At 42.4% G+C, this 57,671-nt stretch carries 47 protein-coding genes and 3 tRNA genes (2 of these 50 only partly in view); 31 read left to right on the top strand and 19 right to left on the bottom strand.

Annotated features, from left to right (window positions below; all coding sequences use genetic code 11):
* Together BHV73_RS07900 and BHV73_RS07895 are read right to left on the bottom strand one after the other, a co-directional pair.
* On the bottom strand, positions 1–140 hold the 5' portion of the coding sequence (locus BHV73_RS07900) for a hypothetical protein (protein WP_087425853.1). 46 nt of this gene lie to the left of the window's left edge; 140 of the gene's 186 nt are visible here — the first part of the coding sequence; the start codon lies at positions 138–140; the stop codon falls past the left edge of the window.
* A 12-nt stretch (positions 141–152) separates the two neighbouring features.
* Entirely contained in the window at positions 153–371 is a 219-nt protein-coding gene (locus BHV73_RS07895; protein WP_039950950.1) for a hypothetical protein, read from the bottom strand.
* 141 nt (positions 372–512) lie between these two features.
* Between BHV73_RS07895 and BHV73_RS07890 the strand changes: the two genes are divergently transcribed.
* Positions 513–1,172 carry a LexA family transcriptional regulator gene (locus BHV73_RS07890; protein WP_087425852.1) on the top strand — a complete coding sequence of 220 codons (660 nt, stop codon included), beginning with the start codon at positions 513–515 and terminating at the stop codon, positions 1,170–1,172.
* Between the two features lie 206 nt (positions 1,173–1,378).
* Positions 1,379–1,789 (top strand): hypothetical protein, encoded by a 411-nt coding sequence (locus tag BHV73_RS07885; RefSeq protein WP_087425851.1) that lies wholly within the window; start codon positions 1,379–1,381, stop codon positions 1,787–1,789.
* Between the two features lie 319 nt (positions 1,790–2,108).
* Here BHV73_RS07885 and BHV73_RS07880 read toward each other — a convergent pair.
* Positions 2,109–2,202 (bottom strand) — tRNA-OTHER (locus BHV73_RS07880).
* Between the two features lie 474 nt (positions 2,203–2,676).
* Here BHV73_RS07880 and BHV73_RS07875 point away from each other — a divergent pair.
* From BHV73_RS07875 to BHV73_RS07865, 3 genes are all read left to right on the top strand, one after another.
* Entirely contained in the window at positions 2,677–2,886 is a 210-nt protein-coding gene (locus BHV73_RS07875; protein ID WP_039950951.1) for a hypothetical protein, read from the top strand.
* Positions 2,887–3,369: 483 nt separating this feature from the next.
* The gene (gene proS / locus BHV73_RS07870; RefSeq protein ID WP_009120873.1) at positions 3,370–4,863 is read left to right on the top strand and encodes a proline--tRNA ligase; all 1,494 of its coding nucleotides are present in this window, start codon (positions 3,370–3,372) and stop codon (positions 4,861–4,863) included.
* A gap of 288 nt (positions 4,864–5,151) precedes the next feature.
* A complete protein-coding gene (locus tag BHV73_RS07865) occupies positions 5,152–6,291 on the top strand; it encodes a glycosyltransferase family protein (RefSeq protein WP_087411980.1) in 1,140 nt (379 codons plus the stop codon).
* Between the two features lie 58 nt (positions 6,292–6,349).
* Here BHV73_RS07865 and BHV73_RS07860 read toward each other — a convergent pair whose 3' ends face one another.
* Positions 6,350–10,762, bottom strand: coding sequence for a translocation/assembly module TamB domain-containing protein (locus BHV73_RS07860; RefSeq protein WP_195621441.1), 4,413 nt, complete (start codon positions 10,760–10,762; stop codon positions 6,350–6,352).
* Between the two features lie 203 nt (positions 10,763–10,965).
* Between BHV73_RS07860 and tsaD the strand changes: the two genes are divergently transcribed.
* From tsaD to BHV73_RS07765, 19 genes are all read left to right on the top strand, one after another.
* Positions 10,966–11,985 carry a tRNA (adenosine(37)-N6)-threonylcarbamoyltransferase complex transferase subunit TsaD gene (gene tsaD, locus BHV73_RS07855; protein WP_087411979.1) on the top strand — a complete coding sequence of 340 codons (1,020 nt, stop codon included), beginning with the start codon at positions 10,966–10,968 and terminating at the stop codon, positions 11,983–11,985.
* A gap of 20 nt (positions 11,986–12,005) precedes the next feature.
* Positions 12,006–12,473, top strand: a complete 468-nt coding sequence (locus BHV73_RS07850; protein WP_087411978.1) for a CinA family protein — start codon at positions 12,006–12,008, stop codon at positions 12,471–12,473.
* Positions 12,474–12,594: 121 nt separating this feature from the next.
* Entirely contained in the window at positions 12,595–12,855 is a 261-nt protein-coding gene (gene rpmB, locus BHV73_RS07845; RefSeq protein ID WP_004291052.1) for a 50S ribosomal protein L28, read from the top strand.
* Positions 12,856–12,876: 21 nt separating this feature from the next.
* A complete protein-coding gene (gene rpmG, locus BHV73_RS07840) occupies positions 12,877–13,065 on the top strand; it encodes a 50S ribosomal protein L33 (RefSeq protein WP_002560155.1) in 189 nt (62 codons plus the stop codon).
* 15 nt (positions 13,066–13,080) lie between these two features.
* A complete protein-coding gene (locus BHV73_RS07835) occupies positions 13,081–13,239 on the top strand; it encodes a DUF4295 domain-containing protein (RefSeq protein WP_005654275.1) in 159 nt (52 codons plus the stop codon).
* Positions 13,240–13,398: 159 nt separating this feature from the next.
* The gene (ftsY, locus tag BHV73_RS07830) at positions 13,399–14,358 is read left to right on the top strand and encodes a signal recognition particle-docking protein FtsY (RefSeq protein ID WP_009120879.1); all 960 of its coding nucleotides are present in this window, start codon (positions 13,399–13,401) and stop codon (positions 14,356–14,358) included.
* Positions 14,355–15,653 carry a 30S ribosomal protein S12 methylthiotransferase RimO gene (gene rimO, locus BHV73_RS07825; protein ID WP_118468383.1) on the top strand — a complete coding sequence of 433 codons (1,299 nt, stop codon included), beginning with the start codon at positions 14,355–14,357 and terminating at the stop codon, positions 15,651–15,653. Before ftsY ends, rimO begins: the two co-directional genes overlap by 4 nt.
* 80 nt (positions 15,654–15,733) lie before the next feature.
* Positions 15,734–16,006: an HU family DNA-binding protein gene (locus BHV73_RS07820; protein WP_022219080.1), complete on the top strand. Its 273-nt coding sequence runs from the start codon at positions 15,734–15,736 to the stop codon at positions 16,004–16,006.
* A 25-nt stretch (positions 16,007–16,031) separates the two neighbouring features.
* A complete protein-coding gene (locus BHV73_RS07815) occupies positions 16,032–17,270 on the top strand; it encodes an HU family DNA-binding protein (RefSeq protein ID WP_087411976.1) in 1,239 nt (412 codons plus the stop codon).
* 191 nt (positions 17,271–17,461) lie between these two features.
* On the top strand, positions 17,462–18,457 hold the full coding sequence (locus tag BHV73_RS07810; RefSeq protein WP_009120883.1) for an AAA family ATPase: 996 nt from the start codon (positions 17,462–17,464) through the stop codon (positions 18,455–18,457).
* Positions 18,458–18,635: 178 nt separating this feature from the next.
* Positions 18,636–19,505 (top strand): DUF58 domain-containing protein, encoded by an 870-nt coding sequence (locus tag BHV73_RS07805; RefSeq protein WP_022219081.1) that lies wholly within the window; start codon positions 18,636–18,638, stop codon positions 19,503–19,505.
* Between the two features lie 7 nt (positions 19,506–19,512).
* Positions 19,513–20,586 (top strand): ETRAMP family protein, encoded by a 1,074-nt coding sequence (locus BHV73_RS07800; RefSeq protein WP_087411975.1) that lies wholly within the window; start codon positions 19,513–19,515, stop codon positions 20,584–20,586.
* A gap of 57 nt (positions 20,587–20,643) precedes the next feature.
* Positions 20,644–21,627 carry a vWA domain-containing protein gene (locus tag BHV73_RS07795; protein ID WP_009120886.1) on the top strand — a complete coding sequence of 328 codons (984 nt, stop codon included), beginning with the start codon at positions 20,644–20,646 and terminating at the stop codon, positions 21,625–21,627.
* A gap of 75 nt (positions 21,628–21,702) precedes the next feature.
* Entirely contained in the window at positions 21,703–22,731 is a 1,029-nt protein-coding gene (locus BHV73_RS07790) for a VWA domain-containing protein (protein ID WP_009120887.1), read from the top strand.
* A complete protein-coding gene (locus BHV73_RS07785; RefSeq protein WP_087411974.1) occupies positions 22,728–23,435 on the top strand; it encodes a tetratricopeptide repeat protein in 708 nt (235 codons plus the stop codon). The genes BHV73_RS07790 and BHV73_RS07785 overlap by 4 nt, the downstream gene beginning before the upstream one ends.
* A gap of 21 nt (positions 23,436–23,456) precedes the next feature.
* A complete protein-coding gene (locus BHV73_RS07780; RefSeq protein WP_022219085.1) occupies positions 23,457–25,298 on the top strand; it encodes a BatD family protein in 1,842 nt (613 codons plus the stop codon).
* A gap of 16 nt (positions 25,299–25,314) precedes the next feature.
* The gene (locus BHV73_RS07775) at positions 25,315–26,157 is read left to right on the top strand and encodes a tetratricopeptide repeat protein (protein ID WP_009120890.1); all 843 of its coding nucleotides are present in this window, start codon (positions 25,315–25,317) and stop codon (positions 26,155–26,157) included.
* A 201-nt stretch (positions 26,158–26,358) separates the two neighbouring features.
* Complete coding sequence (locus BHV73_RS07770) at positions 26,359–26,640, top strand: hypothetical protein (RefSeq protein WP_009120891.1); 282 nt, start codon at positions 26,359–26,361, stop codon at positions 26,638–26,640.
* 84 nt (positions 26,641–26,724) lie between these two features.
* The gene (locus BHV73_RS07765; protein ID WP_009120892.1) at positions 26,725–27,852 is read left to right on the top strand and encodes a universal stress protein; all 1,128 of its coding nucleotides are present in this window, start codon (positions 26,725–26,727) and stop codon (positions 27,850–27,852) included.
* Positions 27,853–28,053: 201 nt separating this feature from the next.
* Here the strand turns inward: BHV73_RS07765 and BHV73_RS07760 are convergent, their stop codons facing one another.
* Both BHV73_RS07760 and gyrA read right to left on the bottom strand, forming a co-directional pair.
* Complete coding sequence (locus tag BHV73_RS07760; protein WP_009120894.1) at positions 28,054–29,316, bottom strand: tetratricopeptide repeat protein; 1,263 nt, start codon at positions 29,314–29,316, stop codon at positions 28,054–28,056.
* Entirely contained in the window at positions 29,300–31,828 is a 2,529-nt protein-coding gene (gene gyrA / locus BHV73_RS07755; protein WP_009120895.1) for a DNA gyrase subunit A, read from the bottom strand. The genes BHV73_RS07760 and gyrA overlap by 17 nt, the downstream gene beginning before the upstream one ends.
* A gap of 464 nt (positions 31,829–32,292) precedes the next feature.
* Here gyrA and BHV73_RS07750 point away from each other — a divergent pair, with 464 nt between their 5' ends.
* The 5 genes from BHV73_RS07750 (at position 32,293) to BHV73_RS07730 (ending at position 39,695) form a co-directional block, all read left to right on the top strand.
* Positions 32,293–34,821 carry an ATP-dependent Clp protease ATP-binding subunit gene (locus BHV73_RS07750; RefSeq protein WP_087411972.1) on the top strand — a complete coding sequence of 843 codons (2,529 nt, stop codon included), beginning with the start codon at positions 32,293–32,295 and terminating at the stop codon, positions 34,819–34,821.
* 110 nt (positions 34,822–34,931) lie between these two features.
* Positions 34,932–36,980, top strand: a complete 2,049-nt coding sequence (htpG, locus tag BHV73_RS07745; RefSeq protein WP_087411971.1) for a molecular chaperone HtpG — start codon at positions 34,932–34,934, stop codon at positions 36,978–36,980.
* A 176-nt stretch (positions 36,981–37,156) separates the two neighbouring features.
* A complete protein-coding gene (locus BHV73_RS07740; protein WP_009120898.1) occupies positions 37,157–39,454 on the top strand; it encodes a patatin-like phospholipase family protein in 2,298 nt (765 codons plus the stop codon).
* Between the two features lie 73 nt (positions 39,455–39,527).
* Positions 39,528–39,601, top strand: a tRNA-Arg gene (locus BHV73_RS07735).
* Between the two features lie 20 nt (positions 39,602–39,621).
* A tRNA-Arg gene (locus BHV73_RS07730) sits at positions 39,622–39,695 on the top strand.
* A gap of 264 nt (positions 39,696–39,959) precedes the next feature.
* On the opposite strand, the gene dapA is transcribed toward BHV73_RS07730, so the two are convergent.
* A complete protein-coding gene (gene dapA, locus BHV73_RS07725) occupies positions 39,960–40,853 on the bottom strand; it encodes a 4-hydroxy-tetrahydrodipicolinate synthase (RefSeq protein WP_009120899.1) in 894 nt (297 codons plus the stop codon).
* 103 nt (positions 40,854–40,956) lie between these two features.
* Positions 40,957–42,954, bottom strand: a complete 1,998-nt coding sequence (gene ligA, locus BHV73_RS07720; RefSeq protein WP_009120900.1) for an NAD-dependent DNA ligase LigA — start codon at positions 42,952–42,954, stop codon at positions 40,957–40,959.
* Between the two features lie 97 nt (positions 42,955–43,051).
* On the opposite strand from ligA, the gene trmD reads away from it, so the two are divergent.
* A complete protein-coding gene (trmD, locus tag BHV73_RS07715) occupies positions 43,052–43,729 on the top strand; it encodes a tRNA (guanosine(37)-N1)-methyltransferase TrmD (RefSeq protein ID WP_022219095.1) in 678 nt (225 codons plus the stop codon).
* Between the two features lie 92 nt (positions 43,730–43,821).
* Here trmD and BHV73_RS07710 read toward each other — a convergent pair whose 3' ends face one another.
* The 5 genes from BHV73_RS07710 to BHV73_RS07690 all read right to left on the bottom strand — a co-directional run bounded on the left by BHV73_RS07710 (position 43,822) and on the right by BHV73_RS07690 (position 48,717).
* Positions 43,822–44,733 carry a dihydroorotate dehydrogenase gene (locus BHV73_RS07710; RefSeq protein ID WP_009120902.1) on the bottom strand — a complete coding sequence of 304 codons (912 nt, stop codon included), beginning with the start codon at positions 44,731–44,733 and terminating at the stop codon, positions 43,822–43,824.
* Complete coding sequence (locus BHV73_RS07705) at positions 44,721–45,497, bottom strand: dihydroorotate dehydrogenase electron transfer subunit (protein ID WP_009120903.1); 777 nt, start codon at positions 45,495–45,497, stop codon at positions 44,721–44,723. Before BHV73_RS07705 ends, BHV73_RS07710 begins: the two co-directional genes overlap by 13 nt.
* A gap of 72 nt (positions 45,498–45,569) precedes the next feature.
* The gene (locus BHV73_RS07700; RefSeq protein ID WP_009120904.1) at positions 45,570–46,028 is read right to left on the bottom strand and encodes a helix-turn-helix domain-containing protein; all 459 of its coding nucleotides are present in this window, start codon (positions 46,026–46,028) and stop codon (positions 45,570–45,572) included.
* A gap of 881 nt (positions 46,029–46,909) precedes the next feature.
* On the bottom strand, positions 46,910–47,929 hold the full coding sequence (holA, locus tag BHV73_RS07695) for a DNA polymerase III subunit delta (protein WP_009120906.1): 1,020 nt from the start codon (positions 47,927–47,929) through the stop codon (positions 46,910–46,912).
* A gap of 11 nt (positions 47,930–47,940) precedes the next feature.
* Complete coding sequence (locus BHV73_RS07690; RefSeq protein WP_009120907.1) at positions 47,941–48,717, bottom strand: AMP nucleosidase; 777 nt, start codon at positions 48,715–48,717, stop codon at positions 47,941–47,943.
* Positions 48,718–48,813: 96 nt separating this feature from the next.
* Between BHV73_RS07690 and BHV73_RS07685 the strand changes: the two genes are divergently transcribed.
* Positions 48,814–49,263, top strand: coding sequence for a type I restriction enzyme HsdR N-terminal domain-containing protein (locus BHV73_RS07685; protein WP_009120908.1), 450 nt, complete (start codon positions 48,814–48,816; stop codon positions 49,261–49,263).
* Positions 49,264–49,342: 79 nt separating this feature from the next.
* On the opposite strand, the gene bla is transcribed toward BHV73_RS07685, so the two are convergent.
* The 6 genes from bla to BHV73_RS07655 form a co-directional block, all read right to left on the bottom strand.
* Positions 49,343–50,260, bottom strand: coding sequence for a class A beta-lactamase, subclass A2 (gene bla / locus BHV73_RS07680; protein ID WP_039950410.1), 918 nt, complete (start codon positions 50,258–50,260; stop codon positions 49,343–49,345).
* Positions 50,261–50,332: 72 nt separating this feature from the next.
* On the bottom strand, positions 50,333–53,452 hold the full coding sequence (locus BHV73_RS07675) for an efflux RND transporter permease subunit (RefSeq protein ID WP_286737572.1): 3,120 nt from the start codon (positions 53,450–53,452) through the stop codon (positions 50,333–50,335).
* Positions 53,453–53,492: 40 nt separating this feature from the next.
* A complete protein-coding gene (locus tag BHV73_RS07670) occupies positions 53,493–54,590 on the bottom strand; it encodes an efflux RND transporter periplasmic adaptor subunit (protein WP_087411963.1) in 1,098 nt (365 codons plus the stop codon).
* An 18-nt stretch (positions 54,591–54,608) separates the two neighbouring features.
* On the bottom strand, positions 54,609–56,042 hold the full coding sequence (locus BHV73_RS07665) for an efflux transporter outer membrane subunit (protein ID WP_087411962.1): 1,434 nt from the start codon (positions 56,040–56,042) through the stop codon (positions 54,609–54,611).
* A 79-nt stretch (positions 56,043–56,121) separates the two neighbouring features.
* Positions 56,122–56,952 (bottom strand): zinc ribbon domain-containing protein, encoded by an 831-nt coding sequence (locus BHV73_RS07660; protein ID WP_009120913.1) that lies wholly within the window; start codon positions 56,950–56,952, stop codon positions 56,122–56,124.
* A gap of 5 nt (positions 56,953–56,957) precedes the next feature.
* On the bottom strand, positions 56,958–57,671 hold the 3' portion of the coding sequence (locus tag BHV73_RS07655) for a Nif3-like dinuclear metal center hexameric protein (protein ID WP_087411961.1). It continues 381 nt past the right edge of the window; the window shows 714 of its 1,095 coding nt (coding positions 382–1,095); its start codon lies beyond the right edge, outside the window — the gene reads right to left on this strand; its stop codon occupies positions 56,958–56,960.

The following is a 57,671-nucleotide window of genomic DNA, read 5'->3' as shown; positions in this document are numbered from 1 at the left end:
CCAATCACTGCAGCCAATGCTACCATGATAAAGGCACTTGTATTGTCTCTCTCTGTGGCATCCACATTGCAACCCAGCCAGAAACCGTAAATCAAACCTACGGCAATAGCGACCTTTTGGATTTTTCTTAATGTTTTCATATCCTATACCACTTATAGGGTTATTACTTTTTCATACGGATTATCTATCAATGTAACTTCATACATTTTACATCCATGATTCAATGCATAAGCGCGAAGAGTTTTCGCAAATGGTGAGTTCGTTTCAAAATTCAATGCCGAACGCACTGTACGTGTAGTGGTAAAAAACTGTTTGGCAATGGCTTCTTGTTGTGAAGCGTCTGCCTTGATGAATCTTTCCTTTTCTGCCATTGTATTTCTGTTTATAAAGTTAATTCTGTATATTTGGAGCGTTTTCCATTTGGATGACGATGCAAAGCTATACATTTTGTAGATATACACCAAATGTTTTTGCAGAAAATATATACAATATGTAGATTTTAATACATTGATATGGATAAAAAAGGTATGTTAGATGCTATGGTTACTCACTATACAAGTGGTAACAAGGCTAAATTTGCCCAACTATTAGGGGTTTCAGCACAAACCATTAGCGCTTGGGGAGCTCGTAATACGTTTGATTCCGAATTAATATATACAAAATGTATAGGTTTGTCTCCAGATTGGCTCCTTACAGGTGAAGGTTCCATGCTTCGTGTTGATGATGTAACAACCCCAGAACCAATTCCCTGTATTAATCAAGAATACAAAGGTGCTCCTTATTATAATGTAGATTTCATAGGTGGTTTTGAGTTTGTTTCCAATGACCAGACGCAACTACCGGACTATTATATAAACTATCCGCCATACAACAAACCGGGAGTAATGTGGTGTAACCTTACCGGACATTCCATGGAACCAGAGATAAGCAATGGAGACGTAATAGCACTGAAAGAGGTTAAATCTCCCATAGAATACCTTCCTGCTGGCGAAATATATGGTATCATAACAGATGATTACCGTACAGTAAAACGTATTCGTCCTGGTGAACAAAAAGGTTTTGTGCGTCTCATTCCAGCAAACAAGTCCCCTGAGTTCTGCGAACAAGAAATTCCAGTCGAAATGATTCGGCGGGTATTTGCTGTTTTAGGGAGTATCCGTAAATTCTTTTAAACAATGCTCCCGGTACAATTACCGGGAGCGTTTCCATTAACAATCAATTACCTTAAATCTCCGTACGTTTAATTCCCTCAGACGGAGTGCTGAATAGTGGGAACGTTCGTCTCTACCCTCAAAAACCATTGTGGTTGCGTGCTATCAATGTAAAGTAAAGAAAGAGCATTCAAACAGTAATTAACAACCATTTATAACAATAAGTTATGGAACTACAAGAATTTGTAAAAGAAACATTATTGCAAATCACTATTGGAGTAAAAGAAGCACAAGAAGCAGTAAAAGAATATGGTGCAGTTGTAAATCCCAAGCAGTATAAAAGTACGTCAGATGCAACCAATGCAAGGGTGAAAAATGAATACTATCCAGTTCAAAATATTAATTTTGAAGTTGCATTAACATCATCTACTGGAGAAGAAAATAAAAGTGGAATAGGTGTATTGCTTGGCAGTTTTAATATTGGTGCCAATAAGAATGACGAAAGCAAGTCTGTGGCAGTTACGAGCATAAAGTTCAATATCCCTTTAGTCCTTCCTGCTGAAGATGACGGAAATACACAAACAAGCCATCAACCTATTATCGCATACGGAAGAAACACCCGAAATAATAACTGGTAATCATTTAATGGGAAATCCATAATCTTCTTTTTCCACGATAAATTTACATATTCGATTTGCCAACTTTGTAGTCTCTATAATATCAGGGCAATGGTTTTGGTTAGACAACAATAATGATATAATTCTCCTCTTTAGACGATACCGGAATCTATTTTTTAGAAATCTAATCATAATCGAAACTTTTAAATGCTCCCGGCACAATTACCGGGAGCGTTTCCAACAACAATCAATCAATTACCTTAAAATCTCCGTACGTTTAATTCCCTCAGACGGAGCACTGAATAGCGGGAACGTTCGTCTCTACCTTCAAAAACCATTGTGGCAGCAACAAGACTCGAACTTGTGACAAAAGAGCTGCGCACATGTATTATCACGTATGCATATCTGTGCTCTACCAACTGAGCTATACTGCCAATTATTTGTGACGCGCACGCGTTTATGACGCTAAAATAGCATTTATTTTATAAATATCTATTATAAATCAAGCACTTATAAAAGAGGCACAACCGTATCACTTACCAAAATAACTATACTATCCCCCTATAAATGTCTATTTAAACGCCTAAAAACATAATTTAAAAGGAAACATCATATAAAAAACATACCTCAAAAACATAGTAAAAAGTATGCCCAACTTTTTCACAGGTAAATAATTTACACATAAAAGTATGTCCAACTTAGTATGCCCAACAGTATGCCCAACTCACTATTTAACATTTCGACACTCTATTATTTCCTCTTATTATTATTACTGCTTACCTTAATTTTATTGAATAGATACTCGCTTTTTCTAAACACTTTAAACAGTATATTTTTCGACTAAAATAGTTCTATATAATAATTATTTAGAATATATTTGTATAAAGAAACATCTAAATAATGAATTTATGACTAAGGTAATTCACGTACATCTCATTTTCGAGAAGAAGGACTACTATTTCGGCAGTATCAGCGCCATCTACACCGTTCTAAATGACGCTCAAATAGGTATCAAAAAGAACTCTTTACTTCATGCTGGTCTCACTGATGGTGGCGTTAAAATAACCCGTAGAGCCATTATCAAGCAGTCTCACCTTATTCGTAGTACCCAAGAGTAACCTCACACCAAACCGCACAGAAAAGGGCTGAATTGTGCCTCAAAAAGCATCAATTCAACCCTTCGTGTTACTCTAATATCATTTTTGCTGTTTAGAACTTCATAGAAACTCTATTAAATTAGCCCATAATATAAGCAAATATAACGGAACGTTTTGAGTATATAAAATCTGTATTTTTGCGTCAATTCCTTTATTTATAGGCATTTCAACGACATTCAGCCTATCTCCATTTACGCACAAAGTGATTTATCCCCCGTATGATATGATATTAACTTCTTAGGATGTAATAAGTTAACATCCTTTCCGCATGATTATTAACTTACTGTAACCGATCGGTCATGACGGGGTGTTACGGGAAAAAAGCCTGCATTTATAAACTCCGCAAAAAATAGTGATTACACAATAAACACTTTTCGCACAGAAATTTGTACTTTTGCACTCCGTTTAATGAATCCGAATAGAAAACTTTAAAAACAAAATAGAATGGCAGTAGAATTGAAAGACCTGACCAAACGTAGCGAGAATTATTCTCAGTGGTACAACGAGTTGGTGGTAAAGGCCGATTTGGCAGAGCAGTCGGCTGTGCGCGGATGTATGGTAATCAAGCCTTACGGATACGCAATTTGGGAGAAGATGCAGCGTCAGCTGGACGATATGTTCAAGGAAACAGGACACGTAAACGCTTATTTCCCCTTACTTATCCCGAAATCATTCCTCAGCCGCGAAGCGGAACACGTGGAAGGCTTTGCCAAAGAGTGTGCCGTAGTAACGCACTATCGTCTGAAGAACGACCCGAATGGCGGCGGCGTAGTGGTAGACCCCGCTGCAAAGTTGGAAGAGGAGCTCATCATCCGTCCCACTTCGGAAACTATCATTTGGAACACCTATAAGAACTGGATTAATTCGTACCGCGACCTGCCTATCCTGTGCAACCAGTGGGCAAACGTATTCCGTTGGGAAATGCGTACCCGTCTGTTCCTTCGTACTGCCGAGTTCTTGTGGCAGGAAGGCCACACGGCGCACGCCACTCGCGAGGAAGCCGAGGAAGAAGCGGTACGTATGCTGAACGTCTACGGTGAGTTTGCCGAGAAATACATGGCAGTGCCCGTCGTTAAGGGTGTGAAATCTGCCAACGAACGTTTTGCAGGTGCTCTCAATACCTATACTATCGAGGCGATGATGCAGGACGGTAAGGCTTTGCAGAGCGGTACTTCCCACTTCCTGGGACAGAATTTCGCCAAAGCTTTCGATGTACAGTTCGTCAACAAAGAGAATAAGCTGGAATATGTATGGGCTACTTCCTGGGGCGTATCTACCCGTTTGATGGGTGCGCTTATCATGACACATTCCGATGATAACGGTCTGGTGCTTCCGCCACACCTGGCCCCGATACAGGTAGTTATCGTGCCTATCTATAAGAATGCCGAAATGCTTGCCAAGATTGACGAGAAGATTGCCGGTATCGTAGCCAAACTGAAATCAATGGGTATCTCGGTGAAGTACGACAATGCCGACAACAAGCGTCCGGGCTTCAAGTTTGCCGATTACGAGGTGAAGGGTGTACCTGTTCGTCTGGTTATGGGCGGTCGTGACCTGGAGAACAATACAATGGAAGTGATGCGCCGTGATACATTGGAAAAAGAAACCCGTTCTTGCGACGGTATCGAAGAATACGTAAAAGACCTGCTCGAAGAAATTCAGGCAAATATCTATAAGAAAGCGTTGGATTATCGCAACAGCCGCATTACTGTGGTAGACAGCTACGACGAGTTCAAGGAAAAGATTGAAGAGGGCGGCTTTATCCTGGCTCACTGGGACGGTACAACCGAGACCGAAGAGAAGATAAAGGAAGAAACCAAAGCTACCATCCGCTGTATTCCGTTTGAATCTTTCGTACCGGGCGATAAGGAGCCGGGCAAGTGTATGGTTACCGGTAAGCCGTCTGCCTGCCGCGTGATATTCGCACGTTCTTATTAATCGGATATTTTCATCCTGCGGAACGGATTTTTCCGTCCCGCGGTACCAATCAACTCATCCCGTGAGACGAATCCGTTCATCTTACGGGATGATTTTTTTTATCCCGTGAGATAAAATTGTAACCTTTCCCACATACATCTGAAACAGCTTTCGGACATCTTTGTATCGTCAAAAAGAAAAGAGATATGAACATGAAACCGAATGGAAACGATTACACCGTAGAGGCGGCTGCCGGCGGTGACTTTTACCGAAAACGTGTAAAGTAAACAACATACAAACTGTACAAAGATGAAAGTTCTTTTTATTGTTCAAGGAGAGGGGCGGGGACATCTCACCCAAGCCATTGCCATGGAAAGGCTTCTGCGCCGCAACGGACATGAAGTCGTGGAAGTGCTGGTGGGTAAAAGCAATTCCCGTCATCTGCCCGGATTCTTCAATCGCAGTATTCAGGCTCCGGTGAAGCGCTTTCTCAGTCCGAATTTCCAGCCGACACCTGCCAATAAGCGGGTGAGCCTGTCGCGCAGTGTGGCGTACAACCTTGTCAAAGTACCGGCCTATCTGCAAAGTATGCGCTACATTCATCGGCGCATCAAGGAAACCGGCGCGGAACTGGTCATTAACTTTTATGAACTGCTGGCCGGACTTACTTATCTGGCGTTTCGTCCGTCCGTGCCTCAAATCAGTATCGGTCACCAGTACCTCTTTCTGCATCGCGATTTCGGATTTCCCGCCAAGAGCCGGTGCGGTTTGTGGCTTCTGCGTTTCTTCACCCGGCTCACCTGCATAGGAGCATCCCAAAAGCTTGCGCTCTCCTTTCGTGAAATGGAAGACGATGAACGTGCCCGTATTCGTGTCGTACCTCCGCTGCTTCGCCGTGAAGTGCTTTCCTGCGAGAGCGTAGAGGGTGATTATCTGCACGGATATATGGTGAATGCCGGTTTCGGCGAAAACATAAAGGCGTGGCATAGGGAACATCCGGAAGTGCCGCTCCATTTCTTTTGGGACAAGCAGGATGAAGCGGAAGTGTGTAAGGTGGATGATACGCTGAGCTTTCATCAGATTGACGATATGAAGTTTCTTCACTATATGGCGGGGTGCAGGGCGTATGCCACAACCGCAGGGTTTGAATCGGTTTGCGAAGCGATGTATCTGGGCAAGCCTTTACTGATGGTTCCCGCACATATCGAGCAGGATTGTAACGCATACGATGCCGCCCGTACAGGAGCGGGCGTTGTTTCTGACGAATTCGATTTGCGGCGGTTGCTGAACTTCTCCGAGAATTATAGGCCGGACGCGCATTTCCGCTATTGGGTGCAAAGCTGCGACCGACGGATAATGCATCATATAGAGGCGGCTATGTGCTTGTCACACTATCCCTCTCCGGCCTTTCCTTATCCGTGTTGCAGTCTGTCCGATGTGGCGCTGTGATACTTGTTGCATACGGTATGGGTAGTGAAGTGATGCCATACCGCATGCGTGATAAATATCAGTCCTTACGCTTCTCCTTCAATCTCTTTAGCTTCCACTTGTTCCAGAAGAGCAACTCATTCCATTTATTGAAGTCTTTCTTGAAGACGATACCTATGCCCTGAGTGGTGAGGTTGGTCTTGGTGTAGTAGCGGTCGTTGGTTTCGTTATACGCTTTCAGGCGTATGTCACCGGAACGGTTTACGAGCCATTCGGCCTGAAAGTCACCTACGAAGTTCGTGTTTGCCATCGGGTTGTCGCGATAGCCGAAGTTACCGTTGATAAGCAGGCGGTTGTTCAGCAGTTGCCCGGAGAGCATTGTCTCGAATTCCATGTCGGTCCAGCCTTTTTCTCCGGTACTGAAGTTCGTGCCGAAGTTCCAGTTGTTGCTGTCTATAATCTGTGAAAGCGCATTGTTCAACTGTCCGGACAGGGTGGAAGACAGTACGCTCGACATCATGTTGGAGTTGCCGGTGGCATCCACATTCTCCGGGGTATAGAACTTGCCGATACCCAGCAGGTAGAGTATCTGCATATTCATCTGCTCGTCCGTAGGGATATAGTTACGCACCAATGCCTGCACTTCATCGCGCTCGTTGGGCAGTTCCAGGCTCATTTTGATGTCCGGCGAGGTGAGTTGTCCGGTCAGAGCCATAAGGCAGTTTACCTTGATGCTGGTTTGATTGACGTAGTTGCCGGCGTCGGGTACAAGGTCGTTCAGCGAAGCGGAGTTCACGAGGTAGCCGGCCTGGATGTCGAGGGTGGCATCGAGCGGCGGTCCGTTGAAGGTGATGGTACTTCCGTCTTTGATGATGAAGTCCTTGCGGATTACTTCCTGCAAACTGAATTTATACACTCCCTGACTGATGCGATAACTGCCGAACATCTTCACATCTCCCTTATTGTAGAATTCGGTACGGATGTTCCCCGTACCTTTTCCGCTGATGTAGTCGCCTGCAATGGGGTCCATGATAATTTTCATGGTAGCGTCCGGGGTGGCGTCTATCAAGAGATTCAGACGGATATCGGTATCGCTTTCCTTTTCCCGGACTTCTTTCTGGGCTTGCTCGAACTCGGATATAAGTACGATGGAATCTTGGAGTACGCGGCGGGGCGTCTTGTCTACGAAGCGTATAAACTGGTTGCTGACTGCCGAGGCGACACCCTCTTTCATATAGGTGAAGTTGGTGTTGCGGTTGGTGGTCATTGCCACGTCGATGTTTACTCCCTCGGCTGCATTACCGGCAATGGTGGCGTTACCCGTACCATATACCGTGCCGTAGAAAGGAAAATCGGGAGACTCTTTGGTGTTCATTACCAGCATATTGTTGACATCGAATTGGAAACGGTATTCCAGATTCTTGAAATGTCGGTAATGCAGGTAGCCGTTGGCTCTTCCCTGATGTCCTTGCGTGTCAAAGATGCGGTTGTTGCGGAAAGTAAGCCCGCCCGGTTCGATAAGTATGCTGTCTTTCAGCGAGAAAGTGGTGTTGAGCACATCTACCTTTAGGGAAGCATCGCCAAACACACGCCCTTCCATTGTCAGCGCTTTGAATTTGCCGTAGAAATGTACGTGGCCGCTGGCGCGTCCGTTGAATTCGGGCGTGATGCTTTGCATATAGTGGTGGATGAACTTCAGGTTGGTACTGTCGGCCTCGATTTGCAAATCGAGCGAGCTGGTGGGCTTTATGGGGTAAATGTAGCCGTACACATGGCTCTTGGCGATGTCTTTCTCGCGTATGCGGGCATCCAGATAGATGCCTTTTACGTCGTGATGCCATTCTCCGTGTATGTTGGCATCACCTAAAAGTCCTTCGTTCAAGCCGAGGTTGCGGATGAACAGGTCGGTGCTCATTACGGGGGTTTTAAGTACGCCGCTGGCGTATGCAGGGCCGGTGGCTTCACCTTTGAAGTTGACGCCCAGGTCGGCTATGTCGAATACATAGCCTATGTTTATCTCTTTCAGGTTCAGGCGTACGGTGTCCTGCGGCTGTTCGGATACGGTTCCGTTGATACGTAAATGACGCTCTTTATGACTGAAATAGAAATTGTTGACATGTATCTTGCCCGAGTCCACAACGATTTGTGACGGGTGTATCTTCCAGATAGTGTCGTTGAGGATTACATTCGTCTCCTGCACATTGACAATCGTCTTCAGGGCGGGAATGTCTTTCTTGCCTTTGCGGACGGGCTTATGCTGTTTATCGTTATCCGTTTCTTGCGATGATTGTCGGATGAATTGCGTTACGGCTGCCAATTTGCCGCTGTATGTTACGGCGCTGCTGTTTCCCCAGTTGAAGATGGCTTGTATCTGGTCGTCTTTGGCCTTGGCTTCCAAAGCGACATTCATCGCGCCGGTTGCTTTCCGGTTAGTAAAGCGGACTTTTGCCTGGAACTGTTCGCCCGGATTTTCGCAGAGAATCACTCCCGATTCAAAGAACTTTTCTCCGTAGCTCAGTCGCGGGAAGTAACCTTCCATGCGCAGGCGTTGCGCTTTGTCGTTGAAGTAGCCTTTCAGCGTGGAGTGGGTATATACTTTCAGCGGTATCTGGAATACGGTGGACAGTATCTCCGTATTGTAGATGTGCAGGTCGAAATAGAAGTTGTTTTCGGTTTCCCGGGGTTTCTTGTCCGGCAATATCAAGGCGGGGATGTAACGCCGCATGATGTTGAGTACGCTGGTAGGCAGGGTCTGATAGGAGTAGTCCCCTTCGATAGTGCCTCGCAGGAAGTTGGAATTGATAGTCAGCCGTTTCTGACGCTCGTCATTCTGAGTGGCGGCAATCCGCAGGTTGTCCATGAAGAAGCTCTGGTCGGGAGCGGTGTATTGCAGGCTGTCAATGTTGATTTCACCGTTCATGTCGTTAATGGAACTTCCGGTGAAGTCGGCTTTTATCTTTACGGATATTTCCGTGTCCTTGTATTTGGGAGTAAGATGAAGGGTGTTCGGACGGAAATGGTCGACATCGGCGCGGAAGTTGAATGTCGGGATTTTGCCGGCTGTGTTGATGGAGCCGTTCAGTTGTATGGCGCCGTTCTCGTCGTCGAATGACACGTTTCCGTTGAAGCCGCCTTGTTTGTATTCACCGTCCAAAGTGATGTTTTCGTAGGTGTAGTCACTGTAATCTATGGACGCAACAAGCCCTTTCATCGTAACGGACGGGTATCTCTTGGCGTAATGGCTGCCTTTGACATCCATGTTGAAAGTAACTTTCCCGAATTTGTCGTTAGCCAACAGTTTGCCCAGCTCGAATTCCGCGGTCTTTACCGCGCCGGAATAGGAGAAATATCCCTTTTCCTTATCGGAACTGAACTTGACGTCTGTCTTTACAGTACCTATGTCCGTACGCACTTCACCGTAGGTAACCAAATCCGTGAAGTACCCGGATATTTCTCCCCGGAAGGATATCGTACCCAAATGCTGTAAGGCCGGCGGAACTCCTTTATAGTCTTTGCTCAGGTTGCGGACAAAGAATGCGATGCCGTCCGGATCGGCGTATAAATTGGACAGATTGCCGAATATATAAGCGTCTTGAGGATGTGAGAGGTCTTGCAAAGACACATCGCCTTTCAGCAGGAAATGGTTGTCGGCGGAGATTAGCAGCTTTGGGCAATTAAGCTGGTTGACCGTTCCGTCGGCTTCCGTTTCCAGTCGTAGTTTTTCTTTGAAAGGTTTGAAAGCGGGTACAAAAGCCGACAAGTCCTGCAACACGACTTCCGAAGGCAGCATACGGAATGAGAAGCGGACGTCATCGGCGAAATTGCCGAGAGAACCCAGACTGTCATACTCCATACGGATAGTATCCATTGCCAGGGAAGTGTTGGGTAAATCAATGGCAAAGTTCTCTATCCGCATGTTTTGGTTGTTGGCTACTATCTTAAGGCTCAGCTTCTTCAATTCAAAGCCGGAGTGTTCCTCTTCAACACTCATCCGCTTGATGGCGGCATTGATTGAGTCGCTTTGAAGCGCTTTCAGTGAGATGTTGGCAAGGATATTGGACAGACGGATGTGCTGCGGATTAAACTTTCCCGGAGTTTTTCCGGCAGAGAGGACATCATAGGATATTCTTCCGCGACGTATCAGCAGTGAGTTGATGCGAAGGTCCAGATTGCTCTTTTTCTTAACGGTGTCTTTGGAAGCGAAAGCGTCGAGTATAAACTGAAAATTGGTTTCAGCCTGTGGCGTAGGTCTTTCCAGATTGGCATTGAAACTGAACAGTTGCACGTTTCCGATGGATATTTTTCCGTTGAACAAGGGGAGTATCTCGAACTTGGCCGACAGACGGCCTATTTTCAGCAACTCTTTCCCCGATTGGTCGTTCAGTATTAAGTCATCAATGATGATTCGGTTCAGCAGGCCTATGTTTATCTGCCCTACAGTAAGCCGGCTGCCCAGTACGGAACTCAGTTCCTGGGCTACGAGTACGGACATCCGGTGCTGGACATAAGGAATGTTCAGCAATAAAATTATCCCGATATAGAGTCCCAATACTATACCGATTACCCAGCGTACTGTCGTTTTCAGCGTTCTGATAGGCGATTAATTTTTTGTTCAGCCAACAAAAATATGAAATAATACGTTATGGATACTACTTTTATCACTACTTTTGCAGCGTTTAAACGTAAATAAACACTATGAGTACAATAATCTTAGGAATAGAATCTTCATGCGATGACACTTCTGCAGCAGTCATCAAGGACGGCTACCTGCTATCGAATGTCGTGGCCAGCCAGGCAGTTCATGAGGCTTATGGCGGGGTAGTGCCCGAATTGGCTTCACGTGCGCATCAACAGAATATAGTGCCGGTGGTGCACGAGGCGTTGAAGCGTGCCGGAGTTACCAAAGAGGAACTGAGCGCTGTGGCGTTTACGCGCGGTCCGGGATTGATGGGTTCTTTGTTGGTAGGCGTGTCGTTTGCCAAAGGGTTCGCCCGTTCTTTGGGTATTCCCATGGTGGATGTTAATCATTTGACAGGACATGTGTTAGCTCATTTCATTAAAGCGGAAGGTGAAGATAATGTGCAGCCTGAGTTTCCTTTCCTTTGCTTGCTGGTCTCCGGTGGAAATTCCCAGATTATTTTGGTGAAAGCTTACAATGACATGGAAATCTTGGGGCAGACAATCGATGATGCCGCAGGTGAAGCCATTGATAAATGTTCCAAGGTAATGGGTTTGGGTTATCCCGGCGGACCGATTATCGACAAGCTTGCACGCCAGGGCAATCCTAAAGCGTTTACTTTCAGCAAACCTCATATTCCGGGGCTGGATTACAGCTTCAGCGGACTGAAAACCTCATTCCTGTATTCGTTGCGGGACTGGATGAAAGATGATCCCGATTTCATCGAACATCACAAGACGGACCTGGCCGCTTCGCTGGAAGCTACTGTCGTCGATATATTAATGGATAAATTGCGTAAAGCCGCAAAGCAATACAACATAAAGGAAGTGGCCGTTGCAGGCGGTGTATCGGCCAATAACGGCTTGCGCAACTCTTTCCGCGAGCATGCCGAAAAGTATGGTTGGAATATATTCATTCCTAAATTCAGCTATACAACGGATAATGCCGCAATGATTGCCATTACCGGATATTTTAAGTATTTGGATAAGGATTTCTGCCCGATAGAGGCTCCGGCTTATTCACGTGTCACTTTGTAAGGTTCTATATATAATAAGGTATGAAACCGGAAGAGGAGATAGGAGAATTGTTGAAAGCGAAGAATTTGTCCCTTTCCACCGCTGAAAGTTGTACCGGCGGCGGAATAGCAGCCTTGATAACTTCGGTTCCGGGGAGCTCGGAGTATTTTAATGGCGGCATTGTAGCGTATTCTAATGAAATAAAGAAGGATTTGCTTCATGTTTCCGCCGAAACTCTGGCTGAATATGGCGCGGTGAGCCGGGAAACCGTTATCGAAATGGTGAAAGGTGCGATGAAAACGCTGAAAACGGATTGTGCGGTTGCCACCTCTGGTATTGCAGGTCCCGGTGGCGGTACACCGGAAAAACCGGTAGGTACGGTGTGGATAGCCGCTGCATATAAAAATGACATCGTAACCATGAAGCAGGAAGGAGACCGCGGAAGAGCGGGAAATGTACAGTCGGCTATTCAAAATGCCCTGTCGATGCTCTGTGACAAGCTAAAATGAGGAAAAAATGTTCTCGCACAATGAATTATTTTAGGAAAAACTTGTTTTGTAACGATAAAAGTGCTTACTTTGCGCTCTGTTTGAAATAAGTATAGATAAAAACTATAAAATAAAGATAGAAATGTCGAAGATTTGTCAAATTACCGGAAAGAAAGCCATGATTGGCAACAATGTTTCACACTCAAAGAGAAGAACAAAAAGAACCTTTGATTTGAACTTGTTTAACAAGAAGTTCTATTATGTAGAACAGGACTGCTGGATCAGTCTGAGCATTTGCGCTAACGGCCTGCGCATTATTAATAAAAAAGGTTTGGATGCTGCTTTGAAGGATGCAGTAGCTAAAGGTTATTGTGATTGGAAAAGCATTAAAGTAATTGGCTAAAAGTAGAGGAGAATACTGATTATGGCAAAGAAAGCAAAAGGTAACAGAGTACAGGTGATTCTGGAATGCACGGAACACAAGGATAGCGGTATGCCGGGAACTTCTCGTTATATTACGACGAAGAACAGAAAGAATACTACCGAGAGATTGGAATTGAAGAAATACAATCCGATTCTGAAGAGAGTAACAGTACACAAAGAAATCAAATAATAATAGTATAACCCCATGGCAAAGAAAACAGTAGCAAGTTTGCACGATGGTTCTAAAGAAGGTCGTGCTTATACGAAAGTTATCAAGATGGTTAAGTCTCCGAAGACCGGCGCTTACATCTTCGATGAGCAAATGGTTCCTAACGAAAAAGTACAAGACTTTTTCAAAAAATAAGATAAATGCAGTTGCTGTGAAGCACTGATTACTTATAAAGCTCCTCTCACCGAATCTATCGGTGGGGGGATTTTTTTGTTATTAAATCGCTTCAACTTTTATTATTTGTTAGTTTTGTTATATCTTTGTAGCATAATGTATTGTACAAAAAGGTAGACTATGGGATTTTTTAGTTTTTTCTCAAAAGAAAAGAAGGAAACGTTAGATAAAGGATTATCTAAAACAAAGGAAAGTGTATTCGGCAAGATAGCTCGTGCTGTGGCTGGAAAGTCGAAAGTGGACGATGAAGTGCTGGATAATCTGGAAGAGGTGTTGATTACTTCGGATGTGGGTGTGGAAACTACGTTGAAGATAATTGAACGTATCGAGAAGCGTGCCGCAGATGAAAAATATATGAACGCGCAGGAATTGAATATGATTTTGCGCGATGAAATCGCTGCTTTGTTGACTGAGAATAACTCGGACGATGTAGATGATTTTGAAACTCCGATTACGAAGAAACCTTATGTTATTATGGTGGTCGGAGTGAATGGCGTAGGAAAGACTACAACCATCGGTAAATTGGCTTATCAATTTAAGAAAGCCGGTAAATCTGTTTATTTGGGTGCGGCCGATACTTTCCGTGCGGCAGCGGTAGAACAGTTGGTGATATGGGGCGAGCGTGTAGGTGTTCCTGTTATAAAGCAAAAAATGGGTGCCGACCCTGCTTCCGTGGCATTTGATACTTTAAGCTCTGCGGTAGCCAATAATGCCGATGTGGTGATTATTGATACGGCCGGACGTCTGCATAACAAAGTAGGCTTGATGAATGAGCTGACTAAGATTAAGAATGTAATGAAAAAAGTCGTACCTGATGCTCCCAATGAGGTATTGCTTGTTTTGGACGGTTCCACCGGACAAAATGCATTCGAGCAGGCCAAGCAGTTTACTTTGGCTACGGAAGTTACGGCAATGGCTGTAACCAAGTTGGATGGAACGGCTAAAGGCGGTGTTGTGATAGGTATTTCCGATCAGTTCAAAATTCCGGTAAAATATATCGGTCTGGGAGAAGGTATGGAAGATTTGCAGGTGTTCCGTAAAAAAGAGTTTGTCGATTCGTTGTTTGGGGGAAATGCATGAAACGGAAAACCATTGATATTATAACATTAGGTTGTTCTAAAAATTTGGTGGATTCGGAGCATTTGATGCGTCAATTGGAAGAAGCGGGTTTTCATGTGACGCATGATGCCGAACGTCCGAAAGGACAGATTGCGGTAATTAATACTTGCGGTTTCATCGGTGATGCAAAGGAAGAGTCCATTAATATGATTCTTGAATTTGCGCAGGCCAAGGAAGAAGGGAGTTTGGAGAAACTCTATGTCATGGGCTGCCTGTCGGAACGTTATCTGAAAGAACTGGCCATTGAAATTCCTCAGGTTGACAAGTTTTACGGCAAGTTCAACTGGAAAGAACTGTTGCGGGATTTGGGCAAGGCATATCATGATGAACTGCACATAGAGCGTACATTGACCACTCCCCGGCATTATGCATATCTGAAAATATCGGAAGGATGCGACCGCAAATGTTCGTATTGCGCTATTCCTATTATTACGGGGCGGCATATATCGCGTCCGATGGAAGAAATTCTGGATGAGGTGAAATATCTCGTAGCTCGTGGAGTGAAAGAGTTTCAGGTTATTGCGCAAGAGTTGACCTACTATGGCGTGGATTTGTATAAAAAGCAGATGTTGCCCGAATTAATCGAAAGAATCTCCGAAATACCGGGTGTGGAATGGATACGCTTGCACTATGCCTATCCGGCTCACTTTCCTATGGATTTGTTCCGGGTAATGCGCGAACGTCCTAATGTCTGTAAATATATGGATATCGCTTTGCAGCATATCAGTGATAATATGCTGGATAAAATGCGCCGCCATGTAACTAAGGAAGAAACTTATCGGCTGATAGAAAAATTCCGTGAAGAAGTTCCCGGTATTCATTTGCGTACTACCCTGATGGTAGGGCATCCCGGAGAAACGGAAGCGGACTTTGAGGAATTGAAAGAATTTGTCCGCAAGGTGCGTTTCGATAGAATGGGTGCGTTTGCGTATTCCGAAGAAGAGGGAACGTATGCTGCGGCCCATTATGAAGATGTCATTCCCCAAGAAGTGAAACAAGCTCGTTTGGATGAGTTGATGTCTATTCAGCAAGGTATTTCAGCAGAACTGAGCGCGGCAAAAGTAGGTAAGCGGATGGATGTGATAATCGACCGTCTGGAAGGTGATTATTATATCGGACGCACAGAATTTGACTCTCCCGAGGTGGATCCGGAAGTATTGATTGAGTGCGGAGATAAGGTTTTGGAGATTGGTAACTTTTACCGGGTGGAGATAATAAACTCCGATGATTTCGACCTTTTTGGCCGAATTCTTTAAAGATTTTTTCTGAACTTCTTGTATATATGGGGAAGATTTGCTAATATAGCACCGTAGTTCACAATTTTAAAGCTTGGATTTTGAATAACAAAGAATTTACTTCTGAATTGTCACGACGATTGGGGTATACTTTAAAGGATACCTCGGAATTGGTTACATCTTTGTTGTCGGATATGACGCGGCAGTTGGAGGACGGGAATACGATTTCCGTACAAGGCTTTGGAACATTCGAAGTTAAAAAGAAAGCGGAACGTATATCTGTCAATCCTACAACGAAGCAACGTATGTTGGTTCCGCCGAAACTGGTGTTGACCTATAAGCCCAGTACGTTGTTAAAAGATAAGTTTAAGTAGTCTTTCTTTTAAAATCTCCCATATTATGAATGAAAAACTAAACATACAGGACTTGATTGACTTGCTGGCTGAAAAGCATGGCATGAGCAAGAAGAATGCTGATAGTTTTGTGAAGGAATTTTTCCAGTTGATAGAAGAAGCGCTGGAAAAAGACAAATATGTGAAGATAAAGGGATTGGGGGCTTTTAAGCTGATTGATGTGGAAAGCCGTGAAAGTGTCAATGTCAATACCGGAGAACGTTTTGAGATACAAGGACATACTAAAGTTTCGTTTACTCCGGAACCTGCTCTGAAAGATATTATCAATAAGCCGTTTTCGCATTTTGAAACGGTTGTGCTCAATGACGGCACTGTTTTGGAAGATACCCCTATAGATAGCGGCAATGAGGATGAGGAAGAAGCAGAGCAAAAGACAGAAGGGGGGGTGTCGGGAGAAGCTGAAGGTTCTCAAGGTGTGAAAGACGCCGTAAACGTGCCCCCGGTAGAAGTTGTACGGGAAGCAATTGCGGATATTCCTGAAGAAATAGAAACTCCGAAAGAAACTGAAAGTTTGGTGGAAACGAGTTCTTCGGAAGAAACGAAAAGTTGCTCGGAGGAAATTACTGTAAGTCCGGAAGAAAAAGCTGTGGAAACCCTTTCTGCCACTTCGGAAGAGGAGGTCGGTGTTGAAGAAACGAAAGCTGCGAAGACTGATGGACCGACGGAATCTTCTACAATGAAATACTTTATCGGCATTGTTGTTCTTGTTGTACTGTTGTGCGCGGGAACTGTCGTCTATTTGTATTATCCGGATCTGTTTGATAAATTATCAACCAAACCACCGGTAGAAGAAATTGTTGATGCCGAAGTCGATAAACAGACGGATGATGCCGCTTTAACAGATAGTATTGCCGATAAAGATACTGTAATTGTTGCAAAAGCGGATACGGTTTCGATGAAGCCTGCGGTGGAACCCGTAACCAAAAAGCCGGATGTATCGGCTGTTGTCAAAGAATCTGCCGCAGTTGCCGCACCTGTATCACAACCTAAAAAACAACCCGGAATCGCGTATGTTCCCGATTCCACCAATTATACTATCGTGGGAACGGAAACTACGTATACAATTAAGCCCGGAGAGACATTGACCAGAGTTGCCCTTCGTTTTTACGGTACTAAGGCGCTTTATCCATATATAGTAAAGCATAATCCGGGTGTTATTAAAAAACCGGATAATGTACCTGCGGGTACCACTATAAAGATACCGAAATTAGCGAAGAAGCAGTAAAAATATTACTGCTTCTTTTTTTGTTAAATACTAAACTCTATGAAAGTAGTTTAATCTAAAGGTTTCACATAGTTTTTTAATAAAAATTAGTTGCTATGGTTAATTTATTCCCGTACTTTTGGAAGCAAAATATAATTACCGGCGTTCAGTCGGGGTAAAATGAAAATTAAACATTAAAAATACATTGATTTATGGCTGAAACAATTGATATCCGCGAATTGAACGAGCGGATTGAAAGACAAAGTGCTTTCGTTACCAATCTTACTACGGGCATGGACCAGGTTATTGTAGGACAAAAGCACCTGGTAGAGTCGTTGTTAATCGGTTTATTGTCTGACGGACATGTATTGCTGGAAGGTGTGCCCGGTTTGGCAAAAACATTAGCAATCAAGACACTGGCTTCATTAATCGATGCGCAATATAGCCGCATTCAGTTTACGCCGGACTTGTTGCCGGCAGACGTTATCGGTACAATGGTTTACAGTCAGAAAGACGAGACTTTCCAAGTAAAGAAAGGTCCTGTGTTTGCTAATTTTGTCTTGGCAGATGAAATTAACCGTGCTCCGGCCAAAGTGCAGAGTGCTTTGCTGGAAGCCATGCAGGAGCGTCAGGTCACCATAGGTAAGGAAACTTTCAAGCTGCCCGAACCTTTCTTGGTACTTGCAACCCAGAATCCTATTGAACAAGAAGGTACATATCCATTGCCGGAAGCCCAGGTAGACCGTTTCATGCTGAAAGTTGTGATCGACTATCCTAAATTGGAAGAAGAAAAACTGATTATACGTCAGAATATAAACGGGGATAAGCTGAGTGTGAAGCCTATCTTGAAAGCTGACGAGATTATCGAGGCGCGTAAAGTGGTGCGTCAGGTATATCTGGATGAAAAGATTGAGAAATACATTGTCGATATTGTATTCGCAACCCGTTATCCGGAGAAGTACGATTTGAAGGAACTGAAGGATATGATCGGATTCGGCGGCTCACCCCGTGCGTCCATAAACCTGGCACTGGCTGCCCGCAGTTATGCTTTCATCAAACGTCGCGGTTATGTTATTCCGGAAGATGTGCGTGCTGTGGCACATGATGTACTGCGTCACCGTATCGGCTTGACTTATGAGGCTGAAGCAAGTAATATGACTTCGGACGAAATCGTCAGCAAGATATTGAATAAGGTTGAAGTGCCCTAACACGTGGCAAATGCATCCGAAACTCCGGGAATCAGCCGGCATAACCCCTGAGGTTTACACTCGTAATCCCCGGTTTTTTGCCAGCAAACCTTAGGCTTATAGGACGTAAACTTAAGGGTATTCCTGTCGGGAGCAAATGCTAAGGTCTTTTGTTAATGGGATTATTTTAAATAAATCAATGGAAACAACAGAACTCTTAAAAAAAGTCCGTCAAATTGAAATAAAGACACGCGGATTATCCAATAATATCTTTGCAGGCCAGTATCATTCGGCTTTCAAAGGTAGAGGTATGGCTTTCTCCGAAGTGCGTGAATATCAGTTTGGCGACGATATACGCGACATAGACTGGAATGTAACGGCCCGTTTTCATAAACCTTTTGTGAAGGTGTTTGAAGAAGAACGTGAACTGACTGTAATGTTGCTGGTAGATGTTTCCGGTAGTTTGGAATTCGGTACGGTAAAGCAGATGAAGAAAGATATGGTGACGGAAATTGCTGCTACGTTGGCTTTTTCTGCCATTCAGAACAACGATAAGATTGGCGTTATCTTCTTTTCAGACCGGATAGAAAAGTTCATTCCACCCAAGAAAGGGCGTAAACATATACTATATATCATTCGTGAGTTGCTCGATTTCCATCCGGAAAGTCGCCGAACCAATATCCGTCTCGGTTTGGAGTATCTAACGAATGTCATGAAGCGTCGTTGTACTGCTTTTGTTTTATCAGACTTTATCGATCAGGAGAGTTTTAAAAATGCCATGACTATCGCCAATCGTAAGCATGATGTCGTGGCTATCCAAGTATACGACCGTCGTGTGGAAGAATTGCCGGCCGTAGGTCTGATGAAAATAAAAGATGCGGAAACAGGACATGAGCAGTGGATTGACACTTCTTCGCGTGCTGTACGGCGTGCTCACCATGATTGGTGGGTAAACAAACAGGTGGAACTGAACGATACGTTTACCAAAAGCAATGTAGACAATGTGTCGGTACGTACGGATCAGGACTATGTTAAGGCATTGATGAATTTATTTGCGAAAAGAAATTAATCGGAAAATGAAAAGATATTTATTTCTGATAACATTATTGGCAGTATTGACGGGTAGGACAGTAGCCCAGTCGGTGACGGTGGATGCTACAATTGATTCCTTGCAAATCCTTATTGGAGAGCAGGCTAAAATTAAGCTCCAAGTATCATTGGACACCGATAAGCGTGCTATTTTTCCCGTTTATACCGATACTTTGGTGCGTGGAGTGGAGATTATCGATATAGCCAAGCCGGATACGCAAATGCTGAATGACGGCAGGCGCTCGCTGATTACCCAGGAGTATACTGTTACTTCCTTTGACTCGGCACTCTATTATTTGCCGCCAATGGAAGTGCTTGTCGATAATAAGGCATACCGTTCCAAGGCTTTGGCGTTAAAGGTGTATTCCATGCCGGTGGATACATTGCATCCCGATCAGTTCTTCGGCCCGAAACCGGTAATGAAAGCGCCTTTTGCGTGGGAAGACTGGTATATGGCTATCGCTTGTGCCGTACTGTTCACTCCGTTTCTGCTATTGCTTATCTACCTCGTGAAACGTATCCGTGATAACAAACCGATTATACGTAAGGTGAAAGTCGAGCCTAAATTACCGCCACATCAATTGGCAATGCAGGAGATAGAACGCATCAAGAGTGAGAAGGTATGGCAGAAGGGGCAGTCGAAGGAATATTATACGGAATTGACAGATGCTATTCGTACTTATATAAAAGATCGTTTCGGCTTCAATGCATTGGAGATGACTTCTTCTGAAATCATTGATAAGCTATTGGAAATGAATGATAAGGATGCGATATCCGATTTGCGTACTCTATTCCAGACCGCGGATTTAGTGAAGTTTGCCAAGCATAACCCGCTGATGAATGAGAATGACGCTAATTTGATTAATGCGATTGACTTCATCAACGATACGAAAGAGAAAGAAGATGAAAATGCTAAACCGCAACCTACTGAGATTACTGTTATTGAAAAACGTTCTTTGCGTACCAAGATATTGCTTGTCGCAGGAATTGTTGCTTTAGCGGCGGCTCTTGTCGGTTCTCTGGTATATATAGGTTTGGAGTTGTACAACTATTTTGCCTGATGCAAAAGTGGAAGTGCGCTTTAATCATAAATCGTAATTTGTAAAATTGTAAATATCATGGTTTTTGCCAATATTGAATATTTATTTTTGCTACTGCTGCTTATACCTTATATAGTATGGTATATCATGAAGAGGAAGAATAGTGAGGCTACGCTTCAGATTTCGGACGCTCGTGTTTATGCACATACCCCTAAGAGCTATAAGAACTATTTGCTGCATGCGCCGTTTGCATTGCGGATAATTGCTTTAGCGCTGATTATTATTGTTTTATCCCGTCCGCAAACTACCGATAGCTGGCAGAATAGCGAAATAGAGGGTATTGATATAATGCTTGCTATCGATGTTTCTACCAGTATGTTGGCCGAGGATTTGAAACCTAACCGCTTGGAAGCGGCCAAGGATGTGGCGGCCGAGTTCATTAATGGCCGTCCGAATGATAATGTCGGTATCACGCTGTTTGCCGGAGAGAGTTTTACGCAGTGTCCGCTGACGGTAGACCATGCCGTTCTGCTGAATTTGATAAAAGACGTAAAGTGTGGTCTTATCGAGGATGGTACGGCAGTGGGAATGGGTATTGCCAATGCGGTTACCCGACTGAAAGACAGTAAAGCCAAATCTAAAGTAATCATTCTATTGACAGACGGTACGAATAACAGAGGAGAGATATCTCCGTTGACGGCCGCCGAGATAGCAAAAAGTTTTGGTATCCGTGTTTATACTATCGGTGTAGGAACCAACGGTATGGCTCCATATCCTTATCCGGTAGGCGGAACCGTGCAATATGTCAATATGCCGGTTGAGATTGATGAAAAGACTCTGACACAAATTGCCGGAACAACGGATGGCAATTATTTTCGTGCTACGAGCAATTCGAAGCTGAAAGAGGTATATGAGGAAATAGACAAGCTGGAGAAAACGAAACTGAATGTAAAAGAATATAGTAAACGTCAGGAAGAATATCGTTGGTTTGCGCTGGCGGCTTTCTTGTGTGTGCTGTTGGAAGTTTTGTTGCGTAACTCTATATTGAAGAAGATACCGTAATAATTGCAGACTTTTCCTCTGATATATTTTGTATCGTACGCAAATTTAGTAAATAGTAAATTAGTAAATAAGAAGATGTTTCGATTTGAAGAACCTGCATATTTGTACTTGTTGCTGTTGTTGCCCTTGTTGGCAGCCTTCTACTTATATTCCAATTATCGGCGGCGAAAGAATATCCGTAAATTCGGTGACCCGGTACTGATGGCACAGCTGATGCCGGATGTATCCAAATACCGTCCGGATGTGAAATTTTGGATGGTGTTTGCTGCTATCGGACTGTTTGCCGTACTGTTGGCTCGTCCCCAGTTCGGTTCTAAACTGGAAACAGTGAAGCGTCAGGGAGTGGAAGTGATGATTGCATTGGATATTTCCAATTCGATGTTAGCGCAAGATGTGCAGCCCAGCCGATTGCAGAAGGCGAAGAGACTGGTGGCACAGTTGGTGGATAAAATGGAAAATGATAAGGTAGGTATGATTGTATTTGCAGGTGATGCATTTACGCAACTTCCTATCACAAGTGATTATATATCAGCCAAGATGTTTTTGGAATCCATTGATCCGTCATTGATTTCTAAACAAGGTACGGCAATTGGGGCAGCCATTAATTTAGCCTCCCGCAGTTTTACGCCTCAAGAAGGTGTAGGGCGTGCGGTGATTGTCATAACTGATGGTGAAAACCATGAAGGTGGTGCGGTAGAAGCTGCCAAAGCTGCTGCCGAGAAAGGTATTCAGGTGAATGTACTTGGTGTGGGTATGCCCGAAGGAGCACCTATTCCGGCGGAAGGAACCAATGATTATCGTCGTGACCGTGACGGGAATGTGATTGTAACCCGCCTGAACGAACAGATGTGTCAGGAGATAGCGAAGGCCGGTAATGGTATTTATGTGCGTGTAGACAACACAAACGGCGCTCAAAAGGCGATTAGTCAGGAAGTCAATAAAATGGCGAAGGCTGATGTGGAAACACAGGTATATACAGAATTCAATGAGCAATTCCAGGCTGTGGCATGGATTATTTTATTGTTATTATTGGCTGAAATGCTGATATTGGAACGTAAGAACCCTTTGTTCCGTAATATTCATTTATTTTCCAATAAGAAATGATGCGTATGTTACAGAAGAGATATATAGGATTGGTTTTACTGCTGTTGATGGCAGTTACGGCTTCGGCTCAAAAAGCCGAACGTGATTTTATTCGTAAAGGAAACCGCTTTTTCAAAGACAGCGTGTATGTCAATGCTGAGGTGAATTACCGTAAGGCATTGGAAGTGAACCCTCAGTCTACAGTTTCTATGTTTAATCTTGGAAATACACTGGCGCAGCAGAATAAGTTGCAAGAGGCTATGGAACAATATGTTGCTGCCACGAAAATGGAAAAGAACAAGGATGGATTGGCTCAGATTTATCATAATATGGGAGTGATTTTTCAGTCGCAAAAGGATTATGCAAAGGCGGTAGAAGCATACAAACAGTCATTGCGTAATAATCCGAAGGATGATGAAACACGTTATAATTTGGCTTTGGCTCAGAAGATGTTGAAAGACCAGCAGCAGAACCAGCAAAATCAAGATCAAAATCAACAGCAGCAGAAGCAAGATCAACAAGAGGATAAGCAAGAGCAGAATAAAGACCAGCAACAGAATAAAGATCAGCAACAACCACCTCAGCCGCAGAAAAAGGACAATGAGATGTCTAAAGAAAATGCCGAACAACTTTTGAATTCTGTGATGCAGGATGAAAAAGACGTACAGGATAAGGTTAAAAAACAGCAAGTTATCCAAGGTGGTCGTTTAGAAAAGGATTGGTAATAAATATAATAAGAAATATATATGAGAAAAATAGTTTTCTTATGGATGGCACTGATGATAGTCAGTATACATGCTTTTGCCGATGGTAAGGTATCGTTTACTGCGTCTGCCCCTGATGCTGTGGCGGTAGGTGATCAGTTCAGGCTATCATATACAGTGACTACACAGAAAGTGAGGGACTTCCGGACTCCTTCCATAAAAGGATTTGATGTGCTTATGGGGCCGAGTCGTTCCCAACAAAAAAGTGTACAGATTATTAATGGGGAAACAACCTCTACCAGCAGTATTACATTTACATACATTTTAATGGCTACTGCAGAGGGGAGTTTTACTATTCCAGGGGCCACTATAACGGCTGAAGGTAATCAGATGGTTTCCAATTCTGTACACATAAATGTACTTCCTGCCGACCAAGCGGGCGGGGGAGCTTCCGGAAATGGTGGAAGACAAAGCGGTTCGACAAGCCGTGCTTCATCAGGAACGTCAGTTTCAAATAGTGATTTGTTTATTACTGCTACGGCCAGTAAGACAAATTTATATGAGCAAGAGGCGTTCTTGTTGACGTATAAGATATATACTTTAGTGGATTTGCGTGGTTTTGATAATGTGAAACTTCCTGATTTTAAGGGGTTTCATTCGCAAGAAGTAGAACTGCCTAATGACCGCAAGTGGAGCCTTGAACATTATAAAGGAAGAAACTATCAAACAACTGTATATCGCCAATTTGTACTATTTCCGCAACAATCGGGAAAGATAACCATCGATGCGGCGCGCTTTGACGCATCGATAGCTAAAGCTACTCATGTAGACGATCCTTTTGAGGCATTTTTCAATGGTGGTAATAATTATGTGGAAGTAAAGAAAACGTTAGTGACTCCTCAATTGACAGTTGACGTGAAAGCTTTACCGGAAGGTAAGCCCGCAGGGTTCTCTGGCGGAGTGGGAGAGTTCAGTATTTCTTCTTCTATAAATAGCACGAATGTTAAAACAAATGATGCTGTTACAGTGAAGCTTGTTATTTCCGGTACAGGTAATTTGAAATTAATTTCTACTCCGGAAGTAAAATTCCCTGAAGACTTTGAAGTATATGATCCGAAAGTTGATAATAAGTTTCGTTTGACAAATGCCGGGCTTTCAGGTAGCCAGGTAATTGAGTATCTTGCTATTCCCCGTAATGCGGGAACGTATAAGATTCCGGCTGTGAAGTTCAGTTATTTTGATATTAAATCTCGGGAATATAAGACTTTAACAACCGAGGAATATGAGCTTCATGTTGAAAAAGGTAGCGGTAATGCCGCTCAAACTATTGCCAACTTCACTAATAAGGAAGATTTAAAGGTTCTGAATGAGGATATACGTTATATTAAGCAGAATAACGTAACGCTTTCTCAGAAGGGTGACTTTTTCTTTGGCTCTTTGCTTTGCTGGTTATTCTATATTGTGCCTGGTATTGCATTTATCCTATTCTTTGTTATTTATCGTAAACAAATTGCTGCCAATGCCAATGTTGCTAAAATGCGTACGAAGAAAGCAAATAAAGTAGCTGTAAAACGTATGAAGCTGGCTGGTAAATTATTGGTTGATAATAAGAAAGATGCCTTTTATGATGAGGTTTTGAAGGCATTGTGGGGGTATATTAGTGATAAGTTGAGTATTCCGGTTTCACGTTTGTCTAAAGATAATATTGAAGGGGAACTTCGCAAATATGGTGTGGATGAAGTATTGATAAAAGATTTCCTTGATGCATTGAATAATTGTGAGTTTGCCCGTTTCGCTCCCGGAGATGATAATCAGGCCATGGATAAGGTTTATTCGGACTCTTTGGAAGTTATCAGCAAAATGGAAAACTCTATAAAACATTAATTGGGAGGACACAATAATGAAGAAAATAATATCCTTAACCTTGAGTTTTTTAATGGTGTTAGTTGTCTGGGGACAAGATGTAGCCACAGAAGATACTTTGGCTGTTGCTAAAGATTCTGTTTCCATAGGCTCACATACAGAATTCGCTGCGACTAAACTGTCAGATGATAATGTAACAAAAGCACAAGGTGATAGTGCATATATGCGAAATGATTATGCTTCTGCTATTCAAATTTACGAGAGTCTGTTGACAAAAGGGGAAGCGGCCGAAATCTATTATAATTTAGGTAATAGCTATTATAAAACTGATGATATAGCCAAAGCTATTTTGAATTATGAACGCGCTTTGTTGTTGCAACCGGGAAATGCTGATGTGCGTGCGAATTTGGAGATTGCACGTTCTAAAACGATAGATAAGGTCGTTTCAGTACCTGATATCTTTTTTGTTACTTGGACTAAATCTTTGATAAATTGCTTAAGTGTAGATGCTTGGGCTAAATTAGGCGTCGCATTTTTTATTCTTCTGCTTGTATCCTTTTCTCTTTTCTTCTTTTCCAAACAGATCGTATGGAAGAAAAGTGGATTTATTGCGGGAATTGTATTCTTAATATTTGTTGTATTAAGTAATGTTTTCGCTTCAGAACAAAAAACAGAGTTGATGAATAGAAATAATGCCATAATCTTGTCTCCAAGTGTCACAGTACGTAGTACTCCTAGTGAGAGTGGTACTAGTTTGTTTGTTCTGCATGAGGGACATAAAATTGAAATTAAGGATAATTCTATGCGTGAGTGGAAAGAAATTCGTTTAGAAGATGGTAAAGTGGGATGGGTTCCTGCTTCTGCAATAGAAGTGATTTAGGATAAGCTTATAGCTGAATATAAAGCCCGTATGATATGTAAAAGAAAACAGGTTTCTTTTACTTCATGCGGGTTCTTTTTGTATTTATGGAAATGTTAAACATATAATGGAAAAATACAAGTAAATAGTTTGTTTTATCTTTTTTTTTCCTTAAGTTTATAGCGTGATAAAGAAATATCCAAAGTATTAACCATTAAATTTATGAATATGAGAACAATAACATTTAATGAACTCCGTAAGATCAAAGACTCATTACCTAGCGGTAGTATGCATAGAATAGCCGATGAACTCGGACTTAACGTTGACACTGTAAGAAATTTTTTTGGTGGTCATAACTTTAAGGAAGGTAAAAGCGTTGGGATTCATTTGGAACCCGGTCCGGATGGCGGTTTAGTAATGATTGATGATACTACCGTTCTTGACCGGGCTTTAAAAATTTTAGACGAAATGACAGGTGAAACTGCTGAACCCGTTCAGGCTTAAGAAGAGAGAGTAAAAAGGATCCCAATTGCTGAGAAACAATTGGGATTTCTTGTGTGTTTTATAAACGATATAATAAGATGACTTATGGAAGATAAATTAGTAACATTAGCGATTCTGACGTATGCCAAGGCACAGATACTGAAGAATGTCCTTGAGAATGAGGGTATTGAGACTTACATCCATAATGTGAATCAGATACAGCCGGTTGTATCTTCCGGGGTACGTGTCCGTATAAAAGAAAGTGACTTACCGCATGCTCTGAAAATCACTGAAAGCTCAGCATGGCTGTCTGAAGAAGTAGTAGGAGAGAAGGCCCCTAAAATAGAGAAAGGAAGTAACAAGGTTGTGATTCCTGTCGATTTTTCAAACTATTCGTTGAAAGCCTGCGAATTCGGCTTTAATTTTGCAAAAAATATAGATGCTGAAGTTATTTTACTTCATGTTTACTTTACACCTATCTATGCGACATCATTACCATACGGTGATGTGTTTAATTATCAACTGAGTGATGAAGAAAATGTAAGAAACATATTGCAAAAGGTGCATTCGGATTTAAACGCTTTGTCCGATAAGGTAAAAGCTAAAGTCGCTTCCGGAGAATTTCCTGATGTAAAGTATACTTGTGTTTTAAGGGAAGGTATTCCGGAAGAAGAAATATTGCGCTATTCTAAAGAAAACCGTCCAAGGATTATTATCATGGGTACACGTGGTAAAAATCAAAAGGATATTGATTTGATTGGTAGTGTAACGGCCGAAATTATTGAACGTAGCCGTGTACCAGTTTTAGCTATTCCTGAGAATACACCCTTTAAGCAGTTTAGCGAAGTCAAGCGTATCGCATTTATTACAAATTTTGATCAACGTGATTTAATTGCTTTTGACTCATTGATTAATAGTTTGAAACCATTTCATTTTTCCGTATCTTTAATACATCTCGCTGATGTAAAGGATACTTGGAATGAGATAAAGTTAGGTGGTATTAAGGAGTATTTTCAAAAACAATATCCGCAATTGGATATTTACTATGATGTGGTGAAAAATGATGATTTTCTTAATAGCTTAGATAACTATATTAAAACCAACCAGATAGATATTATTACATTGACATCATATAAACGAAATATATTTTCTCGTTTATTCAATCCAGGAATTGCCAGAAAGATGATTTTTCATTCTGATACGCCATTATTGGTTATCTATGGACAGCCTTAATTTATCTAACATTAATAAGTACTTATACAGAATAAGGTCTTTATTTTAGATCGAATCTTTTTATTTATAATCACGATTATGTTTAATATATCAAGGAGATTACTAAAAAAAGAAATAACTACTCCTCTCATAGAATATCACTATAAATAAAATATGTAAAAGAGAGATAGCGCAAAATGTGAGCTATCTCTCTTTTTATTATTATTGCATCATCTTATCAATTTCATCGAATTCCGGACCCATTTGCAAGTTATAGTATACTCTGTACAGTCCATTCAACCATAAATCTTTCTGATCAGGTTTCAGTTCTCTTGCTTTTTCATAATTAGGTCTAGCCTTTTCATAGAAAACTTTCAGTGTAGCTTGATCTTCTTTGTATTTCGGATCATTGACATCAGTAGTAGCCTTCTCTGAGAAATCCTGTGCTTGCAAGCAATAGATTAAACCTAAATTAGAATATGCTTCTGCGTAGTTAGGATCTACTTCAATAGTCTTTTTGTAGAACTCAATAGCTTTATCATAATCTTTCATGTTATGATAAAGATATCCTTTTACATACAAATAAAATGTATTATTAGGATCCTTAGCCAGCATATCATCTGCAAACTGCATTGCTTCGTCAAACTTATTGTTATTGCTATAATAATCAATCAGATGGCCGAAGAAGAATGAATGTTCAGGATACTTTTGAATACCATCTTTCAAGGAAGCAATCCATTTGATAGTATCGCCTTGAGCTTTCAATGCTGTAGAAATAAATTCCATGGCATATTTACCCACTTCTTTATCTTCTTTTGCATAAGGAGCATATTTCAGCACACTTGGATAATCTTCCATTTTGGCTGCAGCTAAGCTTGCATAATAAGCAATTTGAGGCAATACGGTATCTGTTTGAAGCAGATTTTCTTTTTCAAACATCGGATTAATGGCAACATCTACATAAGTTGCAAAGAAATCGAGTGCTTCTTTGTTCTTATCCAGATTAAAGAATTGGATACCGCCATTAATCAAATTAGGACGTGCGGCTAATATAGCAGCACTATTAGATTTTCTGTATTTGTTTTTGATTTTACCTTTTTCATTAGGAATTTGTGCAAGCTCATCACATTTAAAGTAGTATTTGCACATGTTCAATGCGCTGTTGTACACTTTAAGAGTATCATAAGGTTTTCTCAAATATGCATTCTCCATTTCCTTCTCATTGATTCTCTTTTGGATAAATCCTGCTACATCCCATGTCTCAGCGTTGTCCTTAGTCTCGGCATTCGTCAAGGCTCCATTGATAAGTTTCTCTGCTTGGGCAAAGTTTGGTTTTACTTCGTTGGCAATGCTTTTAGCTTCTTTTACGTTCTTCTCCTGAGCAAAAGTGAAGCCGGCAGCAAGCAGTAAAACCATTGAAAATAGTACTCTTTTCATGATTGTAGAAAATTTTAAATTAATATTATGTCTATTCTTCATTTTCATTATTTATTTCGTTTTGAGGGGCTTCTGATGCGGTGTCATCTTCTTCTGCGATAATATCCTCTTCATTTTCGGAGGTAACCTTACATACGGAACCGATCTCGTCATTACGCTTTTCAAGATTTATCAGTCGTACTCCCTGGGTGGCACGTCCCATGATGCGGACATCAGCTACTTTCAGACGGATGGTGATACCTGATTTATTGATAATCATTAAATCATTCTCATCTGTTACAGACTTGATTGTTACCAGCTTACCGGTCTTATCGGTAATATTCATGGTTTTTACGCCTTTACCGCCACGGTTTGTCTTACGATAATCCTCAATATCAGAACGTTTACCATATCCTTGCTCTGACACAACCATGATAGTTTCGGCTTCAGGGTCTTTGATGCAAATCATTCCAACAACTTCGTCTTGTCCGTCTTCATCAAGTGTCATACCACGTACGCCGGTAGCTGTACGTCCCATTACGCGTACTGCGTTTTCGTGGAAACGAATAGCGCGTCCGTTACGATTGGCAATGATAATTTCATTGTTACCGTTAGTCATGCGTACCTCGATTACGCGGTCGTCTTCACGAATAGTAATGGCATTGACACCGTTTTGGCGAGGACGGGAATATTGTTCGAGCAATGTTTTTTTAATAACACCATTCTTTGTGCAGAACAGTACATAATGGCTGTTGATGAAATCCTGGTCGTTCAGGTTCTTCACGCGCAGATATGCATTTACGGCGTCATCAGAGTCTATGTTCAACAGGTTCTGAATGGCACGTCCCTTGGAGTTCTTCGTTCCTTCGGGTATTTCATAAACCTTCAGCCAATAACACTTACCTTTTTGAGTGAAGAACATCATGGTATTGTGCATTGTTGCAGGATAAATATGCTCTACAAAGTCCTCATCGCGTGTTTCTGTTCCCTTAGAACCTACCCCACCGCGGTTTTGCGCGCGGAATTCGCTTAACGGCGTACGCTTGATATATCCCATGTGAGAAATGGTGATAATCATTTCGTCATCCGCATAGAAATCTTCCGGATTGAATTCTTCCGATGAATAAACGATTTCAGAACGGCGTTCATCACCGTATTTATTTTGAATCTCGATTAATTCATCTTTGATAACCTTGCGGCAAAGCTCATCGTTAACGAGGATTTCTTCCAAATAAGCAATCTGCTTTTGGATTTCCTCATACTCGGCATGAAGTTGATCCTGCATAAGTCCGGTTAGCTGACGCAGACGCATTTCTACAATGGCACGTGATTGAATTTCAGTCAATTCAAAGCGTTCCATCAGCCCGCTGATTGCGTCATTCGGAGTTTTGGCGGCACGGATGATTTTGATTACCTCGTCAATATTGTCCGATGCGATAATCAACCCCTCTAAAATATGAGCGCGTTCTTTAGCTTTACGTAAATCATATTGTGTGCGGCGGATAACTACGTCGTGACGATGCTCTACGAAATACTTGATAAGGTCTTTCAGGTTTAATAAACGGGGACGTCCATGTACCAATGCCACATTGTTTACACCGAAAGATGTCTGCAACAATGTCATCTTGTAGAGCTTGTTCAGTACTACGCTGGCGTTGGCGTCACGCTTCACGTCGATGACGATACGCATGCCTTCACGGTCAGACTCATCATTGGCGTTGGAAATGCCCTCTATTCTCTTTTCGTTGGCCAAATCGGCAATAGATTTGATTAATTCGGCCTTATTCACTCCGTAAGGAATCTCGGTGACGATAATCTTGTCGTGAGTGGAAGTTGTCTCAATCTCCGCTTTGGCACGCATTACGACACGTCCGCGACCTGTCAGATAGGCTTCGCGCACACCGCTCATGCCATAGATATAACCGCCTGTCGGGAAATCGGGAGCTTTGACATAAGTCATTAAATCCTCGATGTCAATATCGTTATTGTCAATGTATGCGATGCAGGCGTCTATCACTTCGGATAGATTATGAGTCGGCATATTTGTGGCCATACCTACAGCGATACCGGAAGCACCGTTTACGAGTAGATTTGGAATGCGGGTAGGCATTACGGTCGGCTCCAGTAACGAGTCGTCGAAGTTGGTTTGCATATCAACAGTCTCTTTATCAAGATCCTGCATCATTTCTTCTCCAATCTTCTGCAAGCGACATTCCGTATAACGCATGGCGGCTGCGCTGTCACCGTCTACAGAACCATAGTTACCTTGTCCGTCTACAAGCATGTAGCGCATAGCCCAAGGCTGTGCCATACGGACGAGAGCTCCGTACACGGAAGAGTCACCGTGCGGGTGATATTTACCTAATACCTCACCGACAACTCTCGCAGATTTCTTATAGGGTTTATCCGACGTATTTCCCAGTCCCATCATACCGAAAAGAATTCTTCGGTGAACAGGTTTAAAACCATCTCTAACATCCGGAAGGGCACGTGAAACAATGACCGACATAGAGTAGTCAATGTACGAAGACTTCATTTCCTCCTCGATGTTAATCTTTATAATTCTGTCTTGTTCAAGCATTTAAAAAGATTATTAATTATACATTTGCGGGTTTGTGAAAAACCACGCTAAAGTACTGCTTTTTTACGATATACAAAAGTTTTCCCTCATAAACTTTGTTGCAGAATTCCAGGCTTACGGCCTTGTTAGGGTATCCTCTTCCCTACTGAATATATAACCGGTTAAGAATAAGATAGATACGGGTACCAAACAAATACCACCCTTTGGAACACGGTGTACCTTACTAAGGTACGAGCCGTACCAAGCTCAGGTACATGAAGTTTCTTAGGTTGGTACATCGAATACCAACCGTTGGTACGGGCGGTATCATCGTGCATTATAATATAAGGTGTAGAAGGGAAAATCGGTAGATTATGATTTATGGCACGGGATTTGTATATTATTAAATCAGTTTATGGTACGCGATATAAAGAAATGCGTATCTTTGTAAATTCAAAACCTTTAATTAAGGAGATAAAAAATATATGAACAATCAATTTTCACAAAGAGTTTCTGATATTATAACTTATAGCAAGGAAGAAGCTAACAGACTGAGAAATAGATATATCGGTCCGGAGCATCTTCTACTCGGCATGTTACGTGACGGCGGTGGAAAAGCTATCGAGATATTGATGAGACTCGATATAGATTTGAAGCAAGTAAAAAAACGCATTGAAAGCTTCTTGAAGGATGCCGAAGATGACACCCTGTTACCCGATGCGGATGTACCATTGTCGCCAATGGCCGCTAAAATATTGAAGATGTGTATGCTGGAAGCGCGTATTTTAAAGAGTGCGACCGCTGATACCGAACATGTGCTATTGGCCATATTGAAAGATGGAGATAACCTGGCCGCTACTGTTTTGGAAGAAAACCAAGTAAGTTATCAATCTGTATTCGAACAGCTTACCATGCAGTCTACTAATCCGAATGCAGGTATGGGATTTCCGGAAGAAGAGGAAGATGATGATGAAGACATGAATATGTCCCATTCTTCTCGCAATGCAGGACAGGGAGCGGCTTCTTCCGCGCAGACTGCATCGAAGAAGCCTTCCAACGATACTCCGGTCTTGGATAACTTCGGTACGGACATGACCCGTGCCGCAGAAGAAGGCAAACTTGACCCTGTTGTAGGACGTGAACGTGAGATAGAACGTTTGGCGCAGATATTGAGCCGCCGTAAGAAAAACAATCCTGTATTGATTGGTGAGCCGGGTGTCGGTAAATCGGCCATCGTAGAGGGGCTGGCATTGCGCATCGTCCAAAAGAAAGTATCCCGCATCTTGTTTGACAAGCGAGTGGTAATGCTCGATATGGCCTCTGTTGTGGCCGGAACCAAATACCGCGGACAGTTTGAAGAGCGTATTCGTTCCATTATCAATGAGTTGCAGAAGAATCCGAACGTAATCTTGTTTATCGATGAGATTCACACCATTGTAGGCGCCGGTGCTGCTGCAGGTTCTATGGATGCGGCTAATATGTTGAAACCCGCTTTGGCTCGCGGTGAAATACAGTGTATCGGCGCTACCACTCTTGATGAATACAGGAAGAATATCGAGAAAGACGGTGCTTTGGAGCGTCGTTTCCAAAAGGTTATAGTGGAACCCACTACATCGGAAGAGACTCTTCAGATACTGAAGAATATAAAAGAGAAGTACGAGGACCATCATAATGTGAGCTATACAGACGAAGCGTTAGAAGCATGTGTCAAGTTGTCAGAGCGTTATATAACTGACCGTAACTTTCCGGATAAGGCCATCGATGCTTTGGACGAAGCGGGTTCGCGTGTGCATCTGACGAATATCAATGTTCCCAAAGAGATTGAAGAACAGGAAAAGCTGATAGAGGACGCACGTGTGTTGAAGGCCGAAGCCGTAAAGTCACAGAACTTTGAATTGGCTGCCAGCTATCGGGATAGAGAGAAAGAACTTTCCGCTCGTTTGGATGAAATGAAAGCGGAATGGGAAGCTCGTCTCAAAGACGACCGCCAGACTGTCGGTGAGGAAGAAATTGCCAATGTCATATCCATGATGTCCGGCGTTCCGGTACAACGTATGGCTCAGGCGGAAGGCCTTAAGCTTGCGGGCATGAAAGAAGACTTACAGGCAAAGGTTGTAGCTCAAGATGCTGCAATAGAGAAACTTACCAAAGCGATTCTACGTAGTCGTGTAGGCCTGAAAGACCCTAATCGTCCTATCGGAACGTTTATGTTCCTCGGCCCTACCGGTGTGGGCAAAACGCATTTGGCCAAACAATTGGCTAAATACATGTTCGGCTCCAGCGATGCGCTGATACGTATTGATATGAGTGAGTATATGGAAAAGTATACGGTATCGCGTATGATTGGAGCGGCTCCGGGCTATATCGGTTATGAGGAAGGCGGACAGTTAACGGAGAAAGTACGTCGGAAGCCTTATTCCATAGTACTGTTGGATGAAATCGAGAAAGCTCATCCGGATGTGTTCAATATCTTGTTGCAGGTATTGGATGAAGGACGTCTTACTGACAATTATGGCAGAACAATTGACTTTAAAAATACAGTCATCATCATGACTTCAAATATCGGTACCCGCCAATTAAAGGAGTTCGGCCGTGGCGTAGGTTTTGCGGCACAGGCACGTACGGATGATAACGAGCACTCACGCAGCGTGATTCAGAAAGCATTGAACAAAACCTTTGCTCCTGAGTTTCTGAACCGTCTGGATGAAATCATAACGTTTGACCAACTCTCATTGGATGCCATCACGAAGATTGTAGATATAGAGTTGCAGGGCTTATATGAGCGTGTTGAAAACATTGGTTATAAGATGGTTGTGGATGATGAAGCCAAGAGATTCCTTGCTGCCAAAGGTTATGATGTACAGTTCGGCGCCCGTCCGTTGAAGCGTGCCATTCAGAATTATCTGGAAGACGGACTTTCGGAGCTGATTATATCTGCCGGATTACAGCCCGGTGATACGATTTGTGTCTCTACCGATAAGGAAAAAGACGAGTTGAGTATAACCAAAGCGTAACAAGCTTTTATAATAAAACAGTCAAAATGTCAGTTCTTCGGGACTGGCATTTTTTTTGTGTTCAGTTTGCCAAAACAATAAAAATATAAATCTGAAAATATAAACTTAGTATGCAAAAAGGAAATATTGGGGTAACTACAGAGAATATCTTCCCCGTTATCAAAAAGTTTTTGTACAGTGATCATGAAATCTTCCTTCGTGAGTTAGTTTCTAATGCCGTCGATGCTACGCAGAAGCTTAAAACACTGGCTTCTATCGGTGAGTTTAAGGGTGAAGCCGGTGATTTGACAGTGCACGTGTCTTTGGGTAAGGATACGATTACCGTATCCGATCATGGTATCGGCTTGACAGCAGAAGAAATAGACAAATACATCAATCAGATTGCGTTTTCGGGAGCCAACGACTTCCTGGAGAAATATAAGAATGACGCCAATGCCATCATCGGTCATTTCGGACTTGGCTTTTACTCGGCTTTCATGGTTGCCAAGAAGGTTGAAATCATCACCAAATCCTATCAGGATGGCGCTAAAGCCGTAAAATGGACTTGTGACGGTAGTCCGGAATTTACAATCGAAGATACGGACAAGGCAGAACGCGGTACGGATATCGTTCTTTATATAGACGACGATTGCAAGGAATTCCTTGAAGAAGCGCGCATCTCTTCTCTTTTGAAGAAGTATTGCAGCTTCCTGCCTATTCCCGTTGCATTCGGCAAGAAGAAAGAATGGAAAGACGGTAAGCAGGTTGAAACAGCCGAAGATAATATCATTAACGACGCTAATCCGTTGTGGACGCTGAAACCCAGCGAATTGAAAGACGAGGATTACAAGAAGTTCTATCGCGACCTGTATCCGATGTCCGATGAACCTTTGTTCTGGATACACTTGAATGTGGATTATCCGTTCCATCTTACAGGTATCTTGTACTTCCCGAAGGTAAAGAGCAATATAGAGCTGAACAAGAACAAAATCCAACTTTATTGCAATCAGGTATATGTAACGGATTCCGTAGAGGGCATCGTACCGGACTTTTTGACATTGCTGCACGGCGTACTCGATTCACCGGATATTCCGTTGAACGTATCCCGCTCTTATCTGCAGAGTGACTCTAACGTTAAGAAGATCTCTACATATATTACGAAGAAAGTATCCGACCGTCTGCAATCCATATTCAAGAACGACCGCAAACAGTTTGAAGAGAAGTGGAACGATTTGAAAATCTTCATCAACTATGGAATGCTCACGCAAGAGGATTTCTATGATAGAGCAAAGGATTTCGCCCTTCTCTCCGATACAGACGGCAAGCATTATACTTTTGAAGAGTATAAGACCTTGATAAAGGATAATCAGACGGACAAGGACGGTAACCTGATTTATTTGTACGCCAACAACAAAGACGAGCAATACAGCTATATCGAGGCTGCCAAGAACAAGGGCTATAATGTACTGTTGATGGACGGCCAACTTGATGTTGCCATGGTAAGCATGCTGGAACAGAAGTTTGAGAAAGTACGTTTCACCCGTGTAGACAGTGATGTTGTTGACAACCTGATAGTGAAGGAAGACAAGAAAAGCGATGTTTTGGAAGCCGGTAAGCAGGAAGCTCTCTCTGTTATCTTCAAGAGCCAGCTGCCACAGATGGAAAAGACAGAGTTCAACGTGATGGCTCAGGCTTTGGGTGAAAACGCTTCACCGGTCATGATTACTCAAAGCGAGTACATGCGCCGTATGAAAGAAATGGCTAATATCCAAGCCGGAATGAGTTTCTATGGTGAAATGCCGGATATGTTCAATCTGGTATTGAATGCCGACCATAAGTTGGTAAAAGAGATTTTGGCTGATGAAGACAAGGAATGTGCGTCTGCCGTTGCTCCGATTCAAAAAGAAATGGACGATGTAAACAATCGTCGCAATGACCTGAAAAAGAAGCAGGAAGGCAAGAAAAATGAAGACATTCCTACGGCAGAAAAGGATGAAGTGAACGACTTGGACAAGAAATGGGAAGAATTGAAATCTCAGAAAGAAGGTCTGTTTGCCAACTATGCCGCCCAAAATAAAGTTGTCCGCCAGCTTATTGATTTGGCGTTGCTCCAAAACGGCATGCTGAAGGGTGAAGCTCTGAACAACTTTGTCAAGAGAAGTATCGACTTGATTAAATAAGCCCCTTTAGATTTCTATTATATAGGGCATTGCAACTCGCATGAGTTGTAATGCCCTTTTTTTGTTTGTTTTTTCGTAATGAATATGTTTTTTTCCGTTGGATACGAGGTTTTTGGAAACTATTGTTTATATTTGAACATTGAATAAATTAGTATATTTCACTCGAAACTGCATTCATGAAAAGATTTCTTTTGTTTTTATCAGTCTGTTTATTGCTTCTGCCGCTTGCGCAAGCCCAGAAAGTAGGACTTGTTTTGAGTGGCGGCGGTGCAAAGGGAATGACGCATATCGGTATCATCCGCGCTTTGGAGGAAAATAATATCCCTATCGACTACATTACCGGTACTTCTATGGGAGCTATCATCGGTTCGCTATATGCTATGGGATATTCCCCTGACGATATGGAGGCTTTGTTGCGTTCCGAAGACTTCAAACGCTGGTATTCGGGTCAGGTAGAGCCTAAATACGGATACTATTTTAAGCAGAACCGGCCGACTCCGGAGTTTTTCAATATCCGTTTCTCTTTTAAGGATTCGTTGCACATCAAGCCTCAGATACTTCCTACAAGCATGGTAAATCCCATCCAGATGAATCTGGTCTTTGTGGAACTGTTCGCACGCGCTACGGCAGCGTGCAACGGTGATTTCAATCGGTTGTTCGTGCCTTTCCGCTGTATCGCTTCCGATGTATATAATAAAAGGCCGCTGATTATGCGTAAAGGAGACTTGGGAGATGCGGTGCGTGCCTCCATGAGTTTTCCGTTTGTTTTCAAGCCGATAGAGATTGATAGCGTTTTGGCTTATGACGGTGGTATTTATAATAATTTCCCGACAGACATTATGCGTGAGGACTTCCGGCCGGGAGTCATTATAGGCAGTGTGGTAGCCGCTAATCCCAGTAAACCGAAAGAGAATGATTTGATGAGCCAGCTTGAAAACATGATTATGCAGAAGACGGATTATACCCTTCCGGATTCTTTAGGTATTATTATGACGTTCAAGTACGATGATGTGAGTCTTCTGGATTTTGACCGTCTGCAGGAGTTGCACGATATCGGCTACAACCGGACTATAAGTTTGATGGACTCCATAAAAGGCCGTATTCATCGGAGGGTCAATGCTGAGAATGTGCGTTTAAGGCGTCTGGTGTATCGAAGTAATTTGCCTCAATTCCGCTTCAGGGACATCTATATAGAAGGAGCGAATCCGCAGCAGCAGGCGTATATCAAGAAAGAATTTCATGATGAAGACCACGAAGTGTTTACATACGAGGATTTAAAGCGTGGTTATTTCCGTTTACTATCCGATAATATGATTTCGGAGATTATCCCGCATGCGGTTTATGATACTGAAAGTGACCTGTATTCACTGCATCTGAAAGTGAAGATGGAAGATAATTTCTCTGTACGGATGGGGGGAAGTGTTTCGACCACCAGTTCCAACCAGATTTATTTAGGGTTAGGCTATCAGAACTTGAATTATTATTCCAAAGAAATCACTCTCGACGGGCAGATTGGCAAGGTGTATAATAATGCGCAACTTATGGCTAAAATAGACCTTCCTACCCGTATTCCGACTTCCTATCGCCTTATCGCTTCTTTAAGTACATTCGATTATTATAAGAAAGACAAACTTTTCTCTAAAAACGATAAGCCCTCGTTCAATTCTAAAGACGAGCGTTTTGTAAAGTTGATGGTAGCCTTGCCTTTTTTAGCCAATAAACGGGCGGAAATAAGTATCGGATACGGAAAGTTGCAAGATAATTACTTTCAATCCAGCGTAATCAATTTCGATAAGGACCGTTCGGATAAGAGCACTTATAATCTTTTAGGAGGAGCTATCGGATTTTATGGGAGTACGTTGAATGCGCGACAGTATGCTACGAAAGGGTATTTTGAAAAGCTGGTGGCACAAGTATTTAGCGGGAAAGAAAGATTCATACCGGGAAATCCGACAGAGACGAGCGTTACAACTAAAGACCGGCAGTCTTGGTTGCAAATCTCTTATATGAAGTATGCCTATCATACTATGAGCCCCAAGTTTACTTTGGGGTGGATGGCGGAAATGCTGTATTCATCGAAGAATTTTTCGGAGAATTATACGGCAACAATGTTGCAGGCGGCGGATTTTTCTCCTACTCCTCATAGTAAGTTGATGTATAATGAGGCATTCCGGGCTAATCAATTTTTGGCGGCGGGAGTTAAACCTATATTTGTTCTCAATGATATGTTCCAGTTCCGTTCCGAATTTTATGGTTTCATGCCGATATTTCCTATCAAAAAGAATGCTTTGAACAAGGCTTATTATGGAAAAGCGTTCTCACGCTTTGAATATATGGGAGAAATTTCTGTGATATGCCAATTGCCTTTCGGAGCAATCTCTGCATATGTAAATCATTATAGCTCACCGAAAAAGGAGTGGAATGTGGGATTGACACTCGGTTGGCAGCTGTTTAATTACCGGTTTATCGAGTAATTTTCTTCAAAAAAAGTTTGCGTATCGCTTGCTAATTCGGAAAAAGTACGTATCTGCACCCGTTAAACAAAAAGGCCGCGTAGCTCAACTGAATAGAGTAGCTGACTACGGATCAGCCGGTTACAGGTTTGAATCCTGTCGCGGTCACACTTTTGTTAATAATAAAGGGTCGCGTAGCTCAACTGAATAGAGTAGCTGACTACGGATCAGCCGGTTACAGGTTTGAATCCTGTCGCGATCACAAGAAGCCTCTGCAATATAGTTGTAGAGGTTTTTTGTTTGTATTTATAGACGTTGTATATTTTCCGACATACGAGCACTGAATTTTTAATCTACATAGAAAGAATTTTATCATCGTATGAAAAATAAATATGATGTATATCAAACCGTATTTTGATATATATATCATATCAGTCCACAATAATATAGCGAATATGACCTGTTCTTGCAATAAAAAAGCCCCGTATTTCTATACGAGGCTTCTTATAGTTTAATAAGGCTTGTTTCAGCATTTGATATTCAATTCGTTTAATATCTTGCGCATAGCTTCAAAAGTCGTGATTCTGGTAGGTACTAGCGGCAAGCGAAGCTTATTCTCAATCATTCCCATTGCATTCAGCATGGCTTTTACTCCGGCAGGATTACCGTCAACAAAGAGCAATTTGAATAATTCCGCAAATTTGTGGTGTATGGTCAGCGCATTTTGATAATCTCCTTGCAATGCCAGACGTACCATACGGCTAAATTCGCGCGGAAAGGCATTTCCAATGACCGAAATGATACCAACTGCTCCTAAGGTAATCAAAGGGAAGGTGATGCCGTCATCGCCCGAAATAACGTCAAAATTAGCAGGTTTGTTTTTTATGATGTCATCCATCTGGCTGATATCGCCTGATGCTTCTTTAATTGCGATTACGTTCTTAAAATCGCGTGCGATACGCAGGGTGGTTTCGGCTTTCATATTTACGCCCGTACGCCCCGGTACATTATAAAGCACAATCGGAAGGTCGGTAGCCTCGGAAATTGCTTTATAGTGCTGGTAAATTCCCTCTTGAGAAGGTTTATTATAATATGGAACGACAGAAAGAATGGCATCTACTCCTGTAAAATCGTCATTCTTCAGAGTTTCTACTATAGCGCGAGTATTATTTCCGCCTACTCCAAGCAGAATAGGTATTTTCCCATTCACACGCTCGATAACCATCTTCTTGATTTTCTTTTTTTCCTCTTCAGTCAGTGTCGGAGTTTCTGCCGTAGTGCCAAGCACGCATAAAAAATCAGTGTTGTTTTGAAGCTGATAGTCTACTAAACGCATCAATGCATCGTAATCAACGCTTTCATCCTCTTTAAATGGAGTAATCAGCGCTACCCCCATTCCTTTCAATCTAGTCTGTATCATGAGTATTATAAAGTAATCTCTAATTAAATGACTCGCAAAAGTACGATTTTTTTCGATTTACCATACAAATATAAGCTATAAAAAAGCTTTTTGTGGAAATTTGTTAGGATATGAGCGCTAAAAACTCATCTTCGCTCATAATCCTTATGCCCAGTTTGTGAGCTTTTTCCAATTTGGCTGGACCCATATTCTCCCCTGCCAGGATAAAACTGGTTTTGGCAGAGATACTACCGACATTCTTTCCGCCATTTTTTTCTATCAACTCTTTGTATTCGTCTCTTGAATGGTGCGCGAACACACCGCTTATAACAATGGATTGTCCCGCCAATTTATCCGTATATCCGCTTAAATCCTCTTCTCTGCGATAGAGCTGCAATCCGGTGGATTTCAAACGTTCTACCAACTCCCGGTTCAATGGATTTGCGAAGTATGCCAGAATGCTTTGCGCTATTTTTTCCCCGATTTCATCGATGTTTATCAGTTTTTCGAGGTTCGCATTTTCCAGTTCGTCTATATCATTAAAGGACTTGGCTATTTTCTTGGCCACAGTTTCTCCTACAAAGCGGATACCCAAGGCAAAGAGTACTCTTTCAAATGGAACCTCTTTGCTTGCTTCGATTCCTTTAATGATATTCTCCGCCGATTTCTCACCCATACGGTCCAAGTTCTTAATATCGTCTGTCGTGAGCTGATATAAATCTGCCGTATTCTTAATTAATCCCAAACGATAGAACATATCTACGGTTTCCGGGCCTAGTCCGTCGATATTCATTGCCTTACGGCTGATAAAATGCTCTATCTTACCTTTAATCTGAGGTGGGCAGGATGTCTCGTTAGGACAATAATGGGCAGCTTCTCCTTCGTAGCGTATCAACTTGCTGCCACATTCGGGACAGTGAGTGATGAATTTCACTTTTTCGCCGATAAGCATACCGCGTGCATCTTTGTCTACTCCCGTAATTTTAGGAATGATTTCTCCACCTTTCTCTACGTAAACCATGTCTCCGATATGTAAATCCAGCCCTTCGATAATATCGGCATTGTGTAGAGAAGCTCTCTTTACGATAGTTCCGGATAGTTGTACCGGGTCTAAATTGGCAACGGGAGTTACAGCTCCGGTGCGTCCTACTTGATAAGTGACTTTATTTAAGCGAGTCAAAGCCCGTTCTGCCTGAAACTTATACGCGATTGCCCATCGGGGAGATTTCGCGGTAAAACCGAGATTTTTCTGTTGACGCATACTGTTGACTTTTAGAACAATACCGTCTGTCGCTACCGGTAAATTCTTGCGTTCGGTATCCCAATATCTGATGTATTCAAATACTTCCTCAAGGCTGTGCGCCTTTTTTGTGTGTTCCGAGATTTTAAATCCCCAGCCGGCTGCTGCTTGCAGATTTTCATAATGACCGTCACAAGGCAATTCTTCTCCCAGCAGATAATACAAATAGGCATCAAGTTTCCGAGAGGCTACAATGGCGGAATTTTGCAGCTTTAAAGTTCCGGAGGCTGCATTGCGTGGATTAGCGAAAAGCGGTTCTTCGCGCGCTTCCTTTTCCCGGTTCAACTCTTCAAACACTTCCCAAGGCATCAAGATTTCTCCTCTGATTTCAAATAATGCAGGGTAATTGCCATGGAGTATTAATGGTATGGTACGGATTGTTTTTACATTATCCGTTACATCATCGCCTTTTTCACCGTCTCCACGAGTTACGGCACGTACCAGTTTGCCATTTTCGTAAGTCAGTGAAATGGATGTACCGTCGTATTTTAACTCACAACATATCTCAAAATCTTCATTCAAGGCTTTCTTTACTCGGTCGTAAAAGTCTGTCACTTCATTTTCAGAATAGGTATTTCCCAATGAAAGCATAGGATATTTGTGAGCTACCTGAGTGAAATTCTTATTCAAGTCACTCCCCACACGCATGGTAGGTGAGTTTTCATCTTGATATTCCGGATGTTCTTTTTCAAGTTCCTGTAATTCACGCATCCTGTCATCGAACTCTTTATCAGATATTTCGGGAGTATTCAATACGTAATAATTATAGTTGTGCCGATGTAAATCGGCGCGCAGCTGGTCTATCTTTTCTTTTATGGTCATAATGATTCTGGTGTTTGAACGCAAAAATACGGGTTTCTCCCGAATATTTTTTGCTTTTACTCTTAACTTACACTATTTTTGCGGAAAAATTAAATATATGCGTATTGATATCATTACTGTTTTGCCGGAAATGATTGAAGGGTTCTTCAATTGCTCCATCATGAAACGTGCTCAAAACAAGGGGCTTGCAGAAATCCATATTCATAATCTTCGTGATTATACCGAAGATAAATATCGCCGGGTAGATGATTATCCTTTTGGCGGGTTTGCCGGAATGGTTATGAAGATAGAACCCATAGAACGTTGTATCAATGCTTTGAAGGCGGAACGGGAGTATGACGAGGTGATTTTTACGACTCCGGACGGTGAACAGTTTAATCAGCCTATGGCCAATACGCTATCTCTCGCAAAAAATCTCATTATCCTTTGCGGACATTTCAAGGGGATTGACTATCGTATTCGCGAACACCTCATAACGAAGGAAATCAGTATCGGAGACTATGTACTGACGGGTGGCGAATTAGCTGCTGCTGTTATGGCCGATGCGATTGTACGTATCATACCGGGGGTTATCTCTGACGAGCAATCAGCTCTTTCCGATTCTTTTCAAGATAATCTTTTAGCCGCTCCTGTATATACACGCCCGGCTGATTATAAAGGTTGGAAAGTTCCGGATATTTTACTATCCGGCCATGAGGCTAAAATTAAGGAATGGGAGTTGCAACAGTCTCTTGAAAGAACTCGGAAGTTGCGCCCTGATTTATTAGGCGAGTAATCTGTAAGATGTAAATAAAAAGAAAAAGGACATTCAAGTTGAATGTCCTTTTTTATGAAAATAACTTGCGAATGGCTATACTTTGTAATTTGTCATACCTCAAGTGCGCCAATTATTTCCTTAACCGACTTATATCCATGTCTGTTTAGGTAGTCATCAATACCTTCTGCAACCTTCACAGTAATTGCCGGATCAATAAAGTTTGCTGTACCAATCTGGATAGCGGAGGCTCCTGCAAGCATAAATTCCACAGCATCTTTCCAATTCATGATACCCCCTAAGCCTATGACCGGTATTTTTACTGCCTTAGCAACTTGCCATACCATGCGGAGCGCAATAGGTTTCACTGCCGCTCCGGACATGCCGCCTGTCACCGTAGAAAGGATGGGACGTCTGCGTTCCGCGTCTACAGCCATTCCTAACAGGGTATTGATAAGAGATACACTGTCTGCACCTCCATTTTCGGCTGCACGTGCTATCTCTGTGATGTCTGTAACATTAGGTGACAGTTTTACGATAAGTGTCTTTTTGTAAACTGAGCGCACAGCTTTTACCACTTCTTCAGCTCCTTTGGCTGTGACACCAAATGCCATTCCACCTTGCTTTACATTAGGACAGGATATATTTAATTCTATAGCAGGAATATTTACAAGTTCATTAATGATTGCAGCAGTTTCCATATAATCTTCGATAGCAGAACCTGAAACATTTACAATCATATTAGTTTTTATATTCTTAATGCGCGGATAGATATGTTCAACAAAGTGATGGACACCCTTATTTTGCAGTCCTACAGCGTTTAACATGCCGGAAGGAGTCTCTGCCATACGTGGATATGGATTTCCTTCACGTTTGTGAAGAGTAGTGCCCTTTACAATTATACCACCTATTCGCGATATATCGATGAAATCGGCGAATTCTTCACCGTATCCAAAAGTTCCGGATGCCGTCATTACCGGATTCTTCATATGCAATTCGCCAATGTTTACATTTAAATCTGCCATAATAGTTTGTTTATATTAAAAACCGGACCTTCTTTACATACACATAAATGACCTTCTGTAGTATTTTCCACACAACATAAACAAGCGCCTATGCCACATGCCATCATGTTTTCTAAAGATACTTCACAACTGATATCTTTACTTTTGGCATATTTAGCTACAGCCATCATCATCGGCTTGGGACCACAGGTATATATTTGCTCGAAGTCCACCTTGCTCAATATAGAATGTTGGGTAACATATCCTTTTTCGCCATGACTACCGTCTTCTGTTGTAGTATATACTTCCCCGTAGGCAGCAAATTCTTCCAATTGCAGCAAATCCTTGTCGCTTCTGGCACCTAATAAAAAGGTTGGTTTGCTTCCGTTTTTCGCCAATTGCCCGCCTAAATATAACATTGGTGCCGTACCTACACCACCGCCTACTAATAAGAGCTTATCTGAGGGCTTTTCAGGCATTGTGAAGCTATTTCCTAATGGAAGCACTACATTGATTACATCTCCTGGTTTTGCTTCACCTAAGCGTCTGGTTCCATCTCCTACAAGTTGAATTAGAAACCATACCTCGTTCCGTTGTTTATCTACATAATTAATAGAGATAGGACGTCGCAAGAAAGTACTGGGTGAACCATCTACGCGAATCTCTGCAAATTGTCCCGGAAGCATTTCCGGGAGCAGGGACGAGGAAGTCAATTTCAACAGCGCATAGTTGGTATGCAGCCGGACGTTCTCAGTCACTGTCAGATCTAAAATATATTTTTTCATATTATCTATATAGAAGAATTATCTTTTGGCTGCAAAGATACGGGAATTTGTGCAAATAGCCGTAGTTACCTCTTAATTTTCCGATTTGAATGTCTCATAAGTATTATCATCAAAGAAAATTCTTATTTCAGTTATTTTTCTGGGTGGTCTTTCTTTATAGATAATCTCTTGTTTTACAACCTCTTTAGGTGATTTTTGTACTGTTTCTAATGCGATTTCCTTGCGATTTTCCGATGCACTCGTCTCATTGGACAGGTTTTCCGGATTGTCAGCGAATAAAGGATAGTCAAATCCGCCATCTTCAGTAGATGGGGAGTTATTGCTCATATTTCCTTTCCCTGTCAGCAGCCATTCAAGATTGATGTCATTATATCGCTTGTGCAGTTTTAAAATGACTTCCGTACTTGGATTATTGCGGGAACTTAAAATATGGGAGATAGTGGCTTGAGCTACATCTATGCTTTCTGCAAATGCTCCCGCAGTTAATTGTTCCCGGTCCATTATCATCTTGAATCTGTCCTTTATACTCATAGCGTAGATATTATTACAATTGTATCTCTTTTTAATCTGATTACAAAAGTAAAAAATAGAAATCACAAAAGCAAATTAAAAATGTAATATTAACAAAATCACAAGAGTACTGCATTTGTTTACTTATGTCATTTGTATTTTTGTAAACACTTGAAATATATAAAAAATAGTTATGATATTAGCTTTAATATAATCATATATTAAGCTGGTATACAACGGTATATTCCTATATTATACCCACTAAGATGTGTATGTTACAAATGTTTTTAATTATATCCCCGATCTTTATAATCTATTGGTATAATAAAATATTATATACATCTGATTTACAATGCTATATCCTTTAATTTTAATACGGTTAACCATTTATACAATAAAAATGTAATAATGTATATCGTGTTTGTAAACAAGTGCTTTTACAAATATATTTCTATTGTTGTGTTTCTATTTGTAATATAATATAGTTATAGTGTATATATTTGTATATTCCAATTTTTACATAAGTAATATACCATGGTTGTATCATACAACTATTCTCTCATTAAGTTTACTAAACTTAATGAGGGGCATACTCTTTCTTAAATGAAAATGGGTAACAAAATAGAAATGAACTAATCTTTTATTACTTTGTAATGTAGCAACAATAAAATCTTTGCTTTCTTTCAATATAAAAGTCCGAATGGTTGGAAAAAAAAGATTCTCAGAGGCTTATTTTTAGCGTATTTTATTGTATTACAATTTATTATCTCTTTTTCTACACCGTTGAGGAATCATGATAATAGAAAAAAAGGGGGAAATCCCCCCTAAATGTGACAATATGATATAGAAATGAGTTATTTTTATATTTCCTTCTTTTATATAAAGAGAAGCAAATGTGGAAATCAATGTAAGATTTTAAAGACCAACTCCCGCAAGAGAGCTCCGTCGTTTAATGAAGAGTTTCCTACTCCTTTAGATTTGGCATCTGCATATCGTATTTCTCCAATGATTTGCATGGTCTTTACCCCATTATATCTCCGCATGGCATTGAGATATTCACGAGACTGCCATGGACTCTTTAAACCTAAGAATGCGGCAATGCCCTGCTCAGACTTTTCAGGAGCATAATAAGCTAACATTAAGTTGGAAAAGAAGCCAAAAAGTAAAGATAAAGTCATTTGAATTGGATTGGTTTTCGGATTTTCTTCAAAATATTTTATTATTCTATTAGCTTTTAAAACATCCTTTTCTACAATGGCGCTACGAAGTTCAAAGTTATTATAATCCTTACTGATTCCTATGTTATGCTCTATCTGTTCGGGGGTGATGCGTGTCTGACCTTTTGGAAGTGTAATAATCAGTTTCTCCAGCTCACCGGTAAGGCGGCTGAGGTCGGTTCCCACAAAATCGGCAAGCATGGAAGTTGCTTTGGGTTCAAGATCTACTCCCTTACGCTTCATATAAGATGTGATGAATGCCGGTAGTTGGGCATCTTTTACTTTTTTGGACTCAAACAGTATACCGGACTTCTCTATTTCGGCAGCAAGCTTTTTCCTTCTGTCCAATACACCATGTTTGTGGCATATTACCAATATGGTGGATAGCAAGGGCTTTTGAAGATAGTAGGAAAGTTCCTCCATATTGCGTATGTTTTGTGCTTCCTTCACTACTACTACCTGGTGTTCGGACATCATTGGATAGCGTTTGGCAGCATTGATGATTGTAGCCACATCTACATCTGCGCCGTATACTACGGTTAAGTTGAATTCCTTTTCGGTTTCGTTCAGAACATTATCTGTTATATAGTCTGAAATGAGATCGATGTAATACGGTTCTTCTCCCATTAAATAATAAATAGGGCGGTATTGTCCGGTTTTCAACTCCTTTATGATGTCGTCACATGTAATATCTTGCTTTGCCATGTTTCTTGGTTTTACCAGTCGAATTTCAGATGTTTTACCGTTTTCTTTTCATCAATAATCATACGTAGAGATGCGATACCGATTTCAACATGCTCTGTTACATAGTTTTGAGTTACTATGCTATCGCTTTTATCAGTCTTGACGCCTTCCGGAATCATGGGCTGGTCGGATACTAATAGCAAGGCGCCGGTTGGAATATGGTTGGCAAAACCGCAGCTGAACAAGGTTGCCGTCTCCATATCAACTGCCATGGCACGGGTTTTCTTGAGATATTTTTTAAAACCTTCATCATGTTCCCAAATGCGACGGTTGGTGGTGTATACAGTACCTGTCCAATAATCACGGGCATAGTCACGAATGGCGGAAGAAACGGCACGCTGTAACATAAATGCCGGCAATGACGGTACTTCCGGCGGAAAATAGTCGTTTGAAGTACCTTCACCGCGGATAGCGGCGATTGGAAGGATAAGATCTCCTATCCTGTTTTTCTTGTCTATGCCTCCGCATTTGCCCAGAAACAGACAGGCTTTGGGTTGGATGGCGCTTAATAAATCCATGATAATGGCGGCATTAGGGCTTCCCATTCCGAAGTTGATAATAGTCATTCCTTCCGCGCTGGCAGAAATCATATTGGCATCCTTACCAAGAATGGGAACATTGAATTTTTCGGCGAAAATTTCTACATACTTGTTGAAGTTGGTCAACAGAATATACTCTCCAAAATCTTCCAGGTTACGTTTTGTGTAACGGGGTAGCCAATTAGCTACGATTTCTTCTTTTGTTTTCATAAGATTTCATTAAATTTGTTCCCTAAAGTCGTTAGGAAGCGATTATTTAACTCACAAAAATACAATAAAAAAGTAAAAACAAGAAATTAAAGTAGAATGTTCTCACTGAATCTGCCTGCGTTTGATGCCAAGATTGTTGTAAGGGATGGAAAAAGGAGTATTTTTGATGTTATCCGTCGCCGATATGTTGCCTTGACTCCGGAAGAGTGGGTACGACAGCATTTTGTGCACTTTCTTATGGCACATAAGAGTTATCCGCAGGCGCTTATGGCAAACGAAGTGCAGGTACAGTTAAACGGTACTAAAAAACGTTGTGATACAGTTCTTTATAGACGAGACCTTACAGCGCGTATGATTATAGAATATAAAGCTCCCGAGGTAGAAATCACCCAAAAGGTTTTCGATCAGATTACCCGCTATAACATGGTATTGAAAGTGGACTATCTGATAGTGAGCAATGGTATCAGGCATTATTGCTGCCGTATGGATTATGAGCGGAATGGCTATACTTTCTTACAAGATATTCCTGACTACACAAGCCTTTGAATTACTTACCAAACGAATCATACTCACTCCGGGACTGAAAGGCATTCAGTTACGGGATGAATATGGTTCAGCCCTATACTTATCTCTCTCCCTCTTGGGAGATATAGTTTTCAGATAAGTATTCATCGTATACCATCCGGGAAATACGGGCGATAATAGCGGCATTTTCATCGTCTGTCTCACGTGAATTCATTACAAAAACGGCAATATAATACTTCTTTCCGTCAGGCATGATTACGACTCCGGCATCATTATCTGCAATTTTCACACCTTCCGAATTACGGTCGGAAGAGCCTGTCTTATGTCCTACAATTGCATTGGAAGGCAATAATCCCTTCAGTTTATTACTTCCGGTACTGGTTGCTATCATGGTATTCCATAAAAAATCTTTGTATATGGGATCGAATAGTTCCTTTTTGTCAGCTATTTCCAGTAATCGTACCATTTCAGCGGGAGTACTCCAATTCAGATATGTCTTTGAGGGATTCCGGTGCATGGAATCTTCCGTTTCGGACAGATTAAAATCGCAGACGCCTAACTTGTTAATATACTGATGGATATGCCCTATCCCACCGGCATATTCTATGAGGATGTCGCAAGCATTGTTATCACTTAGCGAGATGCTGTATCGTAAAAGCTCTCCTAATGAGATATCGAGATCTTGATTGGGATACTTTTGCCGTAACGGACTGTAAGTATTTGGCTGCAACTGAGATGCTTTTACATGAACGATATGGTCTAATGGAGTTCCCTGCTTGTTCATCTTGTCCAATACAGTTAGTGCTACGTGGAATTTGAATACGCTTAGCAACGGATAGTTCATCTTGTTGTTGTGCAGCAGGATTTTGTTCCGGTCTGTCAGTACAGCCACGCCTACCATGGCTTTCTTTCCTTTAAGGAAATCGCCAATTTTGCTTTCCAATGTTTGCTGTTGTGCTTGCAAAGCGATACTCATGCTGAAACACAACACATATATTAAAGTATATCTAAGTCCCATATTATTAATTTCATACATTTGCTCAATCCGCAAATGTATGAAATTAATTCAAAATAAGGAAACTGGACTTTTTTATTTGGCTATATTCTTTCCGAACTTTTCTTGCAGCTTTTGCATCAGTTCATAGAAATTAGGAATATAAACCGTTGCAAGTAATGTATTTAGCGCCATACCGAACACCACTGCCGCTCCAAGAGCAACACGGCTTCCCGCCCCTGCCCCTGTGGCAAACAGAAGTGGCATGACTCCCAGCACAAATGCCAATGAAGTCATCAGAATAGGACGAAGCCGGATGTGTCCCGCCTGGAATGCAGCGTCACGGATACTGTTACCTTGTGCACGGAAATCACGTGCGAATTCTACAATCAGGATGCCGTTCTTGGCGGATAGCGCCACTAACAGGATTATACCGATTTGAGTGTAGATACTGACCGGAGTTCCCATTACATAACACCCCAGCATTGCGCCGAGCAATGCTACCGGAAGCCCCATTACGGCAGATACCGGGCTGGTCCAACTTTCGTATTGTGCGGCGAGTACGAGGAAAGCCACTAATAACGCCATGATAAAGACGACAGTTGTAGTTGTTCCTGCCTGTGTCTCTTGATAGGCAACGGAAGTCCATTCGTAGCCGAATTCATTACCGAGTTGATTCTTTATCAGACTCTCCACTTGCTTGATAGCTTCTCCGGAGCTACTTCCCGGAGAAGCATTGCAGGTAATGGATGCGGTAGAATACATATTATACCGGTTGATTTGGTCCATACCCAGTTGTTCGTCTATCTGTGTGAAAGAAGAGAAAGGGACCATCTCTCCCGAAGCATTAGATACACTTAATTTGAGTACGTCGTCAATAACACGTTGGGCGCGGTCGCCAGCTCCCAATTTTACTTGGTAAATGCGTCCGAACTGTACATAGTCGTTAACGTAGGCTTCCCCCATATAATATCCTAAGGCGGTGAAAACGCTGTTCAACTGTATGCCCATTAATTGCACTTTGTCTCGGTCTATATTCAGGAAATACTGAGGAACATTTGCTTGATATTGGCTGCTGACAGATGCCAAGGCCGGATACTCACGATAGTGCTCCATTAAATTTTCTACGGCACGCTGCATTTCGGTAGTACCGAGATTGTTACGGTCTTCCAATTGCAGTTGCAGCCCGCCGGTGGCACCCAGCCCGGGAATGGCGGGCGGAACCATTGCAAAGACTTCAGCTTCCTGAATACCGTAGGCTTCCATATTGAAACGGTCAACGACGGCCGATGCCGTATGTTTCTTCCCTTTGCGTTCATTCCAGTTTTTCAGGACAACGAAGTAGGTGGCGGCATTGCTCTGTTCTCCCCCGCCCATAACGGAAAAGCCGGATATTCCGATATAATTCTTTACTTCGGGATAAGTGTCGAGCAAAGCATTGATTTGTTTTCCCACTGCTTGCGTGCGTTCCAAGCTTGATGCAGGTGGAAGTTGCACAACAGCGAGGAAATATCCGTCATCTTCTTCCGGTATAAAAGTAGAGGGCCACTTAACGAACAGCAATACAGCGATTATCGTAAATACAGCATAGGAAGCCATTGCGACAAAAGGCCGTTGCAACAAATAGCCCACTACTTTGTCATATACTCCTTGCGTCTTGTCGTATAAACGGTTAAATCCTTTATACAGAGGAAATTTCGAGGGTTTGGTGGGTTGAAGCATTAATGCGCAGAGTGCAGGTGTCAGAGTCAGTGAGTTGATACCGCTTAGTACGGTACTGGCTGCAATGGTCAAGGCAAACTGTTTGTACAACTGTCCTGATATTCCGCTGACAAGGGTGGTAGGGATAAATACGGCAAGCAATACCAAAACCACCCCCACGATGGGGCCTGTAATTTCTCCCATTGCTTCCGTTACAGCTTGCCGTGCCGTATATCGCCCGGTATCCAACAGACGCGTGGAGTTTTCTACAACCACAATAGCATCATCCACTACGATGGCAACCGCCAATATCAGTCCGAATAGTGTTAATGTATTGATAGAGAAACCGAATAACGACATGATTGCCAGCGTACCAATCAGTGAAACAGGTATCGTGATACAAGGAATGATGACAGCCCGCCAGTTTTGTAGAAAGAGGAAGATTACAAGCACTACCAATAGCGTTGTTTCAAAGAAAGTCACCATTACTTCGTCAATGGATGCATGGATAACGTCTGTTGTATCGAGCGTTACATTATACTGTATGCCTGCCGGGAAATTCTGCGATAACTCTTGCATCTTTGTTTTGACACCTTTTGATACGTCCAATGAATTGCTTCCCGGTTGCTGGTAAATGGCGATGGCAGCTGTAGGTTTTCCGTCCAGCTGAGAGACGACACTGTAAGATGCCGAGCCCAGGTCTATATGGGCTACATCACGCAGACGGAGAATCTTTCCGCCGCTTTCCGTACGAAGGATAATGTTACCGAATTCCTCGGGTGAAGTCAGCCTCCCTTTTACAGTCAGGCTGTATTGATAAGCATTCCTGTTGTCATTTCCGATAGGCTGTCCTACGTTTCCGGCGCTAACCTCTACATTCTGCGCCTGAATAGCCTGATAAACATCTGCCGGTGAGAGATTACGGATACGCATAGCGTCAGGGTCGAGCCAGATGCGCATGGAATAGTCTCCTGCTCCCATTACATTGACTGCACCCACACCGGGTACACGGGTCAATTGATCCACAAGATTCAGTTTGGCATAGTTGCTGAGGTAAAGACCGTCGTAATTTTTGTTGTCGGACTTCATTGTCAGAAACATAACGATATTGCTGGACTGCTTCTGCACCGTAACTCCTTGTACCACTACAGGGGCAGGCAGTGATGATTGCGCCACACTGACTCGGTTTTGCACCTGTACGGTAGCCATGTCAATATCTGTACCTACTGCAAAAGTAATGGTAAGCGAATATGCCCCTGATGAGGATGAGTTGGAAGACATATAAAGCATCCCGTCTACTCCGTTGACTTGCTGCTCGATAGGAATACCGACGGTTTGAGCCACCGTCTGCGCATTGGCTCCGGGATAAACGGCACTCACCTGTACGGTAGGCGGTGTTATGTCCGGGTATTGCGCAATGGGCAGAATGCCCAGCGTGACCAATCCCGCCACGACAATGAGCAGTGCCAGTACAGTTGCGAATATAGGACGGTCTATGAAGAATTTTGAAAACATAATTCCTTGTTTTTTTGAATGGTGATATATACAGTGTGGATTATTGGACGGGGTTTATCCGCATGCCGTTTCTGACTTTCATCAGGGCTTTCGTTACATACCTTTCCTGCGGGGAAATTCCTTGTTTTATTTGCCGCAGACTGTCCCCTATCAGTTGTCCTGTCTCGATGTGACGGTAGTGCACGATGTCCGAATCATTGACTACATACACGTATTTACCCAGTTGGTCTGTACCGATAGAGGCATCAGGTATGAGGATTGCATTTTTCTGTTTTCCATAAGGTAGTGTGATGCTGACATAAAGTCCGCTTTTCAAGATACCTTTGGGATTATCCAGTCGGGCACGAATATTCAGTGTGCCGGTATTCAAGTCTACATTGGGCGAAAGATAATCCAGCTGTGCCGGATAATTCAGTATGCCGTCTTTCCCCAAGCTGACATTGACCTGTTTGGGAATGCTTTCCCCCTGCTGTATCAGCATGGCAAGCCATTGATTATCTGCTACATTAAAATAGGAATACAGATGATCGTCTTTATAAATGGTAGCCAAGGTTACAGGTTGCGCACTGCCGTTTATATAACTTCCCGCATCTGCAAGGTTGCGACTGATTGTTCCGTCGAACGGAGCACGTACCGTACAATAACCCAAGTTGGTGCGTGCTGTATTCAATGCAGCTTCGGCATTACTTACGGCTGCCAGTGAAGTAGCCACATTCGATTTGGATTGCAATACCTGTATCTGACTGACGGCATCCGTTTTTGCGGCTTCCTGCATACGGGCATAATTGTTCTGCGCATATTCAAGATTGGCCCGTGCCGTATTCAGAACCGCTTCCGCCTGTCGCACATTATCTTGATAAACAGTTGGTTCAATTTGGAAAAGCACTTGTCCTTGATGTACCCGGCTACCGGGTGTATAGGCTACAGTTTGCAGCGTACCACTGACTCTGCCTACTAAATCTACCGTTTTTTCAGAGGTCAGATAGCCGGGGTAGTTTTTAGTAAGTGTAATGTCTTGTACACTTGGACGGGCTACGCTGATTTCCGGAGCAGGCATTGTATGTGCCGCTTCTTTTTTATTCCCGCATCCTGCCAATAACGGTAGGACAAGCAGGGCGATGTACATTTGATTTTTCATATATGGTTCGGTTTAAATTTAGAGATTAGTGATTTCATATCCTCCTCCCAATGCTTTGTAGAGCGATATAAGCTCTTGCAGTGAGTTACCCTGAGCTTGTGTCAGCTGATTTTGATAAGTCAGCAATGAGCGGAGGGCGTCCAGAACGTTTTGAAAAGGGGTCAATCCCTGCTTATAGAGGTCTAATGATAGTTTTAAAGTTTCTTCTCCCTGATTGCATACTTCGCGCAGGGCAACAATCTGCTTGATAGAATTACGGTAACCGTTCATGGCATTATCAGTTTCCTGCACGGCTGTGAGCACTGTTTGATTAAACTGATGGATGGATTCATCCAATTGCGCACGTGCCAACCGGGTCGCATTCACCAGTTTTGTACCGCTGAACACGGTCCAGCTAAGACTTGGCGCAATCTCAAATGTCATGCTGTTTCGTTTGGTAAGATTCTTCAAGTCATGAGAAGAGTAGCCTACGGAACCTTTTAGAAAAACCTGCGGTAGCCAATCGCTTTTAGAAGCTCCAAGTAAGGCAGCCTGTGCATTGACTTGCCGTTCGGCCTGCCGGATATCCGGGCGGCGAAGTAGCAAATCGGCCGGAATGCCGACACCTACGGGTTCCATATAATCGGGGAGTTTACCGTTTTGCTCCAATGTGGGGCGAATGTCTTGAGGATAAGTTCCGAGTAAAATGGCCAGAGTGGTAATATATTGATTAATACCGGATTCCAGTTGAGGAATAGATGCTTTGGTGCTGTAGTATACAGACTTAGCTTGAGACACATCCAGCTTGGATACCAATCCAGTTTTATAGCGGACCCGGGTAATTTCAAGCACTGCCGCTTGCGTATTGCAGTTATGGGTGACGACATTTAATTCTTGCTGTAATTCACGTAGCCCGATGTAGGCTGACGCTATTTGTGCGCACAGTGAAATCATAACAGAGGTGTATTCTTCTTTGCTGGCGGCAAAATTTTCCCGCTGCGCTTTTACCCGTTGCCGGATATTTCCGAATATATCCAGTTCCCAACTTGCATTGAGCGAGGCACTGTATGCTCCGGTTATGGATTGTGGCACTTCACTTACGTTACCGCTACTTTGCTGACGTGCCCATCCACCATTCAAGGAAACGGAAGGAAAGAAACTCCCCCGTTCTATTCGCCAATTGGTTTTCGCCATATCCATGCGGTCTATGGCTGAAAGAACTGAAAAGTTCTTGGTGGATGCCGTTGTTATCAGTGAATCGAGCATCGGATCATCAAAAGCCTTCCACCATTTGTCATTTACGGGTTGTATTTGGCCGTCGAACATATTATCGTCTCCGGGGATGGCATGAGCAGTTTCGGTTCCCCAGCCTTGTGGAAGTGGTTTTTCCAAGTAGCGGCTGCTGTTCTGTGCCCATGCCGCAAAAGAAAAACATAGGACGAGCAATGTACTGCTCCAAGCTTTTATACTCATAAAAAAAGGTTTAGGTTGTTATTTTATGGGATTGATAACAACCTAAACCTTTATTTGTTTATCGCGATTCTTGCGGAATTTATTCAGCGTCTGCTGCTTTCTTTCTGCTTCTTGTCGGCTTTTCCTTTACCGGTTCTTCTTTCACTTCGGGAGTGATACCTGCCAGTTCAGGGTCAATCATAATACGTCCGCAATATTCGCAAACAATGATTTTCTTGCGTGAACGAATATCCAATTGTCTTTGGGGCGGAATCTTGTTGAAGCAACCGCCACAAGCGTCACGCTGTACGTACACGATACCCAGACCATTACGTGAGTTCTTGCGGATACGTTTGAAAGATTGAAGCAAACGCGGCTCTATTTTAGTTTCGAGCTCTTTAGCCTTGTCTCTCAGTTTTTCTTCTTCCTGCTTGGTCTCTGAGATGATTTCGTCCAGTTCATTCTTCTTTACGTCCAGGTCTTTTTGCCTTTCTTCCAAAGCAGCGGTACTGTCTGCAGCTTCCTGAGATTTAATTTCTTCATCGGCGGAGAATTCTTTAATTCTCTTTTCGCAAAGTTCAATTTCCAAAGTTTGGAACTCTATCTCTTTACTCAGGAAGTCATATTCGCGGTTATTGCGTACATTTTCCTGTTGCTCTTTATATTTAGCTACAGAAGCCTTTGCTGTTTCGATTTCCACTCTCTTGGTTGCGATAGCGGATTTCAAATCGGCAACTTCCGACTGGATTCTTTCGATGCGGGTACTCAAACCGGCAATTTCATCTTCCAAGTCTTGCACTTCCAAAGGAAGCTCGCCTCTCAACGTCTTGATTTCATCGATTTTAGACAACATAGTCTGTAGTTGGAACAAGGCTTTCAGTTTTTGTTCCACTGTCAATTCCTGGGGATCTTTTTTTGCTTCTTTAGCCATTTTAATTACATGTATTTTATGGGATTTGTATTCACTTTGCTCTGTTGAACCTCAACATTAGGAAACAACTCCCGGATTATTGTATAAAATATTTCTTTTGTATATTGTTCGCTTTCGTAATGCCCTATCTCCGCCAACAGGATATCTGTATCATGACCGAAATAATCGTGATATTTTATCTCGCCGGTGATGAAGACATCTGCATGGTTGCGTATGGCAAGCGGCATAAGGAAAGCCCCTGCACCACCACATAGAGCAACGGTTTGTATCTCGCGTCCGGTCAGTTTGTTGTGTCTCAGGCAACCTGCTTCAAAGGTTTTCTTGATACGTTTTAAGAATTCCAACTCGGTTTCCGGAGTTTCCAATTCGCCGATAACGCCTGCTCCGGCCTGTTGCCAAGAGTTTTGCAACGGATATAAATCAAATGCAGGCTCCTCGTATGGATGTGCGGTAAGTAACGCTTTTATCACTTCCGCTTTTCGGTAAGTTGGCAGAATGGTTTCGATACGCACTTCTTTTTCCACATGCAGTTCACCGATTTCCCCACAATAAGGATTGGCGCCTTCACGGGCACGGAACATCCCCTCACCTTCCACATTGTAGCTGCACGAATCATAATTGCCTACACATCCGCATCCGGCAGATGCCAATGCCGCGCGTACTTCTTCTGCCCGGTCTGTAGGAACAAATGTGACCAACTTCAGCAAAGCGTTTTCTTT

Origin of the sequence: Bacteroides sp. 44_46 (assembly GCF_001915465.1) — a bacterium.
GTDB classification, from domain to species: Bacteria; Bacteroidota; Bacteroidia; order Bacteroidales; family Bacteroidaceae; genus Bacteroides; species Bacteroides clarus.
Note: the sequence above shows the minus strand (reverse complement) of the source record. Positions and strands in the feature narration are given on the sequence as shown.

Excerpts from the sequence above, each read along its gene's own strand:
- BHV73_RS07810 (WP_009120883.1), top strand. The coding sequence starts at position 17,462 with ATGGCTGAAACAATTGATATCCGCGAATTGAACGAGCGGATTGAAAGA.
- BHV73_RS07865 (WP_087411980.1), top strand. The coding sequence starts at position 5,152 with ATGAAAGTTCTTTTTATTGTTCAAGGAGAGGGGCGGGGACATCTCACC.
- rpmG (WP_002560155.1), top strand. The coding sequence starts at position 12,877 with ATGGCAAAGAAAGCAAAAGGTAACAGAGTACAGGTGATTCTGGAATGC.
- BHV73_RS07665 (WP_087411962.1), bottom strand. The coding sequence starts at position 56,042 with ATGAGTATAAAAGCTTGGAGCAGTACATTGCTCGTCCTATGTTTTTCT.
- BHV73_RS07860 (WP_195621441.1), bottom strand. The coding sequence starts at position 10,762 with ATGTCCGTACTCGTAGCCCAGGAACTGAGTTCCGTACTGGGCAGCCGG.
- BHV73_RS07795 (WP_009120886.1), top strand. The coding sequence starts at position 20,644 with ATGGTTTTTGCCAATATTGAATATTTATTTTTGCTACTGCTGCTTATA.
- BHV73_RS07790 (WP_009120887.1), top strand. The coding sequence starts at position 21,703 with ATGTTTCGATTTGAAGAACCTGCATATTTGTACTTGTTGCTGTTGTTG.
- gyrA (WP_009120895.1), bottom strand. The coding sequence starts at position 31,828 with ATGCTTGAACAAGACAGAATTATAAAGATTAACATCGAGGAGGAAATG.
- BHV73_RS07890 (WP_087425852.1), top strand. The coding sequence starts at position 513 with ATGGATAAAAAAGGTATGTTAGATGCTATGGTTACTCACTATACAAGT.
- ftsY (WP_009120879.1), top strand. The coding sequence starts at position 13,399 with ATGGGATTTTTTAGTTTTTTCTCAAAAGAAAAGAAGGAAACGTTAGAT.
- BHV73_RS07875 (WP_039950951.1), top strand. The coding sequence starts at position 2,677 with ATGACTAAGGTAATTCACGTACATCTCATTTTCGAGAAGAAGGACTAC.
- proS (WP_009120873.1), top strand. The coding sequence starts at position 3,370 with ATGGCAGTAGAATTGAAAGACCTGACCAAACGTAGCGAGAATTATTCT.
- trmD (WP_022219095.1), top strand. The coding sequence starts at position 43,052 with ATGCGTATTGATATCATTACTGTTTTGCCGGAAATGATTGAAGGGTTC.
- BHV73_RS07750 (WP_087411972.1), top strand. The coding sequence starts at position 32,293 with ATGAACAATCAATTTTCACAAAGAGTTTCTGATATTATAACTTATAGC.
- BHV73_RS07785 (WP_087411974.1), top strand. The coding sequence starts at position 22,728 with ATGATGCGTATGTTACAGAAGAGATATATAGGATTGGTTTTACTGCTG.
- BHV73_RS07705 (WP_009120903.1), bottom strand. The coding sequence starts at position 45,497 with ATGAAAAAATATATTTTAGATCTGACAGTGACTGAGAACGTCCGGCTG.
- BHV73_RS07835 (WP_005654275.1), top strand. The coding sequence starts at position 13,081 with ATGGCAAAGAAAACAGTAGCAAGTTTGCACGATGGTTCTAAAGAAGGT.
- BHV73_RS07780 (WP_022219085.1), top strand. The coding sequence starts at position 23,457 with ATGAGAAAAATAGTTTTCTTATGGATGGCACTGATGATAGTCAGTATA.
- bla (WP_039950410.1), bottom strand. The coding sequence starts at position 50,260 with ATGGGACTTAGATATACTTTAATATATGTGTTGTGTTTCAGCATGAGT.
- BHV73_RS07885 (WP_087425851.1), top strand. The coding sequence starts at position 1,379 with ATGGAACTACAAGAATTTGTAAAAGAAACATTATTGCAAATCACTATT.
- tsaD (WP_087411979.1), top strand. The coding sequence starts at position 10,966 with ATGAGTACAATAATCTTAGGAATAGAATCTTCATGCGATGACACTTCT.
- ligA (WP_009120900.1), bottom strand. The coding sequence starts at position 42,954 with ATGACCATAAAAGAAAAGATAGACCAGCTGCGCGCCGATTTACATCGG.
- BHV73_RS07895 (WP_039950950.1), bottom strand. The coding sequence starts at position 371 with ATGGCAGAAAAGGAAAGATTCATCAAGGCAGACGCTTCACAACAAGAA.
- htpG (WP_087411971.1), top strand. The coding sequence starts at position 34,932 with ATGCAAAAAGGAAATATTGGGGTAACTACAGAGAATATCTTCCCCGTT.
- BHV73_RS07690 (WP_009120907.1), bottom strand. The coding sequence starts at position 48,717 with ATGAAAACAAAAGAAGAAATCGTAGCTAATTGGCTACCCCGTTACACA.
- BHV73_RS07775 (WP_009120890.1), top strand. The coding sequence starts at position 25,315 with ATGAAGAAAATAATATCCTTAACCTTGAGTTTTTTAATGGTGTTAGTT.
- BHV73_RS07800 (WP_087411975.1), top strand. The coding sequence starts at position 19,513 with ATGAAAAGATATTTATTTCTGATAACATTATTGGCAGTATTGACGGGT.
- dapA (WP_009120899.1), bottom strand. The coding sequence starts at position 40,853 with ATGATACAGACTAGATTGAAAGGAATGGGGGTAGCGCTGATTACTCCA.
- BHV73_RS07765 (WP_009120892.1), top strand. The coding sequence starts at position 26,725 with ATGGAAGATAAATTAGTAACATTAGCGATTCTGACGTATGCCAAGGCA.
- BHV73_RS07660 (WP_009120913.1), bottom strand. The coding sequence starts at position 56,952 with ATGGCTAAAGAAGCAAAAAAAGATCCCCAGGAATTGACAGTGGAACAA.
- BHV73_RS07805 (WP_022219081.1), top strand. The coding sequence starts at position 18,636 with ATGGAAACAACAGAACTCTTAAAAAAAGTCCGTCAAATTGAAATAAAG.
- BHV73_RS07815 (WP_087411976.1), top strand. The coding sequence starts at position 16,032 with ATGAATGAAAAACTAAACATACAGGACTTGATTGACTTGCTGGCTGAA.
- BHV73_RS07710 (WP_009120902.1), bottom strand. The coding sequence starts at position 44,733 with ATGGCAGATTTAAATGTAAACATTGGCGAATTGCATATGAAGAATCCG.
- holA (WP_009120906.1), bottom strand. The coding sequence starts at position 47,929 with ATGGCAAAGCAAGATATTACATGTGACGACATCATAAAGGAGTTGAAA.
- BHV73_RS07770 (WP_009120891.1), top strand. The coding sequence starts at position 26,359 with ATGAATATGAGAACAATAACATTTAATGAACTCCGTAAGATCAAAGAC.
- rimO (WP_118468383.1), top strand. The coding sequence starts at position 14,355 with ATGAAACGGAAAACCATTGATATTATAACATTAGGTTGTTCTAAAAAT.
- BHV73_RS07740 (WP_009120898.1), top strand. The coding sequence starts at position 37,157 with ATGAAAAGATTTCTTTTGTTTTTATCAGTCTGTTTATTGCTTCTGCCG.
- BHV73_RS07760 (WP_009120894.1), bottom strand. The coding sequence starts at position 29,316 with ATGAAAATGAAGAATAGACATAATATTAATTTAAAATTTTCTACAATC.
- BHV73_RS07675 (WP_286737572.1), bottom strand. The coding sequence starts at position 53,452 with ATGTTTTCAAAATTCTTCATAGACCGTCCTATATTCGCAACTGTACTG.
- rpmB (WP_004291052.1), top strand. The coding sequence starts at position 12,595 with ATGTCGAAGATTTGTCAAATTACCGGAAAGAAAGCCATGATTGGCAAC.
- BHV73_RS07685 (WP_009120908.1), top strand. The coding sequence starts at position 48,814 with ATGTTCTCACTGAATCTGCCTGCGTTTGATGCCAAGATTGTTGTAAGG.
- BHV73_RS07700 (WP_009120904.1), bottom strand. The coding sequence starts at position 46,028 with ATGAGTATAAAGGACAGATTCAAGATGATAATGGACCGGGAACAATTA.
- BHV73_RS07670 (WP_087411963.1), bottom strand. The coding sequence starts at position 54,590 with ATGAAAAATCAAATGTACATCGCCCTGCTTGTCCTACCGTTATTGGCA.
- BHV73_RS07850 (WP_087411978.1), top strand. The coding sequence starts at position 12,006 with ATGAAACCGGAAGAGGAGATAGGAGAATTGTTGAAAGCGAAGAATTTG.